The organism is Curvibacter sp. GW821-FHT09D12, from assembly GCF_059416245.1.
The window spans coordinates 417,119-470,957 of the sequence record NZ_JBWKOU010000002.1; the positions used below are offsets into that span (position 1 = coordinate 417,119).

Annotated in this window: 57 protein-coding genes and 1 pseudogene (2 of these 58 cut by a window edge); 32 read left to right on the forward strand and 26 right to left on the reverse strand. The window is 66.9% G+C overall.

The annotated features are described in order from the left end of the window. The 5 genes from AC07PT_RS04360 to AC07PT_RS04380 form a co-directional block, all read left to right on the forward strand. Window positions 1-263: the 3' portion of a ParA family protein gene (locus AC07PT_RS04360; RefSeq protein ID WP_492349499.1), read on the forward strand. The gene continues 508 nt to the left of window position 1, outside the view; 263 of the gene's 771 nt are visible here — the last part of the coding sequence; its start codon lies beyond the left edge, outside the window; the stop codon is at window positions 261-263. Window positions 264-279: 16 nt separating this feature from the next. After that, window positions 280-843: an RBBP9/YdeN family alpha/beta hydrolase gene (locus AC07PT_RS04365; RefSeq protein WP_494655892.1), complete on the forward strand. Its 564-nt coding sequence runs from the start codon at window positions 280-282 to the stop codon at window positions 841-843. Between the two features lie 40 nt (window positions 844-883). Then, window positions 884-1,825, forward strand: coding sequence for a ParB/RepB/Spo0J family partition protein (locus tag AC07PT_RS04370; RefSeq protein ID WP_492349501.1), 942 nt, complete (start codon window positions 884-886; stop codon window positions 1,823-1,825). A 16-nt stretch (window positions 1,826-1,841) separates the two neighbouring features. After that, window positions 1,842-2,594: a class I SAM-dependent methyltransferase gene (locus AC07PT_RS04375; protein WP_494655893.1), complete on the forward strand. Its 753-nt coding sequence runs from the start codon at window positions 1,842-1,844 to the stop codon at window positions 2,592-2,594. Window positions 2,595-2,685: 91 nt separating this feature from the next. Further along, the gene (locus tag AC07PT_RS04380; protein WP_494655894.1) at window positions 2,686-3,768 is read left to right on the forward strand and encodes an alginate lyase family protein; all 1,083 of its coding nucleotides are present in this window, start codon (window positions 2,686-2,688) and stop codon (window positions 3,766-3,768) included. On the opposite strand, the gene AC07PT_RS04385 is transcribed toward AC07PT_RS04380, so the two are convergent. After that, entirely contained in the window at window positions 3,749-4,006 is a 258-nt protein-coding gene (locus tag AC07PT_RS04385) for a hypothetical protein (RefSeq protein WP_494655896.1), read from the reverse strand. The genes AC07PT_RS04380 and AC07PT_RS04385 overlap by 20 nt on opposite strands. Between AC07PT_RS04385 and AC07PT_RS04390 the strand changes: the two genes are divergently transcribed. The 4 genes and pseudogenes from AC07PT_RS04390 to AC07PT_RS04405 form a co-directional block, all read left to right on the forward strand. Beyond that, entirely contained in the window at window positions 4,005-4,301 is a 297-nt protein-coding gene (locus tag AC07PT_RS04390; RefSeq protein ID WP_027474907.1) for a hypothetical protein, read from the forward strand. The two genes, AC07PT_RS04385 and AC07PT_RS04390, sit on opposite strands and share 2 nt — an antisense overlap. A 345-nt stretch (window positions 4,302-4,646) precedes the next feature. After that, a complete protein-coding gene (locus AC07PT_RS04395; protein WP_494655897.1) occupies window positions 4,647-5,171 on the forward strand; it encodes a ComF family protein in 525 nt (174 codons plus the stop codon). Continuing rightward, entirely contained in the window at window positions 5,168-5,725 is a 558-nt protein-coding gene (locus AC07PT_RS04400) for a hypothetical protein (protein ID WP_492349505.1), read from the forward strand. Before AC07PT_RS04395 ends, AC07PT_RS04400 begins: the two co-directional genes overlap by 4 nt. 79 nt (window positions 5,726-5,804) lie before the next feature. Next, window positions 5,805-5,906: pseudogene (locus AC07PT_RS04405) on the forward strand (addiction module antidote protein); the annotation flags it as partial. 45 nt (window positions 5,907-5,951) lie between these two features. Here the strand turns inward: AC07PT_RS04405 and AC07PT_RS04410 are convergent. Then, window positions 5,952-7,376: an FAD-binding oxidoreductase gene (locus AC07PT_RS04410; RefSeq protein ID WP_492349506.1), complete on the reverse strand. Its 1,425-nt coding sequence runs from the start codon at window positions 7,374-7,376 to the stop codon at window positions 5,952-5,954. A 213-nt stretch (window positions 7,377-7,589) separates the two neighbouring features. Between AC07PT_RS04410 and AC07PT_RS04415 the strand changes: the two genes are divergently transcribed. Together AC07PT_RS04415 and AC07PT_RS04420 are read left to right on the forward strand one after the other, a co-directional pair. Further along, a complete protein-coding gene (locus tag AC07PT_RS04415; protein ID WP_492349507.1) occupies window positions 7,590-8,150 on the forward strand; it encodes a cob(I)yrinic acid a,c-diamide adenosyltransferase in 561 nt (186 codons plus the stop codon). 12 nt (window positions 8,151-8,162) lie between these two features. Next, a complete protein-coding gene (locus AC07PT_RS04420) occupies window positions 8,163-9,062 on the forward strand; it encodes a LysR substrate-binding domain-containing protein (RefSeq protein ID WP_492349508.1) in 900 nt (299 codons plus the stop codon). A 33-nt stretch (window positions 9,063-9,095) separates the two neighbouring features. Here AC07PT_RS04420 and AC07PT_RS04425 read toward each other — a convergent pair whose 3' ends face one another. Beyond that, window positions 9,096-9,506: an META domain-containing protein gene (locus AC07PT_RS04425; protein WP_492349509.1), complete on the reverse strand. Its 411-nt coding sequence runs from the start codon at window positions 9,504-9,506 to the stop codon at window positions 9,096-9,098. Between the two features lie 89 nt (window positions 9,507-9,595). After that, window positions 9,596-10,813, reverse strand: a complete 1,218-nt coding sequence (locus AC07PT_RS04430) for a D-amino acid dehydrogenase (protein ID WP_494655898.1) — start codon at window positions 10,811-10,813, stop codon at window positions 9,596-9,598. Between the two features lie 306 nt (window positions 10,814-11,119). Between AC07PT_RS04430 and AC07PT_RS04435 the strand changes: the two genes are divergently transcribed. Then, window positions 11,120-12,004 carry a transporter substrate-binding domain-containing protein gene (locus tag AC07PT_RS04435; RefSeq protein ID WP_494655899.1) on the forward strand — a complete coding sequence of 295 codons (885 nt, stop codon included), beginning with the start codon at window positions 11,120-11,122 and terminating at the stop codon, window positions 12,002-12,004. A gap of 2 nt (window positions 12,005-12,006) precedes the next feature. Then, window positions 12,007-12,792, forward strand: coding sequence for an aspartate/glutamate racemase family protein (locus AC07PT_RS04440; RefSeq protein ID WP_492349512.1), 786 nt, complete (start codon window positions 12,007-12,009; stop codon window positions 12,790-12,792). On the opposite strand, the gene AC07PT_RS04445 is transcribed toward AC07PT_RS04440, so the two are convergent. Continuing rightward, entirely contained in the window at window positions 12,780-13,727 is a 948-nt protein-coding gene (locus tag AC07PT_RS04445; protein WP_492349513.1) for a CysB family HTH-type transcriptional regulator, read from the reverse strand. The two genes, AC07PT_RS04440 and AC07PT_RS04445, sit on opposite strands and share 13 nt — an antisense overlap. A 204-nt stretch (window positions 13,728-13,931) precedes the next feature. Here AC07PT_RS04445 and AC07PT_RS04450 point away from each other — a divergent pair, with 204 nt between their 5' ends. Continuing rightward, complete coding sequence (locus AC07PT_RS04450; protein WP_494655900.1) at window positions 13,932-15,086, forward strand: ABC transporter substrate-binding protein; 1,155 nt, start codon at window positions 13,932-13,934, stop codon at window positions 15,084-15,086. 39 nt (window positions 15,087-15,125) lie between these two features. Here AC07PT_RS04450 and AC07PT_RS04455 read toward each other — a convergent pair whose 3' ends face one another. Next, window positions 15,126-15,677 (reverse strand): superoxide dismutase family protein, encoded by a 552-nt coding sequence (locus AC07PT_RS04455; protein ID WP_494655901.1) that lies wholly within the window; start codon window positions 15,675-15,677, stop codon window positions 15,126-15,128. A gap of 101 nt (window positions 15,678-15,778) precedes the next feature. Further along, window positions 15,779-17,068: a solute carrier family 23 protein gene (locus AC07PT_RS04460; protein ID WP_492349516.1), complete on the reverse strand. Its 1,290-nt coding sequence runs from the start codon at window positions 17,066-17,068 to the stop codon at window positions 15,779-15,781. A 210-nt stretch (window positions 17,069-17,278) separates the two neighbouring features. Here AC07PT_RS04460 and AC07PT_RS04465 point away from each other — a divergent pair, with 210 nt between their 5' ends. Then, the gene (locus AC07PT_RS04465; protein ID WP_492349517.1) at window positions 17,279-18,145 is read left to right on the forward strand and encodes an HDOD domain-containing protein; all 867 of its coding nucleotides are present in this window, start codon (window positions 17,279-17,281) and stop codon (window positions 18,143-18,145) included. Between the two features lie 3 nt (window positions 18,146-18,148). On the opposite strand, the gene AC07PT_RS04470 is transcribed toward AC07PT_RS04465, so the two are convergent. Then, the gene (locus AC07PT_RS04470; RefSeq protein WP_492349518.1) at window positions 18,149-19,168 is read right to left on the reverse strand and encodes an Rpn family recombination-promoting nuclease/putative transposase; all 1,020 of its coding nucleotides are present in this window, start codon (window positions 19,166-19,168) and stop codon (window positions 18,149-18,151) included. Window positions 19,169-19,348: 180 nt separating this feature from the next. Between AC07PT_RS04470 and AC07PT_RS04475 the strand changes: the two genes are divergently transcribed. Further along, complete coding sequence (locus AC07PT_RS04475) at window positions 19,349-21,478, forward strand: acetoacetate--CoA ligase (protein WP_494655902.1); 2,130 nt, start codon at window positions 19,349-19,351, stop codon at window positions 21,476-21,478. A 28-nt stretch (window positions 21,479-21,506) separates the two neighbouring features. Here the strand turns inward: AC07PT_RS04475 and AC07PT_RS04480 are convergent, their stop codons facing one another. Beyond that, a complete protein-coding gene (locus tag AC07PT_RS04480) occupies window positions 21,507-22,397 on the reverse strand; it encodes a DMT family transporter (RefSeq protein ID WP_492349520.1) in 891 nt (296 codons plus the stop codon). 130 nt (window positions 22,398-22,527) lie between these two features. On the opposite strand from AC07PT_RS04480, the gene minC reads away from it, so the two are divergent. The 3 genes from minC to minE are packed head-to-tail and all read left to right on the forward strand — an operon-like array spanning window position 22,528 to window position 24,412. Next, a complete protein-coding gene (gene minC, locus AC07PT_RS04485; protein WP_492349521.1) occupies window positions 22,528-23,283 on the forward strand; it encodes a septum site-determining protein MinC in 756 nt (251 codons plus the stop codon). 49 nt (window positions 23,284-23,332) lie between these two features. Beyond that, entirely contained in the window at window positions 23,333-24,148 is an 816-nt protein-coding gene (gene minD / locus AC07PT_RS04490) for a septum site-determining protein MinD (RefSeq protein WP_492349522.1), read from the forward strand. 3 nt (window positions 24,149-24,151) lie between these two features. Continuing rightward, window positions 24,152-24,412, forward strand: a complete 261-nt coding sequence (gene minE, locus AC07PT_RS04495; protein ID WP_019573655.1) for a cell division topological specificity factor MinE — start codon at window positions 24,152-24,154, stop codon at window positions 24,410-24,412. 215 nt (window positions 24,413-24,627) lie between these two features. Here the strand turns inward: minE and AC07PT_RS04500 are convergent, their stop codons facing one another. Continuing rightward, complete coding sequence (locus AC07PT_RS04500; protein WP_492349523.1) at window positions 24,628-25,149, reverse strand: flavin reductase family protein; 522 nt, start codon at window positions 25,147-25,149, stop codon at window positions 24,628-24,630. 136 nt (window positions 25,150-25,285) lie between these two features. On the opposite strand from AC07PT_RS04500, the gene AC07PT_RS04505 reads away from it, so the two are divergent. Next, window positions 25,286-26,062, forward strand: coding sequence for an alpha/beta fold hydrolase (locus AC07PT_RS04505; RefSeq protein ID WP_492349524.1), 777 nt, complete (start codon window positions 25,286-25,288; stop codon window positions 26,060-26,062). A 14-nt stretch (window positions 26,063-26,076) separates the two neighbouring features. Next, a complete protein-coding gene (locus AC07PT_RS04510; RefSeq protein ID WP_494655904.1) occupies window positions 26,077-27,117 on the forward strand; it encodes a M14 family zinc carboxypeptidase in 1,041 nt (346 codons plus the stop codon). A gap of 9 nt (window positions 27,118-27,126) precedes the next feature. Here the strand turns inward: AC07PT_RS04510 and AC07PT_RS04515 are convergent, their stop codons facing one another. Further along, entirely contained in the window at window positions 27,127-27,930 is an 804-nt protein-coding gene (locus AC07PT_RS04515; protein WP_494655905.1) for a phosphatase PAP2 family protein, read from the reverse strand. 50 nt (window positions 27,931-27,980) lie between these two features. Here AC07PT_RS04515 and AC07PT_RS04520 point away from each other — a divergent pair, with 50 nt between their 5' ends. Next, complete coding sequence (locus AC07PT_RS04520; RefSeq protein WP_494655906.1) at window positions 27,981-28,763, forward strand: YdcF family protein; 783 nt, start codon at window positions 27,981-27,983, stop codon at window positions 28,761-28,763. An 8-nt stretch (window positions 28,764-28,771) separates the two neighbouring features. On the opposite strand, the gene AC07PT_RS04525 is transcribed toward AC07PT_RS04520, so the two are convergent. After that, window positions 28,772-29,329, reverse strand: a complete 558-nt coding sequence (locus AC07PT_RS04525; protein ID WP_494655907.1) for a flavodoxin family protein — start codon at window positions 29,327-29,329, stop codon at window positions 28,772-28,774. A 59-nt stretch (window positions 29,330-29,388) separates the two neighbouring features. Next, a complete protein-coding gene (locus tag AC07PT_RS04530; protein WP_494655908.1) occupies window positions 29,389-30,744 on the reverse strand; it encodes a D-amino acid dehydrogenase in 1,356 nt (451 codons plus the stop codon). Between the two features lie 114 nt (window positions 30,745-30,858). On the opposite strand from AC07PT_RS04530, the gene AC07PT_RS04535 reads away from it, so the two are divergent. Together AC07PT_RS04535 and AC07PT_RS04540 are read left to right on the forward strand one after the other, a co-directional pair. Beyond that, a complete protein-coding gene (locus AC07PT_RS04535; protein ID WP_494655909.1) occupies window positions 30,859-31,767 on the forward strand; it encodes a LysR family transcriptional regulator ArgP in 909 nt (302 codons plus the stop codon). 108 nt (window positions 31,768-31,875) lie between these two features. Then, window positions 31,876-32,511: a TetR/AcrR family transcriptional regulator gene (locus AC07PT_RS04540; protein WP_027474933.1), complete on the forward strand. Its 636-nt coding sequence runs from the start codon at window positions 31,876-31,878 to the stop codon at window positions 32,509-32,511. Between the two features lie 58 nt (window positions 32,512-32,569). On the opposite strand, the gene AC07PT_RS04545 is transcribed toward AC07PT_RS04540, so the two are convergent. Both AC07PT_RS04545 and AC07PT_RS04550 read right to left on the reverse strand, forming a co-directional pair. Then, the gene (locus AC07PT_RS04545; RefSeq protein ID WP_492349531.1) at window positions 32,570-32,992 is read right to left on the reverse strand and encodes a universal stress protein; all 423 of its coding nucleotides are present in this window, start codon (window positions 32,990-32,992) and stop codon (window positions 32,570-32,572) included. A gap of 63 nt (window positions 32,993-33,055) precedes the next feature. Next, window positions 33,056-33,898, reverse strand: coding sequence for a metallophosphoesterase (locus AC07PT_RS04550; RefSeq protein WP_494655910.1), 843 nt, complete (start codon window positions 33,896-33,898; stop codon window positions 33,056-33,058). A 144-nt stretch (window positions 33,899-34,042) separates the two neighbouring features. Between AC07PT_RS04550 and AC07PT_RS04555 the strand changes: the two genes are divergently transcribed. After that, window positions 34,043-34,249 (forward strand): hypothetical protein, encoded by a 207-nt coding sequence (locus AC07PT_RS04555; protein WP_492349533.1) that lies wholly within the window; start codon window positions 34,043-34,045, stop codon window positions 34,247-34,249. Between the two features lie 30 nt (window positions 34,250-34,279). Here AC07PT_RS04555 and AC07PT_RS04560 read toward each other — a convergent pair whose 3' ends face one another. After that, window positions 34,280-35,284, reverse strand: a complete 1,005-nt coding sequence (locus AC07PT_RS04560) for a Bug family tripartite tricarboxylate transporter substrate binding protein (RefSeq protein WP_492349534.1) — start codon at window positions 35,282-35,284, stop codon at window positions 34,280-34,282. Window positions 35,285-35,364: 80 nt separating this feature from the next. After that, the gene (locus AC07PT_RS04565) at window positions 35,365-36,324 is read right to left on the reverse strand and encodes a LysR family transcriptional regulator (protein WP_492349535.1); all 960 of its coding nucleotides are present in this window, start codon (window positions 36,322-36,324) and stop codon (window positions 35,365-35,367) included. A gap of 129 nt (window positions 36,325-36,453) precedes the next feature. On the opposite strand from AC07PT_RS04565, the gene AC07PT_RS04570 reads away from it, so the two are divergent. After that, window positions 36,454-36,894 (forward strand): hypothetical protein, encoded by a 441-nt coding sequence (locus tag AC07PT_RS04570; RefSeq protein ID WP_494655911.1) that lies wholly within the window; start codon window positions 36,454-36,456, stop codon window positions 36,892-36,894. A 180-nt stretch (window positions 36,895-37,074) separates the two neighbouring features. Here AC07PT_RS04570 and AC07PT_RS04575 read toward each other — a convergent pair whose 3' ends face one another. From AC07PT_RS04575 to AC07PT_RS04585, 3 genes are all read right to left on the reverse strand, one after another. After that, window positions 37,075-38,943, reverse strand: a complete 1,869-nt coding sequence (locus AC07PT_RS04575) for a phosphoenolpyruvate carboxykinase (GTP) (RefSeq protein ID WP_494655912.1) — start codon at window positions 38,941-38,943, stop codon at window positions 37,075-37,077. A 375-nt stretch (window positions 38,944-39,318) separates the two neighbouring features. Next, on the reverse strand, window positions 39,319-39,462 hold the full coding sequence (locus AC07PT_RS04580) for a hypothetical protein (RefSeq protein ID WP_492349538.1): 144 nt from the start codon (window positions 39,460-39,462) through the stop codon (window positions 39,319-39,321). 61 nt (window positions 39,463-39,523) lie between these two features. Further along, window positions 39,524-40,732 carry a threonine ammonia-lyase gene (locus AC07PT_RS04585; RefSeq protein ID WP_492349539.1) on the reverse strand — a complete coding sequence of 403 codons (1,209 nt, stop codon included), beginning with the start codon at window positions 40,730-40,732 and terminating at the stop codon, window positions 39,524-39,526. A gap of 178 nt (window positions 40,733-40,910) precedes the next feature. On the opposite strand from AC07PT_RS04585, the gene AC07PT_RS04590 reads away from it, so the two are divergent. Further along, window positions 40,911-42,449: a methyl-accepting chemotaxis protein gene (locus AC07PT_RS04590; protein WP_494655913.1), complete on the forward strand. Its 1,539-nt coding sequence runs from the start codon at window positions 40,911-40,913 to the stop codon at window positions 42,447-42,449. A 31-nt stretch (window positions 42,450-42,480) separates the two neighbouring features. Here the strand turns inward: AC07PT_RS04590 and recQ are convergent, their stop codons facing one another. Further along, window positions 42,481-44,358: a DNA helicase RecQ gene (recQ, locus tag AC07PT_RS04595; RefSeq protein WP_494655914.1), complete on the reverse strand. Its 1,878-nt coding sequence runs from the start codon at window positions 44,356-44,358 to the stop codon at window positions 42,481-42,483. Between the two features lie 161 nt (window positions 44,359-44,519). Then, a complete protein-coding gene (locus AC07PT_RS04600) occupies window positions 44,520-45,962 on the reverse strand; it encodes a GGDEF domain-containing protein (protein ID WP_492349542.1) in 1,443 nt (480 codons plus the stop codon). Window positions 45,963-46,178: 216 nt separating this feature from the next. Between AC07PT_RS04600 and AC07PT_RS04605 the strand changes: the two genes are divergently transcribed. Further along, complete coding sequence (locus AC07PT_RS04605; protein ID WP_494655915.1) at window positions 46,179-47,264, forward strand: homocysteine S-methyltransferase family protein; 1,086 nt, start codon at window positions 46,179-46,181, stop codon at window positions 47,262-47,264. 11 nt (window positions 47,265-47,275) lie between these two features. On the opposite strand, the gene AC07PT_RS04610 is transcribed toward AC07PT_RS04605, so the two are convergent. Beyond that, window positions 47,276-48,205, reverse strand: a complete 930-nt coding sequence (locus tag AC07PT_RS04610; protein ID WP_494655916.1) for a LysR substrate-binding domain-containing protein — start codon at window positions 48,203-48,205, stop codon at window positions 47,276-47,278. A gap of 152 nt (window positions 48,206-48,357) precedes the next feature. Here AC07PT_RS04610 and AC07PT_RS04615 point away from each other — a divergent pair, with 152 nt between their 5' ends. Then, the gene (locus tag AC07PT_RS04615; RefSeq protein WP_492349545.1) at window positions 48,358-49,374 is read left to right on the forward strand and encodes a Bug family tripartite tricarboxylate transporter substrate binding protein; all 1,017 of its coding nucleotides are present in this window, start codon (window positions 48,358-48,360) and stop codon (window positions 49,372-49,374) included. Then, window positions 49,371-50,246, forward strand: coding sequence for an N-formylglutamate amidohydrolase (locus AC07PT_RS04620; RefSeq protein WP_494655917.1), 876 nt, complete (start codon window positions 49,371-49,373; stop codon window positions 50,244-50,246). Before AC07PT_RS04615 ends, AC07PT_RS04620 begins: the two co-directional genes overlap by 4 nt. Window positions 50,247-50,388: 142 nt before the next feature. On the opposite strand, the gene AC07PT_RS04625 is transcribed toward AC07PT_RS04620, so the two are convergent. Continuing rightward, window positions 50,389-50,544 carry a hypothetical protein gene (locus tag AC07PT_RS04625; protein WP_492349547.1) on the reverse strand — a complete coding sequence of 52 codons (156 nt, stop codon included), beginning with the start codon at window positions 50,542-50,544 and terminating at the stop codon, window positions 50,389-50,391. A 395-nt stretch (window positions 50,545-50,939) separates the two neighbouring features. On the opposite strand from AC07PT_RS04625, the gene AC07PT_RS04630 reads away from it, so the two are divergent. Beyond that, window positions 50,940-51,251, forward strand: coding sequence for a DUF2834 domain-containing protein (locus tag AC07PT_RS04630; protein ID WP_492349548.1), 312 nt, complete (start codon window positions 50,940-50,942; stop codon window positions 51,249-51,251). A gap of 207 nt (window positions 51,252-51,458) precedes the next feature. After that, window positions 51,459-52,181, forward strand: a complete 723-nt coding sequence (locus tag AC07PT_RS04635) for an SDR family oxidoreductase (protein ID WP_494655918.1) — start codon at window positions 51,459-51,461, stop codon at window positions 52,179-52,181. An 11-nt stretch (window positions 52,182-52,192) separates the two neighbouring features. On the opposite strand, the gene AC07PT_RS04640 is transcribed toward AC07PT_RS04635, so the two are convergent. Both AC07PT_RS04640 and AC07PT_RS04645 read right to left on the reverse strand, forming a co-directional pair. Next, complete coding sequence (locus AC07PT_RS04640; RefSeq protein ID WP_494655919.1) at window positions 52,193-53,155, reverse strand: response regulator; 963 nt, start codon at window positions 53,153-53,155, stop codon at window positions 52,193-52,195. After that, a protein-coding gene (locus AC07PT_RS04645) for a hybrid sensor histidine kinase/response regulator (RefSeq protein WP_494655920.1) crosses the window boundary here: on the reverse strand, window positions 53,127-53,839 show its end. The gene runs 2,728 nt beyond the window's last position; 713 of the gene's 3,441 nt are visible here — the last part of the coding sequence; the start codon falls outside the window, past its right edge — the gene reads right to left on this strand; the stop codon is at window positions 53,127-53,129. The genes AC07PT_RS04640 and AC07PT_RS04645 overlap by 29 nt, the downstream gene beginning before the upstream one ends.

Genomic DNA, 53,839 nt, shown 5'->3' on the forward strand with positions numbered 1-53,839 from the left:
CCAACCTCAACAAAGACCTGCAGATCATCGGCCTGCTGCGCGTGATGTTCGACCCCCGCATCACGCTGCAACAGCAGGTGAGCGAGCAGCTCAAGGGCCACTTTGCCGACAAGGTGTTCAACACCGTGATCCCGCGCAACGTGCGCCTGGCCGAGGCGCCCAGCTACGGGCTGCCCGGCGTGGTGTTCGACCCGCAGGCCAAGGGCAGCCAGGCCTTCGTCGAATTCGCCGAAGAAATGGTGCAGCGCATCAAAACTATGTGAACCCCGGAGGCGTTCGATGATTCAGGCTTCAGAGGTTCTTCTGCTGCCGGGCTGGCAGAACAGTGGCGCCGGCCATTGGCAGACGCTGTGGGAGCAGCAGCATGGCTTTGTGCGGGTGCAGCAGCACGACTGGATGCGCCCGCTGCGCGGTGACTGGAATGCCCGCCTCGAAGAAGTGCTGCTGGCCCAGCCCGGGCCGGTGTGGCTGGTGGCCCACAGCCTGGGCTGTGCCCTGGTGGCGGCCTGGGCGGCGCACTCGCGCAACACCGCCCGTGTGCGCGGGGCCTTGCTGGTGGCGCCGCCCGAGCTGGCGCGCGACGACCTGCGCGTGATGCTGCCCGGCTGGGCTCCGATGGCGCGCCAGCGCCTGCCCTTCGCTAGCGTGCTGGTGGCCAGCAGCAACGACCCCTACGCCAGCCTGGCCCATGCCCAGGGCCTGTCCCAGGCCTGGGGCAGCCGCCTGGTGGAGGCGGGCCCACGCGGGCACCTGAATGCCGAATCAGGCCTGGGAGACTGGCCCGAGGGGCTGGCCTTGCTGCAGTCCTTGTCAGCGCCCCTGCAACCCCCTCAGGCGCTTTGATGGGCCCTGAAATCCAAGTTCCAAGAAAGATCTGACCAAGATGGCGACCAAGAAACCCAAGGGCCTGGGCCGTGGACTCGAAGCCCTGCTGGGCCCCAAGGTGGACGAAGCTGCGACCGACGGCAATGTGCCTGCCGCCAACAGCGGCCAGCCGGCCACTCTGCAGCTGGACCAGCTGGTGCCCGGCGTCTACCAGCCGCGCACCCGCATGGACGAGGGGGCGCTGTACGAGCTGGCCGAAAGCATCAAGGCGCAGGGCATCATGCAGCCCATCCTGGTGCGCCGCCTGCACGCGGGTCCGAACGACGGCAAGTACGAAATCATTGCCGGTGAGCGCCGCTTCCGCGCCTCGCGCCTGGCCGGTCTGGACAGCGTGCCGGTGCTGATCCGCGAGGTGCCCGACGAGGCGGCCGCGGCCATGGCGCTGATCGAGAACATCCAGCGCGAAGACCTCAACCCACTCGAAGAAGCCCAGGGCCTGCAGCGCCTGGTGAAAGAGTTCGGCCTGACCCACGAGCAGGCCGCCCAGGCGGTGGGCCGCTCGCGCAGCGCGGCCTCCAACCTGTTGCGCCTGCTGAACCTGGCCGAGCCAGTGCAGACCATGCTGATGGCCGGCGATCTGGACATGGGCCACGCGCGCTCGCTGCTGTCGCTCGACCGGGCCACCCAGATCACCGCCGCCAACCAGATCGTGGCCAAGAAGCTGTCGGTGCGTGAGGCTGAGGGCCTGGTCAAGAAGATCAGCGCCGAATTCAGCCTGACCTCGCCCAAACCGACCAAGAAAGACAAGTCGCGTGACCTCAAACGGGTGGAGGAGGAGCTCTCCGACCTGCTGACCGCGGCGGTGGAGGTGCGGGTGAAGAAGCGCGTCAAGCGTGCTGGCCGCACCGAAGAAATGGGCGAACTGGCCATCCAGTTCGGCTCGCTGGAAGAACTCAACGGCCTGATCGACCGCTTGCGCGGCAGCTCCGCGGGGGCTTGATGCGCAGCTCGAACCCATGAGCACCGTGCCCGGCCGCCGCCCACCTGCCCGGCTGCGCCTGCCCTGGCCCTTGCCGGCATTGTTGGTCTGGGCCGCGGCCTGGGGCTTGTTTGCCGTGCTGGCGCAGGCCGGGGTGGGTGTGCTGCTGGCCCTGGGCAGTGCCGCGGCGCTGGGCGCCCTGGGCAGCGTGCTGGGGCCCAACTGGTGGCGTCGCTTCATGATCGCGCTGGGCTTTCCCCTGTCGTTGCTGGTGTCGGGCGCTGTCACGCTGCCAGCTTGGGTGTGGCTGCTGCCGCTGGGCCTGGTGCTGCTGGTCTACCCCATCAATGCCTGGCGCGATGCGCCGATCTTCCCCACCCCCCGGGGCGCCTTGCTGGGGTTGCCCCAGGCGATCGCCTTGCCTGCGGGTGCGGCGGTGCTGGACGCGGGCTGTGGCCTGGGCGACGGTCTGCGGGCCCTGCGCCGGGCCTGGCCCGAGGCGGTGCTGCACGGCCTGGAGTGGAGTTGGCCGCTGCGCCTGCTGTGCGCCTTGCGCTGCCCCTGGGCCCAGGTGCGGCGCGGTGACATCTGGCGTGAATCCTGGGCGCCGTACCAACTGGTCTATGTGTTCCAGCGCCCCGAGAGCATGGCGCGCGCCCTGGCCAAGGCCCAGGCCGAGATGGCCCCGGGCAGCTGGCTGGTGAGCCTGGAGTTCGAGGTGCTGGAGCAGCCCCACCAGGCCCGACTGATGGCCCCCGACGGGCGTCCGGTCTGGATCTACCAGCTCTGAAGGGGGGCTGATCCGGCTTTCACCTGGCGCCGGGGCAACCTATCATCGAGCGCTGGCGACCCGCCAGCCCACCGCGCCAGGAGCGCCCACCATGAACACCGCCAGCCGCTTTCAAAGCATCCACCGCCGGGCCTGGCTGGCCTGTGTGGTCGGCGGGCTGCCCGCCAGTGCGCTGTGGGCCCAGGATCCCCCGGCCCAGGCCCAGCTGCCCGCCCTGTGGTGGCCCCCGGAGCGCCACTGGCAGCTGCTGCGCGAGCGCGCACCCCAATCCACCGAGGTGCAGGCCGTCATGAAGGCCCAGTACCAGTTGCTGGCCCGCGGCTGGAGCCAGCCCCCGCACGCCTTGGCCCAACTGCCTGCCGAGCCCCGTTGGCAAGGCGAGGCCCCGCCACGCCGGGTGGCCGACAGCCTGGGCGAGTTCGAGCAGCTGCAGGCCCTGGCCTTTCTGTTCACGCTCAATGGGCAGGCGGCCTACCGGGAGCGGGCGCTGGAGCTGCTGCGCCCCTGGGCGCGCAGCCTGGCCCCGGTGGCCCAGCCCCTGAGCCTGCGCTGGCTGGAGCCCGCGGTGTGGGCCTACCGCCTGTTGCGGCCCCACATGGCCACAGCCGATCGGACCCGCCTCGACGCCTGGTGGCAGGCCCATGCGCTGGCCCAGCAAGGCGACCGGCAACTGGACCGGCCCGATGCGCTGGACCGCCGCAACAGCCACCGCCTGTGCAGCATTGGCCTGATCGGCTGGGCCCTGAGCGACGCCACCCTGGTCGAATCGGCCCGGCGCGGCTTGCAGCAGCAGTTGATGGACGCGCTGTTGCCCACGGGCGAGAGCCTGGACTACCACCAGAGTGGCCAACTGGCCGACCAGGTGGACGCCTTGCGCCCCCTGCTCACGCTGGCCTTGGCGCTGCGTGAAAGTGGCGACGACCTGTACCACCGGGCCACCCCAGCCGGGGCCTCGATGGCGCGCAGCGTGGCCTGGCTGCAGGCCCGTACCCAAAACCCCAGCCGCTACCCCGAGCTGCGCGGTCAAACGGTGGAGGCCGGTCAGCTGCAGCCCTTGCAAGCCCTGATCGAAGCCTGGCAACCTGGCCTCACCCCCCTCGGTACCGCGGCCGGGCGCCAGCACAGCTTGCCTGTGGTGCGGCTGCGCCTGTTGCTCAACCAGCTGCCTTCATGAGGCCGCCCGCTGCCGGGCAGGCCCGGTGCGGCACCCAAAGTTCCGCTTTGATTGTTTCTAAAAACGGAATAGCCATTTGCGCATGACGATGTTTTATTGTTGGTGTTAACCCTATAAAGTTCATCCCATCGATGAGCCAGACACCTCTGCAAAGACTCACCGAGCTGGACAAGACGGCGCCCATCGAGGCCTCCGCCCTGCCCGGAAGTCCATCAACTTTGAAAGGAAACATCATCATGAACCGCCAACTGATCGCCTCCGCCCTGATTGCCGCCTCTGCCTTCGTGGCCGCCGCACCCAGCTTTGCCGAAGGCCTGGCCGAATACAACCAGCGCGCCGACGTGGTGTCGCAATACAGCCGTGCCGAAGTGAAGACCCAGGCCGTGGCCGCTGCCCGTCACGCCGCTGACGTGGACACCAACTCGCAGGTGCTGCCGGCCGTGAAGTCCGCCATCACTCGCCAGGAAGTGCGCCAGGCCGCCGCTGCAGCCAACCGCGCCGGCCTGCTGCCGCACGGTGAACTGACTTACTGATCCACGCCGCCAGGCTGAGTCCAGGCACACAAAAAAACCCCGCCCGGCGTGAGCCGCGGCGGGGTTTTTCATGGGCGTTCGAGATGGCTGGGAGGACCTGATGCTCCGATGTGAATACTGTGGCGGCCAAGCCGTACGAAACAGGTGTTTCGGAAAGAGGGGCGACGTCCATGGCTTTGGGAGCAGGTCGATCAAGAGACCGCTGGCACCTTGTTACGTTGTCGGAAAGCTTCGACTTCGCTTCCCTGGGAATAATCGCGATCAGACGCGACAGGGGGCCCTATGGATGTGGTTTTGCGGCAGTTGCACGGACCTTGGAACGCCGGTTGGGCATTGAACAAGCACATGCTTCGCAGCACCCACCTCGGTGACGATGAATACGGTCGTCCGAGATTCGAATCAGTCCGCACCGATGTCGGTGAAGCTACCTACCAGTTGAAGTACCGTCAGGATTGGGGGCAGGTGCAACCCTTGGCAAAGGCATTGCTGGACCATGTCGTCCCGAGGCTTGCCGGGATCGGGTTCATTGTTCCTATGCCAGCGTCCACGGTACGTGCTCGACAGCCGGTGACGGAAGTTGCGCAAGCGCTGAGTGCTTTGTCAGGTATCCCGGTTTTTACCGACCTGCTACACAGAAGCCGCGCTGCCAAGCTCCTCAAGGATCTGCAGACTAAAGAGGAGAAAATAGAGGCCATCGGCGACAGTTTCGCTGTCCACGACACGATTCAGGGAGCGGGTCCCTGGAATGTGCTTGTGGTTGACGACCTGTTCCATACCGGGGCCTCCCTGGAGGCCGCCTGCGCTGCTCTCCGAAAGTACCCTAAAGTGAGGCATGTTTACGTCGCCGCCCTGACCTGGAGATCGCCATGACCACCGTTTTCATTGCAGGTTCCATGAACATCAAGCACCTTGATGTGAAGGTGAAGGATCGTATTGGCAACATCGTCGCGTTGGGGTTCAAGGTGCTTGTGGGCGATGCTGAAGGGGCGGACACCTCCATCCAGCAGCAGTTACTGGCCCTCGGACACGAAAACACCACCGTCTACTGCAGCGGCGGGGTGCCCCGCAACAACGTGGGCAATTGGCCTGTGGATGTCGTCACCACCCAGCATGCGCCAGGAACCAGGGCGTTCTTTACAGCCAAGGATCTCGCGATGGCTGCGGCCGCTGATGTCGGCCTCATGGTTTGGGATGCGAAGAGCACCGGCACATTGAGCAACATCATTGAGTTGTTGGCGCAAAAGAAGAAGTCGGTTGTCTTTGTCAACAAGGAAAAGACGTTCCGAACCATCAGCGGCGTTGAACAACTTGATGAGTTGGCGAGTTGCATGTCTGAACACGCAAGGCGCAAAGCCGATGAAAAGATCGGCCTCATGTGCCGGATCGAGGCTTTGAAGCACGAGCAGTCCGAACTTTTTGCCTGACCCGCTTAAGTTGAAGATTCAGGGCGATGGTGGTTTTCATCTGGCTCGCTTGGGTGTGCCGGGCCATTCAATGGCATGACGCCGCCTGTCCCCCAGTGGCAACCCGGCACTCAGCAACTTGTTGCTCATCCTGAAAGCACTGGGCCAGCGGCTGGCGGTGCAGCCGCTGGCTTCAAGTGCTGAGGAGCCTGCGCACGTCAAGCCTGCGCGAGGCCGGCGGCCTCTTTCACAGCGCGAAGATCTTGCCCGGGTTCAGGATGTTCTTGGGGTCGAGGGCGCGTTTGATGGTGCGCATCATGTCGACCGCGCCGGCGCCGGTTTCGTCGAGCAGAAAGCCCATCTTGTGCAGGCCCACGCCATGCTCGCCGGTGCAGGTGCCGCCCAGCTGCAGCGCCCGGGTGACGAGCTTGTGGTTGAGCTCTTCGGCCTTGGCGCGTTCTTCGGCGCTGTCGGGGTCGATCAGGTAGCCGAAGTGGAAGTTGCCGTCGCCCACGTGGCCCACCAGGAAGTAGGGGATGCCACTGGCGTCGGTCTCGGTCACCGAGTCGAGCAGGCAGTCGGCCAGGCGGCTGATGGGCACGCAGGTGTCGGTGGAGATGGCCTTGCAGCCCGGGCGCGACTGCACGGCGGCAAAGTAGGCGTTGTGCCGCGCCGTCCACAGGCGGGTGCGTTCTTCAGGGGTGCTGGCCCATTCGAAGGCGTTGCCACCGAACTCGCTGGCGATCTCCTGCACGGTTTCGGCCTGCTCCTTGACGCTGGTGGGCGAGCCGTGGAACTCCATCAACAGCATGGGTTCTTCGCGCAGGCCCAGCTTGGAGTACTGGTTGACCATGCGCACGGTGTGGTGGTCGATCAGCTCGACACGGGCAATCGGCACGCCCAGCTGGATGGTCTGGATGGTGGTGCGCACCGCCGCCTCGATGCTCGGGAATGAGCAGATGGCGGCCGACACGGCCTCGGGCAGGGGGTACAGACGCACGGTGATCTCGGTGATCACGCCCAGGGTGCCTTCGCTGCCCACCATCAGGCGGGTCAGGTCGTAGCCGGCGCTGCTCTTCTTGGCGCGGGTGCCGGTGCGGATGACCTCGCCGCTGGCGGTGACCACTTCCAGGGCCAGCACGTTTTCGCGCATGGTGCCGTAGCGCACGGCGTTGGTGCCGCTGGCACGGGTGGCGGTCATGCCGCCGATGGTGGCGTCGGCCCCCGGGTCGATGGGAAAGAACAGGCCGGTGGCCTTGATCTCTTCATTGAGCTGTTTGCGCGTGATGCCGGGTTGCACGGTCACGGTCAGGTCTTCGGCGTTCACGCTGAGCACCCGGTTCATGCGGCTGACATCGAGGCTGATGCCCCCTTGCACGGCCAGCAGGTGGCCTTCGAGCGAGGAGCCCACGCCGAACGGGATCACCGGCACCTCGAACTGGCTGGCCAGGCGCACGGCATCGGCCACGTCGGTGGTGCTTTCGGCAAACACCACGGCCGCCGGCGGCGGCACCTGGAACGAGGACTCGTCGCGGCCGTGCTGTTCACGCACCACCAGGGCGGTGCTGCACTGCTCGCCAAAGCGGGCCTTGAGGGCATCGATCAGGGCGGCGGGCACGTCGCGCTGCTGTACTTCGGGCAGCAGGTGCAGGGGGGCGGTGGGGGCGTTCATGGTGTCTCCAGTACGGCTTGAATAGGGGGCCGGGTGCGGCCAGCCTGCCATTCTAGGAGCGTGGGCGGCTTCCTGCCGAGCCCGGGGGCTGATGGCCTGGCGCTGCGGCGAGGGACGGCGATCTCGCGCAAAATCGAGGACCCGACAGCCGGTCGGCCCGCCCCCACGCCGGGCGTGGCCCCGCGCTTTTTCAACGTTTGCAAGGACCCCCGCATGGCCAACCGCCTGACCCAGATCGCCACCCGCACCGGAGACAACGGCACCACCGGCCTGGGCGACAACACCCGGGTGTCCAAAAACAGCCTGCGTGTGCATGCCATGGGCGATGTGGACGAGCTCAACTCGCACATCGGCCTGCTGCTCAGCGAGAGCCTGCCCGAGGCGGTGCGCGAACTGCTGACCGATATCCAGCACCAGTTGTTCAACCTGGGCGGCGAGCTGTCGATCCCGGGCTTCGAGTTGCTCAAGGCCGAGGCCGTGCTGCAGCTCGATGAGGCGCTGGCGCGCTTCAATGGCGAGTTGCCGCGACTGCAGGAGTTCATCCTGCCGGCCGGCCGGCGCAGCGCCGCCCAGGCCCATGTGTGCCGCACCGTGGCGCGCCGCGCCGAGCGTGCGGTGGTGGCGCTGGGCAATGAAGAGGCCCTGAAGGACACGCCGCGCCAGTACCTGAACCGCTTGTCAGACCTGATGTTCGTGCTGGCCCGGGTGCTCAACCGGGTGGATGGCGGCGACGACGTCTACTGGAAGAGCGAACGCCTGCAGCGCGGCAGCTGAGCCGGGGCCCCCATGCGCCTGCGCCACATCGAGGTCTTCAATGCCATCATGCTGACCGGCAGCGTGAGCGCGGCGGCCCGGCTGATCAACATCACCCAGCCCGCCGTCAGCCGCACCCTGCAGCATGCCGAGATCCAGCTTGGCTTTGCGCTGTTCCAGCGCGCCAAGGGTCGGCTCACCCCGACCACCGAGGCGCTGACGCTGTTCCCGCACATCGAGCGCCTGTTTGCCCAGCTCGACGAGGTGCAGCGCCTGGCCACCAGCCTGCGCGGTGGCCAGGTGGCCGGCGAGCTGCGCATCGTCTCGGTGCTGGCGCTGAGCTACGACATCCTGCCCCGCGCCTTGGCCCGTTTCAAGAAGAAGCACCCCGACATCGTGGTCAGTGTCGAGGCTCTGCATTCGCCCCAGATCATCTCCAGCCTGATGTTGCAGGAGGCCGATGTGGGCTTTGTCTTCAGCACGCTCAGCCACCCGTCCCTGACCCACGAGCCGCTGGCCGAATGCGCCATGGTGTGCGTGGTGCCCAAGGGGCTGCTGCCGGTGCGCAAGCTGCGCCAGGCTCAGCTGAGCCTGGCCGACCTGGTGGACGTGCCGGTGATCAACCTCGATGCCCGCGATCCGGTGGGCACGCGCCTGAGCCAGGCCTGCCGCGAGGCCGGCGTGGGCCTGAACTCCTACGTCACGGTGCAGACCTACCATGCCGCGTTGGCCATGGCCCACCACGGCTTGGGCGTGGCCCTGGTGGACGCCTGCACGGCCGTGTCGGCCGACCGCAGCAAGGTCGATGTGCTGGCGCTGGAGCCCGCCATCGCTGTTCCGGTGCAGGCCCTGCGCCTGGCCGACAAGCCTGGTTCGGTGCTGGTGCGGGCCATCACCGAAGAGATGCAGCAGGCCATCCGTCAGGCCTTGTGAGGCGCTGCGGGGTGGGGGGAGGCCGGGCGAGCCTCAGGGCGCGGGTCGCAAGCTTTGCAACACCTGCCCCTGGGCATCCAGCAGCAGCAGGCGACCGCCTTCGAGGCGGGCCGAGCGGGTGGCCTCCAGGCTGGCCAGGAAGGGGCCCTCCTGCTCCCCGCCCGGGGTCAGGCACATCATGCGGGTGGCCGCCAGTGGGCCCACGCGCAGCTGACCCTGTTCGATGCGCCAGCGCCCGCTGAACCGGTTGCAGCCCCCAAAGCCGCTGGCCTGGCCACTGGCGTCCAGCCGCAACTGGGTGGGCGGATTGCCGTCGCCCAGCCAGCGGGTGTCGCCCAACTCGGGCAGGGCAGGGGCCTGGGCGCAGGCGCTCAGCAGCGTGGCGGTGGTGGCCAGCGCCAGCAGGGCGCCAAGACGGGATCGACGAGAAGATGGATGGGCCATGGGCACCTCACAAAGCACGTGACAGCACGTTCAAGCGCGCATTCTGGCACCGGCGGCAGGGCACGGATCAGGCCGGGATCAGGCCGGGATCAGGCGCGCAAGGCCTCGCAGAGCTGGCGTGCGGTGCCAAAGGCCAGCGTGAAGCCCAGCGCACCGTGGCCGGAGTTCATCCACAGGTTGTCGGGGCCCTTCGGCAGGCGGCCGACGATCGGCAGGCCGGTGGGTGTGGCCGGTCTCAGGCCGCACCAGGCCTGGACGTCACTGAAGTCCTGGCAGCCCGGAAACACCTGAGCGGTGGATTGGCACAGGCTGGTGATGCGCTCGGCCGGAATGTCGCGGCCATAGCCCACCAGTTCGACCATGCCGGCCACGCGCAGGCGCTCGCCCAGGCGGGCGAACACCACCTTGCGGGCACTGTCGGTCACACTGACCCGTGGGGCCTGGGCCGGATCCCGGCCCACCGGCAGGGTGATGCTGTAACCCTTGAGCGGGTAGACCGGCAGCGGCAGGCCCAGTGGGCGGCACAGCGCCACGCTGGCGGCCCCCAGGGCCAGCACAAAGTGGTCGGCCTGCACCGGCCCCTGGGCCGTGTGGGCGGCCACCACGCGGCCACCGGCCAGCTCCAGCCGGGTCACGGGGCGGCCGTAGCGGCGCTCGGCACCGCGCTGCGCCAGCGCCTGGTCCAGCGCCTGGCACACCTTGAGGCAATCCGCGGCGCTTTCGCTGGGGGTGTAGACCGCGCCGGCCATGGCGCTCTGGTAGCGGGCCAGTGCGGGCTCCAGGGCCACGCATTCCGCGGGCGAGACCAGGCGCTGGGCGGCGCCGCCCAGGCGGGCCTGCAGCTCGATCTGCTGCGCCGCCCCTTGCAGCCCGGCCTCGGTGGGGTAGAGCACCAGCTTGCCCGGTGTGCTGTGGTCGCAGTCGGGCCGCAGATCGGCCAGCATGTGCTCGAAGCCCTCGCGGCTGCGCGCGGCCAGGCCCAGCAAGGTGGCGGTGCTGCGTTCCGAGCGCGGGCGGTTGCAGGCGGCCATGAAGCTCAGCCCCCAGGCCCATTGGTGCAGGTCGGCCTGCAGGCGAAACTTCAGCGGCGAATCGGCGGCCAGCAGCAGCTTGGGCAACTGCCCCCAGATCGACGGGTCTGCCAGGGGCTGCACATAGGAGTAGCTGAGCTGGGCCCCATTGCCGCCGCTGGCCCCCTGGCCCACCGCATCGGCCGCGTCGAGCAGGGTCACACGATGGCCTTCCTGCTGCAGAGAATAGGCGGCGGCCAGCCCGGTGATGCCGGCGCCAAGCACACAGACGTGCATGAGCGATCCTTCTGTTCTGTTGGGTTCAAGACTGCTGCCAATGTAGGGCGCACCAGGCGCCCGCGCTCATGCCAATCGAGGCCGGGGCCATGCAGCGAGGTTATGGGGCACCAACGGTGCTCAGGGCCTGGCCAGCTTGGGGCTGGCTGGTCTGCTCAGGGCTTTCCCGCTGCGGCAGCAGGCCCATTACCTTTTGTAATGCCCATGCCGTGAAAAGGAATTACCGCCCAGGGCGCAGGCCTTCCTACACTGGGCCTTCACGGTTCGCCCTTCCATTCATCCCTCACCCCCTCTAGAGGTCTGCTCATGAAAATGGTCCCCCTGCTGCTCACTGCTGCCACCCTGGTCACGGGCTCTGCCCTGGTGCAGGCCGATACCCTGGAGAAGATCGCGGCTTCCGGCAAGATCACCCTGGCCTACCGGGAATCGTCGGTGCCCTTCAGCTACCTGGATGGCCCCTCCAAGCCCATCGGCTTTGCCGTGGACATGTCCAATGCGGTGGCCGACGCGGTGCGCAAGCAGCTCAAGAAGCCCGATCTGCAGATCGAGTGGCAGCCGGTGACCTCGCAGAACCGCATCCCGCTGATCATGAATGGCACGGTCGATCTGGAGTGCGGTTCGACCACCAACAACACAGCGCGTGGCAAGGACGTGGCCTTTGCCATCAACCACTTCTACACCGGCACCCGGCTGCTGGTCAAAAAGGGCTCGGGCATCAAGGACTACGCCGACCTGGCCGGCAAGAACGTGGCCACCACCACCGGCACCACCAACCTGCAGGTGTTGCGCAAGTACAGCACCGAGAAGAACCTGAACTTCAACATGCTCTTCGGCAAGGACCACGCCGACTCGTTTTTGCTGGTGGAGTCGGGCCGGGCGCTGGCCTTCGGCATGGATGACATCCTGCTGTTCGGGCTCAAGGCCAACGCCAAGAACCCGGACGAGTTCGAGGTGGTGGGCGAGTCGCTGCAGGTCGAGCCCTATGCCTGCATGCTGCGCAAGGACGATGCCGGCTTCAAGCACCTGGTCGATGGCGTGATCGGCGGGATGATGAAGAGCGGCGAGTTCGAGAAGCTCTACACCAAGTGGTTCATGCAGCCCATTCCGCCGCGCGGCGTGCCCCTGGGCCTGCCCATGAGCCCGCAGCTCAAGGACAACCTGAAAGCCCTGAGCGACAAGCCCGCCGTCTGATCATGGGACCTGCATTGCTCTCTGCGCCGCAGGTGGTCGGCATTCTGGGCGGCATGGGGCCGGCGGCAGGGGCCGATTTTGTGCGCCTGTTTGTCGAAGCCTGCTCGCGTCAGCTGCAGGCCCTGGGCCGAGGCGTGCAGGACCAGGCTTTCCCGGAGCATTGGCTGGCCCAGGTGCCGGTGCCGGACCGCACCGGGGCCTTGCTGAACCGCGACAGCGGGGCGCACCAGCCACTGGAGCCCATGCTGCAGGCGCTGGGGCGGCTGGCCGCCCTGGGCGCGCGCAGCGTGGCCATGGCCTGCAACACGGCGCATGCCTGGCACGGGCGGCTGCAGGAGCGTTTTCCGCAACTGGAGTTGCTGCACGTGGCGCAGGAGGTGGCACAGGCCCTGCAGGCCCGTGGTGCCCGGCAGGCCATTCTGCTGGCCACCGAGGGCACGTACCGCAGTGGGTTGTATGAGCAGGCGCTGGCGCAGGCGGGGATTGCACTGATCCTGCCCGAGCAGGCCCAGCGCGAGCGCCTGATGCAGGGCATCTACGAGGGGGTCAAGCGCGGCGACCGGTTGTTGGCGCAGGCCTGTTTTGCCGAGGTGGCCGGGGCCCTGCTGCAGCGCCACGGCGACCAGCCGCTGCTGATGGCCTGCACCGAGATCCCGCTGGCCTTGCCCGGGGCCCCCGAGGTGGCGGGCGCCACCTTGATCGATCCGGCCCAGGTGCTGGCGCAGGCGCTGGCCGGACGGGCTTACGGGGTGTCTGACGTGCCGGCGGCCTCGTTTCAGATTTCGTAGTCGGCGCTGGTGCCTGATTCGTCCTGCAGGGCCTTTTCCACGATGGTGCGGCTCAGCGTCGGCGCAAACGACTCGATGAAGGCGTACACATAGCCGCGCAGGTAACTGCCGCGGCGCACGGCCAGCCGGGTCAGGTTGATGCCGAACAGGTGGCCGGCGTCGATGGCGCGCAGGCCGGTGTCGCGTTCGGCCTCGTAGGCGATCGAGGCCACGATGCCGGCGCCCATGCCCAGCTCCACATAGGTCTTGATCACGTCGGCATCCATCGCGCTGAGCACGATGTGGGGCGCGAGCTTGCGCTGGGTGAAGGCCTCGTCGATGTGGGTGCGGCCGGTGAACCCGTTGTCGTAGGTGATCAGGGGCCAGGCGGCCAAGCGCTCCAGGGTCAGGGGGGCGTCCAGCAGCGGGTGGCCGGGCGGCACCAGCACCGAGTGGGTCCAGCGGTAGCAGGGCAGGGCGACCAGGGCCTCGTACTGGGCCAGGGCCTCGGTGGCGATGCCCACATCGGCCTCGCCCGACAGCAGCATCTCGGCCACCTGACGCGGTGAACCCTGGTGCAGGTTGAGCTTGACGTTCGGAAACTGCTGGCGGAACTCCTGCACCGCCGCCGGCAGGGCGTAGCGGGCCTGCGAGTGGGTGGCCGCGATCGAGAGCTGGCCGTTCTGTTGGGCCACGAACTCCTGCCCCGCCTTGCGCAGGTTGGCGCTGTCGAGCAGGATGCGCTCGATGATGGGCAGCACATGCTGGCCCGGGTCGGTCAGGCCGGTCAGGCGCTTGCCGGCGCGCACAAACAATTCAATCCCCAGTTCCTCTTCCAGCTCGCGGATCTGGCGGCTCACACCGGGCTGCGAGGTGTGCAAGGCGTTGGCCACCTCGGTCAGGTTGAAGCCGCAGCGCACGGTTTCGCGAACGGAGCGCAGTTGCTGAAAGTTCATTTTTTGAAGGGCTGAGGGCTTTTAAATAAGGAAAAGTAATTATTCGGTCGTTTGATACAACGTCCAAATACATAAAAGTGACATGCATATGGTGTGCGCGGGCTTGGCTTCAGGGCGGGGCGGGCATTGCGGGCCATCCCCAATGACGACATACGGGCTCAAATGGCAGACTGGGGGTTTAGATCTGATTCTTCAAAGCCTGGTATGTCTCAACGCCGTCAATTTCTGTCCCTTGCTCCCCGGCTGTTGGCCGCTACCGCGGCGCCGGCCTTGATCGGCTTGGCGCGGGCGCAGGAGGGGGTGTCCGGCCGCAGTGTGGTGATCGGCTCTTCGGCGGCCCTGTCGGGCCCGCTGGCCGCCTTGGGGCAGGATCTCAAGCTGGGCATCGATGCCGCCATGGCGCAGATCAATGCCCGCGGCGGGGTGCAGGGGCGCAGCCTGCAGTTGCAGATGGTGGACGACGCCTATCAGCCTAACCGCACCCTGGACAATGTGCGCAAGATGGCCGGCGACGGGGGCGTGCTGGCCTTGTTGTCCTGCGTGGGCACCCCCAACAACACGGCCATCCTGCCCGTCATCGAGGACAACGGCTTGCCGTATGTGGCGCCGCTGAGCGGTGCCAGCTCGCTGCGCAAGGCCGGCAGCCGCAACCTGTTCCATGTGCGTGCCAGCTACACCGACGAGACGCAGCGCCTGATCCAGCGCCTGGGCTCGATGGGCCTCAACGGGCTGGCCATCGTCTACCTGGACAACGGTTTCGGTCGCGAGGTGCTGGGCGATGCCCTCAAGGCCATGGAGGGCCAGGGCATGAAGGCGGTGGCCCAGGTGGCGCTGGACACGGCGGGCAAGAACCTGACCGAAGTGGTGAACCAGGTGCTGGCGGCCAAGCCCAGTGCGGTGTTCATGGCCACGGCAGGGGCCGTGTCCCAGGCCTTGGTGACGGGCTTGCGCAAGCCCTCGCCGTCCATGCCCGTGGTCGGCCTCAGCGTGGCACTGAGCAACGAAGGCGTGAAGGCGCTCGGGCCCCTGGGCAGCGGCGTGGCGCTGACCATGGTGTTTCCTGACCCGAACCGGGCCAAGATCGCGGTGGTGCGTGACTACCAGGCGGCCATGCGGGCCGCGGGACAGAGCGAATTCTCACCGGGCAGTTTTGAGGGCTACATCAACACCCGGGTGTTGGCCGAAGGCCTGGACCGGGCTGGCAAGGACGTCAACCGGGCCCGCCTGCGCTCGGCGCTGGCCGGGGTGCGCGGGCTCGACCTGGGGGGCTTTGTGGTCGACTTCGGCAGTGCGCCTTATGTCGGCTCGCACTACGTCGAGCTGGGGGTGCTGGGGGCTTCGGGCCGCTTCGTGGGCTGACGCCCCCAAGAGGGGGCTCGGGCGGCCTTCGCCCGGGGCTCAGCCGGCCTGGATCACGGCACAGGCCACGCGCGGGCCGGAGTTGCCGGTGGGCTGGGTGGTGTAGTCGTCCGGGTCGCGGTGCACGATCAGGCCTTTGCCGACGATGCTCTGCGGGCCGGCCACCAGGGTGATGCCGCGGCTTTCGAAGTCCACCCGGGCCACGCCCTGGGCGTCGGCCTTGAGCACGGGCAGGTCGCCCACGTGGTGGGCGCCGGCATCGTGCCGGCCATGGGCACTGCCGCCCGGGTTGAAGTGGCCGCCGGTGCTCATGCCGTCGCCACTGCTGCAGTCCCCTTTTTCGTGCACATGAAAGCCATGCTCTGCATTCGGCTTGAGGCCGGTGATCTGGCCGCTCACGCGCACCCCATCGCCGCTCTGGCTGAAGCTCAGGCGGCCGCTGACGTTGTTGCCCCGGGTGGGTTGCAGATCGGCCACGGCCCGAGGACCGGTCGGGGCGCTGGCACAGCCGGCCAGGGCCAGCGCCAGCAAGGTGGCGCCGCCGAACAGGCGGGCAAGACGGGAACGTGCTGTCGAGACTGTCGGGGTCATGGGAATCCTCCTGAGGTGTGGAGGCCCGAGGGTAGCGCAATCGGCGTTTGCAGGGGGCAGGGCGCCCCCATGCCCCGGCCAGGCAGGCCGGGGACGCTTGCTCAGGCCGAACGCCGGTTCAGCAGGGCGTACAGGCCGATGGCGCCAAAGGTGGCGGTGCCGATGCCGCCCAGGCCGAAGTCACCGAACTTCAGGGTGAAATCGCCGGTGCCCAGGATCAGGGTCACGGCGGCCACGATCAGGTTCTTGTTGTCGGAGAAGTCAACCTTGTTGTCCACCCAGATCTTGGCCCCGGCCACGGCGATCAGGCCGAACACCACGATGGACACCCCGCCCATCACGGGCAACGGGATGGCCTGGATCACGGCCCCGAACTTGGGGCTGAAGCCCAGCACCACGGCCAGCACGGCGGCGCAGGCGAACACGGCGGTGGAGTAGATCTTCGTGGCGGCCATCACGCCGATGTTCTCGGCATAGGTGGTCACGCCGGTACCGCCCGCGCTGCCCGAAAGCATGGTGGCCACACCGTCACCGATGAAGGCCCGGCCCATGTAGGCATCCAGGTTCTTGCCGGTCATGGCGGTCACGGCCTTGATGTGTCCCAGGTTTTCGGCCACCAGGATGATGGCCACCGGGGCGATCAGCAGCAGGGCGTTGGCGCTGAACACCGGGCTGGTGAAACCGGGCAGGCCCAGCCAGGCTGCGTTGGCCACGCCCGACAGGTCAAGCGGCTTGCCCAGGCCCAGGCCATTGGTCAACACCGCGTAGATCACGCTGGCCACGATCAAGCCCACCAGGATCAGCAGGCGCTGCAGCATGCCGCGTGTCAGCACGGCGACCAGGCCCACGCTGACAAAGGTCACGGCCTGCATCCAGCTGTCGAAGTTGCTGGCCGCCATGTTCTTGATGGGCACGCTGGCCAGGTTCAGGCCGATCACGGCCACCACAGCACCGGTGACGACCGGCGGCATCAGGCGTTCGATCCAGCGCGTGCCCACGGCCTGCACCAGGGCGCCAATGGCGGTGTAGACCGCGCCACAGGCCACGATGCCGCCCAGCGCCACCGCCATGCCGGCGTTCGGGCCCTTGCCGGCATAGCCGGAGGCCGCGATCACCACGCCGATGAAAGCAAAGCTTGATCCGAGGTAGCTGGGCACCTTGCCGCCGGTGATCAGAAAGAACACCAGCGTCCCGATGCCGCTCATCAGAATCGCAATGTTGGGGTCGAAGCCCATCAGGATCGGGGCCAGCACGGTGGCGCCGAACATGGCGATCACGTGCTGTACCCCCATCAGCGCGGTCTGCCCCCAGGGCAGCCGTTCATCCGGGCCGATCACCCCTCCCTGCTGCAACACCTCGGGGCTGCGCAGCCGCCAGTCGAATAGTCCCATGCTGAAATCCTGTCTGCTTGGTTAGAAATGCGGCGAATGCTAGCAGGGAGATGGGCGGTAAATGGCAGGGGCAGTACGGAGTGTTCGCGCTTTGACAAACGTGATAGGCGTTTGACCCAGCAGTGGTTTTTGTGCTGGTTCTGTTAACAAATTGATACGACAATCGGGGCTCTTGCGCCAACCAGCGACGGGCCTCCAGCCCGCCACCTTGTGACTTCCAAGCTGCCCATTCCCGACATCGAAGCTGCCCGCCGCAACCCGGCTGTGCGCGACATCCTGATCCCTCCTTGCCCGGAGCTGCTGGTGCGTCTGCAACAGGCGGTCTCCCAACGCGAGCCCGATGTGGAGGAGATTTCCCAGGTGGCCGCCGCCGATGTGGCCATGGCCGCCGCCTTGATCCGCCAGGCCAACAGTCCGCTGCATGGATTGGCCCAGCCAGTCAACACCGTGGGCATGGCGTTGACGGTGCTGGGGGTTCGGCCTTCGGTGGAGTTGCTGACCGGTTTTCTGGTCACACACGCCTTGCCGGTGCGTTCGGCGCTGCTGGAGCATTTTTGGGAAAGTTCACAGCGCCGCGCCATTGCCTGTGAGCACATCGGGCGCCAGCTCTACAGCCTGGACCCGGGCCTGGGTTACAGCTTCGGGCTGTTCTGCCATGTGGGCATTCCGGTGATGATGCGTGCGGTGCGGGGTTACTCGGGCACGCTGACCGAGGCCCTGGCCCGCAAGGACCGCACCTTCACCCAGACCGAAAACGCCAACCACCGCACCGACCATGCCGTGGTCGGCGCCATCGTGGCGCGCACCTGGCGCCTGTCGGACGAGGTGGCCCAGGCCATCTGGCTGCACCATGACTTTGCCTGCCTGGACGATGAACGCTTCCCGGACACCGTGCGCCACCTGGTGGCCATGGGCCTGATGGCCGAGTACCTGGTGGGTCAGCACGAACTGCTGGCGCCCTCACGCGAGTGGGGTCAGCACGGCGAGACCTGCCTGGCCCACCTTCACGTCAATCAGGATGAGCTCAACCACTGGATTGACGAGTTGCACCCGGCCTTTGAGGCGGTGCATCTGTGAACCTCAGCCGGCCGGGTGCGGGCTTGCGAGCAGGGTTTCCAGGGTCGAAGCGGTGAACAGCTGATCGGCCCAATGCTCCAACTGAGGTGACGTCGCCGACTGAAGGCGCTGGCTGGCCCACGTTGGCAGCGGGCCAAAACGCTGCTCCAGGAGTCGGCTCAGAAGTTGGCTGGCGCCCTGGGACAGGCCTTGGGACAAACCTTGAGACAGGCCTTGGGACATCCCGATCGACTGTCCTTTGGCCAGGCCTTTTTCAATCGCTTCGGTGTAGAGACGCTCCAGGGTTTCTTCGAGCATGGTGGGGCCTTTCAAAAGGTCGTCGATCTGATCGAGTTCGGCGGCGGCGATGTCCGGCATTTTGCGCCGGATCAGGCGTCGCAGCCAGAGGTTGACGGTTCGGCGCAGGGCTTGATGTTCAGGGGCCAGCAGGACGTCGCCCACGGCGGCGGCCAAGCGCGCGATGTCGGTTGGCGTATTGCTGCGCTCCAGCTGAAACAGAGCGGCCGCCACATTGCGCGCGCCTGGGGTGGGCGACAGTTGCAGCCGGGTGGCGTCGATCAGGTGGTAGCGCAATTGGGGGCGGAACGGCGCCAGACCCGGCAAGCTGGGGCTGAAGCATTCGGCCACGTTGGTCGGGCTTTTCCAACTGCGGCCACCGTTGTAAAGCACCAGGGGGATCAGGGCAGGTAGCTTGCCCTGCGCCATTTGACCCTCTTTGATCAGGTGCTGAGCCAGCAAGGCCACATAGGCCATCATCCGAACGGCCATCCATTCGTCGGGCTGGCTTTGGAACTCAAGCAACAGGTACACCCAGACCCAATGCGGCCCCACCTTCAGTCGCCACACCATGTCATCGTGGCGCTGCCGGTCGTTGTCGCTCACGTAGCTGGCGTTGACGCGCTCCAGGGTGTCGAATTGAGCGGCTTGCGACCACTCGCCCGGGACGAAGCCGAGCAGCAGATCGCGCACCATCTCGCGGTGTGAGAACAAAAGCTTGTAATGGCTGTCGTGGGCGCTGGCCATGGTGCCTATGGTGGAGACCCGCCAAGGCCTTGTGGGGCGCCAGGGGCCGGAATGCCCGGTCCATCAGATGAGGGGCGCCTTGTCAAACCCGTGACACGCAGGCCGCCAGACCGCGGGACATCCCGGCTGACGGGCGGCCTGGGCCGCTGCTACCCTTGGGTCTCAAGGAGACAGCAAGACATGACCATGAGCCCCCCGGGCCCGGCCCCGTTCCGCCCGCAGATGACCCTTTACCGCGAGTGGCTGCAGCGCGAGCGCGGCCTGGCCTTCGACCGCTATGACGCCTTGTGGCGCTGGTCGGTGACCGAACTGGACGCTTTCTGGCAGAGCATCTGGGACTATTTCGAGCTGCAGTCGCCGACCCCGCACGCGGCAGTGCTGGCGCGCAACACCATGCCGGGGGCCGTGTGGTTTCCGGGGGCTCAGGTCAATTACGTGCAGCAGGTGTTCCGCCACGTGCAGCCTGCTCACCAGGCCGGCTTTGCGGCCTGGATCAGCCGCAACGAGAAGGGTGAGCAACGCGAGCTCAGTTGGCCCGAACTGCGCCGTCAGGTGGCGGCCCTGGCCCTGCACCTGCGTGCCCAGGGCGTGCAGCGGGGAGACCGCGTGGCCGCCTATCTGCCCAACATCCCGGAGGCCACGATCGCCTTTCTGGCCACCGCCAGCCTGGGGGCGGTGTGGAGCCTGTGTGCGCCCGACATGGGGACCCATGCGGTGCTCGACCGCTTCAAGCAGATCGAACCCAAGGTGCTGATCGCCTGCGATGGGGTCAGTTACGGCGGGCGCGACCATGACCGCTTGTCGGTGGTGGCTGAATTGCGCCAGGCCCTGCCCAGCGTGCAGCACCTGGTGCTGCACGGCAACCTCGACCCTGCGGCCCAGCTGCCCGGGGCCACGCCCTGGGCGCAAACCCTGGTGGCCGATGCGGCGGCCACCGCAGCCTTCGAGCCCGAGTGGCTGCCCTTCGATCACCCCTTGTGGATCGTCTACTCCAGCGGTACCACCGGCTTGCCCAAGCCCATCGTGCATGGCCATGGCGGCACGGTGCTGGTGGCCCTGGCCCTGAAGACCTTGCACAACGACATCGGCTGCAGCTATGAGGCCAACTCCTGGGGTGAGCGCTACCACTGGTACAGCTCCACCGGCTGGGTGATGTGGAACGCCCAGGTCAGTGGCCTGCTCAGTGGCACCACCTGCGTCACGTTTGACGGCAACCCCGGCGGCAGCCGCGACAAGCCGGACTGGCACACGTTGTGGCGCTTTGCCGCTGAGACCGGGGTCACCTTTTTTGGTGCGGGCGCGGCCTTTTTCGCCAACTGCATGAAGGCCGGGGTGGACCTGCCCTCGGTGGGCGACCTCGGCGCGGTGCGGGCCCTGGGCACCACGGGCTCACCCTTGTCCGAGGAGGTGCAGCGCTGGGGCACGGCACAGTTCCATCAGTTGCGCCAGGCCCGGGCGGCTGCTTCGGGCGAGCACGAGCGACGCGAGGCCTATGCGCCCGAGGCCGACATCTGGTGGTGCAACATCTCCGGTGGCACCGACTTTGCAGGGGCTTTCATCGGTGGCAACCGCGAACTGCCCCAGGTGCCGGGCCAGATGCAGTGCCGCATGCTGGGCAGTGCGGTCGAGGCCTGGAACGAGCAGGGCCAACCCGTGCAGGGCGAGGTGGGCGAGCTGATCTGCAGCCAGCCCATCCCGTCGATGCCGCTGTTCTTCTGGGGCGATGAGGGCGGGCGGCGTTATCTGTCGAGCTACTTCGACATGTACCCCGCCGGCCATGGCCGGCGGCCCGGGGGGGGCGATGCCGGGCCCGAGGCCGGTGGCGTGTGGCGTCACGGCGACTGGCTGCGCATCGGTGCTGACGGCGGCTGCGTGATCTATGGCCGCTCGGATGCCACCATCAACCGCCATGGCCTGCGCATGGGCACCAGCGAGCTTTACAGCGCGGTCGAGGCCTTGCCCGAGGTGCTCGACTCCATGGTGGTCGACCTCGAGTACCTGGGCCGTGACAGCTACATGCCTTTGTTCGTGGTGTTGCGCGAGGGCCTGACCCTCGATGCCGCGCTGCGCCAGCGTCTCAACGACGCCGTCAAGGTGGCTTTGTCGCCGCGCTTCGTGCCCGACGAGGTCTTTCAGGTGGCCGAGATCCCGCGCACCCTCACCGGCAAGAAGCAAGAGTTGCCCATCAAGAAGTTGCTGCTGGGTCAGCCGATCGACAAAGTCATCAACAAGGACGCCATGGCCAATGCCGCCTGCCTCGACTGGTATGTCGACTTTGCGGCTCGTCGGGCCGCGGCCCATCCGGCCTGAGGGGCGGGTGTCGGGCTGGGCATCGGTTTCATCGCCGGTTCACCAGCACGATGCCCGTGCCCACCAGGGCCAGGGCCCCGACCAGGCCAGGGGTCACCGCTTCGCCGAGCCAGCCGGCCCCCACGGCCAGCGCGAACACCGGGGTCAGGAACACAAAGGCCGACACCTTGGTGGCCGGGTAATGGCCCAGCACCCACATCCACGTCAGGTAGCTGGCAAAGGCCCCGACGACCGCCTGGATGGCCACCGACCCCAGTGCAAACGCGCTGGGCGGCCAGGCCCAGCTTTCGCCCAGGGCCAGCGACACCAGGGGCAGCAAGGCCACCGACACCGCGGTCTGGTAGAACAGTTGTTTTTCAGGCCCCACCCGGCCCAGCGGCGTGCTGCGCAGCACGACGGTGGTCAGCCCCCACATCAGGCCGGCCATCAGTCCGAGCAGATCGCCCAGCCACTGGCCGCCAGGGCCGGCCCCCAATCGTTCGCCCAAGGCGGCCAGGACGCCGCCAAAGGCCAGCACCAGGCCCCCCCATTGCACCCGGCGCAGCCGCTCGGTAGGCAGGAAGCGCGGCAGGATCAGCGCCACCCAGAACGGCGAGGTGTACAAAAACACCGTCAAGCGCGAGGCCGTGGTGTGCTGCAGCCCCACATAGATGCACACGAACTCGCCGGCAAACAGGGCGCCGGCCAACAGACCCCAGCCCAACGCCCCATCGGGCTGGAACAGCGCCACCCCACGCCAGCGACACCAGGCCCAGAGCAGGGCGGCTGCCAGCGCAAAGCGCAGCCAGGCCTGGAACACCGGCGCCATCTCGGGCACCGTGGCCTTCACCAGCACTTGCTGGAAGCCCCAGAACAGACAGCAGGCCAGCAACAGGCTCAGGGCCAGGCCGTCGAGGTGGTTTTTGCGCGTGACACTCATTTTTGGATGATAGGACGTCGTCAATGCATGAGTGGTCACCGAGGTGGCGCTGCCATTCCCGATCAATTGCCAGTGGCCGGCCTTGTGTCGCGCTGTAAACTTGACCCATTTTGCGTACCACAAGCCATCCATGACCGGTGTGACCACGGGCTCTGCCCGCGCCCATTTTGATTTCAAGAGCGCCACCTTGCCCTTGGTGGCCTTGTTGATCAAGACCACCGACGCTGCGGCGCTGGTGGCCGACCTGACACGCCGCCTGAGCGACACGCCCGACTTTTTTTCCAACGACCCGTTGGTCATCGATCTGAGCGCGGTCCGCGACAGCGAGGCTTCGCTCGATTTTCCGGCCCTCATCGCCCTGTTGCGGCGTCACCGGGTACTCCCGGTCGCCGTGCGCGGCGGCAACCCGGCCCAGACGGCCGCTGCCGTTGCGGCCGGTCTGATCGACGTGCCCGAGGTGGTGCTGTCCCAGCGCCATGAGTCGCCCCAGATCGAGGTCCAGGAAGTCGTGCGAGAGGTGATCCGGGAGGTCAAGGTCGAAGTGCCGGTGGCCGGCCCGGGCACCGTGGTGATCGACAAGCCCCTGCGTTCGGGCCAGCAGGTGTATGCGCGTGGCGCCGACATCGTGGTGCTGGCGCTGGTCAGCAATGGCGCCGAGGTGATTGCCGACGGCAACGTGCACGTTTACGCCCCGCTGCGTGGCAAGGCCATCGCCGGCGCCCGCGGCAACACCGAGGCTCGCATCTTCAGCACCTGCCTGGAGCCCGAGCTGGTGTCCATCGCCGGCATCTACCGCACCACCGAAGTGGCCCTGCCGCCCGAAGTGGCCGGCAAGGTTGCCCAGATCCGCCTGGTGGGTGAAAAGCTGCTCATCGAAGCGCTTTGAGCCCGCCCTCATTCAAGCTATTTCTACAAGAACCAAGGACTCGCAACACATGGCCAAGATCGTCGTCGTGACCTCCGGCAAAGGTGGCGTGGGCAAGACCACCACCAGCGCCAGCTTTGCATCCGGCCTCGCCTTGCGCGGCCACAAGACCGCCGTGATCGACTTTGACGTCGGCCTGCGCAACCTCGACCTGATCATGGGTTGCGAGCGTCGCGTGGTGTACGACCTGATCAATGTGATCCACAACGAGGCCAACCTCAACCAGGCCCTGATCAAGGACAAGCAGTGCGACAACCTGTTCGTGCTGGCCGCCTCGCAGACCCGCGACAAGGACGCGCTGACCCAGGACGGCGTCGAGCGCGTGCTCAACGACCTGATCGGCATGGGTTTCGAGTTCATCGTGTGCGATTCGCCGGCCGGCATCGAGACCGGTGCGCTCATGGCCATGCACTTTGCCGACGAGGCCCTGCTGGTGACCAACCCCGAGGTGTCTTCGGTGCGCGACTCGGACCGCATCCTGGGCATGTTGGGCTCCAAGACCAAACGCGCCATCGAAGGCAAGGAGCCCATCAAGGAGCACCTGCTCATCACGCGCTACAACCCCAGCCGTGTCGAAGACGGCCAGATGCTGTCGCTCGAAGACATCCAGGACATCCTGCGCATCAAGCTGATCGGCGTCATCCCCGAGTCCGAGGCTGTGCTGCAGGCCTCCAACCAGGGCACCCCCGCCATCCACGCCCAGGGCACCGATGTGTCCGAGGCCTACAAGGACGTGGTGGCCCGCTTCCTGGGCGAAGACAAGCCGATGCGTTTCGTCGAGGCGGTCAAGCCCGGCTTCTTCAAGCGCATGTTCGGAGGACGTTGACCCATGTCCTTCCTGTCATTCCTGCTCGGTGAAAAGAAGAAGACCGCCAGTGTGGCCAAGGAACGGCTGCAGATCATCCTGGCCCACGAGCGCAGCGGCCGCAGCGCTGCCAGCCCCGACTACCTGCCCGATCTGCAACGCGAACTCGTGGCCGTGATCTCGAAGTACGTCTCCATCAACGCCGACGACATCAAGGTCCACCTCGAACGCCAGGACAACCTCGAAGTCCTCGAAGTCAAGATCGAACTCCCCGACGCGCGCTGAGCCGCCGTTCTCCCTTCAGCAGGCCTACAACGAAGCTGTCAACCCGCCGCCCGGCCGCCCGAAGGCCGGCTGCGGCCCCCTCGGGGGGCAGGGAGCGACACGAAGTACGCGACCGTGGGGGCCACACCAGCCGGCCGCCGGGCCGCCCCAAGGCCGGCTGCGGCCCCCTCGGGGGGCAGGGAGCGACACGAAGTGCGCGACCGTGGGGGCCACATTCACAGAGGATGTTCTGTGTAGAACTTCCCACCGTGGTAGAGCAACGGTGACGCGCCATCGCGGTGGGCGCACTGCTCGACCTCGCCCACAAAGATCACGTGGTCGCCCTCTTCGTAGCGGCTGCGGTTGAAGCATTCAAAGGTGGCAGCGGCCCCGGCCAGCAGCGGCGCACCCCCCACGCCCTCTGAATAGGCCACGCCGGCCCACCGATCGACCGTCTTCGAGGCGAAGCGCTCGGCCAGATCCTTCTGGTCGGCGGCCAGCACATTGATCGCATAGTGTGACCCGGTGGCAAACACGCCCATCGAGGCCGCCGCGCGCGCCAGACTCCACAGCACCAGCGGCGGATCCAGGGAAACCGAGTTGAACGAATTGGCTGTCAGGCCCACCAGCACCCCGTCGGCGGCGCGTGCGGTCACGATGGTCACGCCGGTGGCGAACATGCCCAGCGAGTTGCGGAACTCGCGGGTTGAGAAACTGGGCGCACGGGCTTGCGCTGGGGCAGATGTGAGGGCGGTCACAGGCGATCAATGGGGTATGGATGGGCTATTATGGGCCGTCAGCCTTTTGCCTGCCGCCGCCTGGTCCGATGACCGTGCTGGCAGTCAGCCCGGGCTTCTGTGTTCCGCGTCCCACCTCCGTCCTGCCCGATCCAACATGAACGCTCTCCCCGCCTTCACCACCTTGGGCGCCGGCCCGACCGTTCTCATGCTGCACGATGTGCTGGGCGGGCACCTCACCTTTGCGCCGCAGGTGGAAAGCCTGGCCGCTGCCGGCTACCGCGCCGTGGCCTGGGACATGCCGGGCTATGGCCGCAGCACCCCCATCGATCCTTGTTCCTTCAAGGGGCTGGCCCAAAGCTGCATCGACCTGATCGAGGCCCTCAAGGCGGGCAGCGTGGTGCTGATCGGTCAAGGGGTGGGCGCCATGGTGGCCCAGGAAGTGGTGGCGCGCCGCCCCGAACTGGTCAACCGTCTGATTCTGTGCGCCTCGCTGGCCCGGGGGTTTGATGCCTCCGGCGGCACCGAGGGCGAGCCGCTGCCCGAGTTGGAGGTCAGTCACAACCTGGCTCAATGGGCCGAGTTCAACCTTCCCCGGCTGGTCGGGCCCGGTGCCCTCCCGGAAGGCGTGCTGCTGGCCAGCCATGCCATGGCCCAGATCAACCCCTCGGCCTACCGCCGCATCAGCGCAGAAGCCACGTATTTCAATCGCCAGGAGGATCTGGAGCGCATCCATGTGCCCACCTTGCTGGTGGCGGGCGAGTTCGATCGCGTGGCGCCGCCTGAGCTCATGAAGCCGATGGCCGACCGCATCGGCCGCAGTTGCACCCTGGCCGTGCTGCGCGGGGCCGGCCACATGCCGCAGCTGGAGGCCCCTGAAGACTTCGACACCACCTTGCTGGGCTTTTTGGCCTTGCCGCGTCTGTTGCATTGAGTTGAGCGGATCGGATGTTCGAGGTGAGTGAGCTCGAGTTGCCAGGCTCAGGTGCCGCAGGGCCGGGGGGGCGCCGTGTTCGTCCTCGGGCTGGCCAGGCGGCTGTGGCGCGGCTGTGCCGGGGGCTGTTGGGGGCCAGCTTGCTGATGGGGGCCTGGCCCGGCCTGCTCACGCAGGCTCTGGCGGCACCTCAGGCGGGGGGGCATGTTTCGGCCCATGCCAAGCCTCAGCCCCCCCATGCCCCAGCGGGCAAGGCCGCGCCGGCTGCCAACCTGGTCGAGCCCTGCAAGCAATGGGTGCCCCGTCTGCCCGGGCTCACGGCGGCCCAGTGTTCGGCGCTCAAGCTGCAGCCTTCGGGCACCCGTTCGGTGCAGGGGCGTGAGCTGTGGATGGGCGACGTCGGGGCGCACAACTCGCGCGTCAAGGTGCTGGTGCTCGGGGCCATCCACGGCGACGAGCTTTCTGCCAGCACGGTGGCCCTGCAGTGGATGGGCCTGGCCCAGGACAACGGGGCTGAAGCCCTATGGCGCTTTGTGCCCATGCTCAACCCCGATGGGGTGATGGTGCAACCGGCCCGGCGTGTCAACGCCCACGGCGTCGACCTGAACCGCAACTTTCCGACCCCCGGCTGGGCGCAGGAGGCTCCCCGCTATTGGGCCCAGCGCACCCGCAAAGACCCACGCCGCTGGCCCGGCAACAAGCCGCTGTCCGAACCGGAGAGCCGTTTCGTGCACGAGCAGATGAGCGCCTTCACGCCCGATCTGATCGTCAGCATCCACGCGCCTTACGGCGTGCTCGACTTTGATGGCCCCACCGATCCGCCACGCCGACTGGGCCGCCTGATGCTCGACCCGGTGGGCGTGTTCCCGGGCTCGCTGGGCTATTACGGCGGCATGCACAAGGGGGTGCCGGTGGTCACCATCGAGTTGCCCAATGCGCAACGGGCCCCCTTGCAGGCCGAAACCCGCCAGATGTGGCTGGACCTGCAACGCTGGATGGGCGAACACCTGCCGGCCAGGACGGCCAGCGCGGCGCAGCCCTTGCGCGCTCCTTGAGCCGTGGCCTCAGCGGTCCAAGGACTGCCGTCGGCGCAGCCAGTCCGCCAGGCTCAGGCACAGCAACAGCCCCACAGAACCACTGGCCAGCCCGGCCATCACATCGCTGGCGTAATGCACTTGCAACAGCACGCGGCTGACCGGCGCCGTCAGCACCAGCGCCCCACAGCCCAACAGAACGGGCAGGTGCCAGCGCCTGGGGCTGTGCTGCAGCAGCAGCCAGGCCAGCAGGCCGTAGGTGACGAGCACGCCGGAGGCATGGCCGCTGGGAAAGCTGTACCCGGTCTCCACCACGACGCTGTGCAGATGGGGTGGGCGAACCCTGGCAAAGCCCTGCTTAAGGCTCCAGTTCAGCAAGGTGTTGCCCAGCACCCCCAGCAGCCAGATGCCGGCCTGAAGCCGCTCGCGCCGCCGCCACAGGAACAACGTCACCGCGATCGTCAGCACGGTCACGGGTGCCGGGTTGCCCAGCCAGGTGGGCAGGGCAAAGGCCTGCAAGGTGAACCGGTCCATCTGCTGACCCAGGGCCTGGGCCAGCGCACTGTCAAAGCGGGTCAGGGGCTGACCCGGGCCGATCTGGCTGGCCAAGCCGGCGAAGACCGCCAGGGCGGGCAGCGCCCAGATCAGGCGCCGCCAGGGCGACGGGCGCGCATGGGCCGGGGTGGCCGGGGTGGCCGCCTGGGTCAGCGAGTGCATCCGCAGGCACACGGCAGCGCTCAAGGTCAGCAGCAGCAAGGCCCACAGCGTGAGCAGGTGAGGGGCCAGCCACAAGGCGAAGGCTTCAGGGCTGGAGAACGTCGGTGAAGCAAGCATGGATCCTGGGCTGCAGCGAGCCCGCATGAAAACCCGGAACAATACCCTTTTTGGCTGTCACCCTGATCGTGGACTCTTTGTTGCTTCTGTTCCTCAAGAAATGCCTGACGGCCCTGCTGATGCCGCCCATCTGCCTGGTGTTGTTGGCCGCACTGGGCCTGGTCTTGGGGCGGCGCCGGCCGTGCCTGGGGCGCTGGGTCACCGGACTGGCTCTGCTGGTCCTCAGTGCCCTGTCGTGGCCGCCGGTGGCCGATGCCTTGGTGGGCAGTCTTGAAAGCCACCCACCCCTGTCGGCGCAGGCGCTGAAGCAGGCCCAGGCCATTGTGGTTCTGGGCGGCGGCATCTACCCTCAGGCGCCGGAATACGGTGGCGAGGACAGCGTGGCCCGCCCTACCTTGCAGCGCCTTCAGTACGCCGCCGCCTTGCAGCGGCGAAGCCAATTGCCCGTTCTGGTGACGGGGGGCGCGCCTGAAGGGGGGCGGCCCGAAGGAGAGGTGATGCAGCAGGTGCTGGCGCAGCAGTTTGGGGTGCCGGTGCGTTGGGTTGAATCAGCCTCGCTGGACACGGCGGGCAACGCCGCCCTGTCCGCCCCCTTGCTGCGTGCCGCCGGGGTGCAGCGCGTGGCCTTGGTCAGCCAGGCCTGGCATCTGTCGCGCGCCGTGGCCTTGTTCGAGGCGCAGGGCTTCACCGTGCTGCCGGCGCCCACCGGCTTTCGCACCCGGCCGGGCAGCGCTTGGAAATGGTATTTGCCCAGCGCCGAGGCCTTGCTGGCCAGCCAGATCGCCCTGCACGAGTGGCTGGGGCGGCTGGTGTTGGCGCCTGCCCGCGCCTGAGGCCCGCCTCAGAGGAGAAAGTTGGCCGCCTGGGCCACGGCGGCTGTATCGGCCTGCACAGCGCCAGGTGCGCCCCCTTTGCCCCACAGTTCGCCGCCCCAGTTCATGGCCAGGAACTGCGCGCACAGGCGCAGCGAGTCGAACATGGGCTGGGCCTTGGCCCGGTCGCCGCTGGTGCTGATCACGCGCAGGGTTTTGCCCGCCATCTGCTCCTTGAAGCCCAGGCCCGGCACGCGCAGCCAGCCGCTCCAATGGTCCAGGTAGGTTTTCAGCGGGGCCGGAATGCTGAACCAGTACACCGGGCTGACAAACACGATGTCGGTGGCGGCCAGCGTGGCGTCCAACAGGGTTTTCAGGTCCCCGACAGGGGCCGGGTACTGGCCCACGGTGTGGCGCAGGTCCACAAATGGGGGCAGATCCAGGTGAGCCAGGGCCAGCCAGGTCTGGGCGGTGTCGGGCGGCAGGGCGGCGGCGGCCTGCCGGGCCAGCCATTCGCTGTTGCCCGGGTGGCCGGGCTCGCGGCTGGAGGTGGTGAGGAACAGGGTGTGGCGTTGCGAGGTGCTCATGGGCCCGGATGATAGAGCGTCACCGGGCCCATGCCTGATCCCTGTGGCCTGCGCCTAGCTCAGGCCAGGGCGGGCTTGGGTGCACGCGGCGCGGCCGAACCCAGAAAGCCGAAGCGGTCGGCAATGCGGGGCACCTCGCCGTTGATCAGCTCGGCCAGGGCCTTGCCCGAGCCGGCGCCATGGGTCCAGCCCAGGGTGCCGTGGCCGGCATTCACCCACAGGCCCGGGATCCGGGTCTGGCCAATGAAGGGGATGTTGGTCGGCGTGGCGGGGCGCAGGCCGCACCAGAAATTGGGCTGACCGCCTTCGTGCTCCAGGCGGGTGTCGCACACGCCGGGCATCACCATTTCGATGCGGCGCGCCAACATCTCGCAGCGGGCGCGGGCGATCGAACCGTTCAAGTCCAGGTCGTAGCCGCCCACCTCAATGGTGCCGGCCACGCGCAGTTCGTCGCCCAGGCGGCTCATGGCCACCTTGAGTTCGTCATCGATGGCCGAGACCCAAGGGGCTGCCTCGGGCTTGAGGATCTTGAAGGTGGCGCTGTAGCCCTTGCCCGGGTAGATGGGCAGGCGCACGCCGACCTGGCGCAGCATCGGTGCCGTGTACGAGCCGGTCGCCACCACGATGGCGTCGGCCTTCAGCTCGCGGGCCGGGCCACTGGCACGAGCCTGTTCGTCCACCGGGGTCACGCGCACGGCGCGGGCCCGGTTGTTCGCCACGTCCAGCTGTTGCACGGCGTGGCCGTACATGAATTCCACGCCACGCTGTTCGCACAGGCGGGCCAGGCCCTGGGTGAACAGGCGCGCGTCCCCGCTCTCGTCGGTGTCGGTGAAGGTGCCGCCCACGATGCGGTGGGCAAAGGGCTTGAAGGCGGGCTCGATCTTGAGCAGTTCGTCGCGGCTGACCACACGGCGCGACACGCCATGGCGGCGCATCAGTTCGGCGGCCGCCCCAGCGGTGTCGAACGAGGCTGTGTCGGTGTAGTAATGCGCGATGCCGCGCTCCAGCCGGTGGTATTCGATGCCGGTGGCGTTCACGATGTCCTTCAGCGCGGCGTGGCTGTAGGCACCCAGGGCCACCAACTGGCTGACGTTGCGCTCGAAGGCGGCGTCGTTGCACTGGCCCAGGAAGCGCAGACCCCACAGCCACTGCTGCAGGCCTTCGCCCACCGGCCACTGCGGGCGGAACAGCAGCGGTGCATCGGGCTTGGTCATCCACTTCAGCACCTTCAGCGGTGCCTCGGCGTTGGCCCAGGGCTCGCAGTAGCTGACCGAGATCTGGCCCGCGTTGGCGAATGTGGTCTCCAGCGACGCCGCCGGCTGGCGCTCGATGACCGTGACTTCGTGACCCCGCTCTCGCAAATGCCAGGCGGTGCTGATGCCGATGATGCCGGCGCCGAGGACGATGATTTTCATGCGTTGCAGTGTGCGACAGGCGGTAGCTGCTTGAAAAGCAAAATTAAACTCTTGGCAGTTTCATCAGTCTTGCTAATATTCAGTCCTGCCCTGACATCACCTTGCCCCGGACCCATGAACACCTTTGATCCCCACGCCCTTGAATGCCTGGCGGCCATCGTCGAAGAGGGCGGTTTCGAGCGCGCCGCCCAGCGCCTGAGCATCACCCAATCGGCGGTATCGCAGCGCCTGCGCGCCCTGGAGGCCCAGGCCGGCACGGTGCTGATCGTGCGCAGCCGTCCGCTCAAGGCCACGCCCGCCGGGCAACTGCTGCTCAAGCACACCAAGCAGATGCGCCTGCTGCGCGTCGACCTGGACCGCGACCTGCGCGAGCTGACCCCGGGCGGCAGCAAGCGCGCCCGGGAAGACGAACGCATTTCGATCGCCATCAATGCCGACAGCATCGCCAGCTGGGCTTTGCCGGCACTCGATGGCCTGGTGTGCCAAGGCCTGCCGCTTGAAATCATCACCGACGACCAGGATTTCACCGATGAGTGGCTGCGTTCGGGCCAGGTGCTGGGCTGTGTCACCACCCTCAAGCAGGCCTTGCGCGGTTGCAAGGTGGTGCCCCTTGGCGCCATGCGCTATGTGGCCGTGGCGGCGCCCGAACTGGCGCAACAGCGGCTGCCCGAGGGCTTGTCGCCGCACAATTTCCGTGACATTCCCTTTGTGGCCTTCAACCGCAAGGACGACATGCAGACCGAGTTCGTCAGCCAGTGTTTCGGGCTCAAGCGCGTCACCTTGAGCCAACTCTTCGTGCCCAGCTCTGAGGGCCAGTTGCGGGCCGTGCTGGCGGGCTGGGGGGCCAGCGTGGTGCCCGAGTTGCTGGCGCGTGAGCCCCTGGCGCAGGGGCGGCTGGTCAATCTGGTGCCGGCGCACAGCCTGAGCATCCAGCTGTACTGGCATTGCTGGAACCTCGAATCCGAGGTGCTGGACGCGCTCAGCTCGGCCCTCACCTCGGCCGCTGCACAGGCCTTGGTGTGAGTTGGGTGGCCGCTCGTTGAGGCGTGCGACCCTGTTTGTACCTGCCGTCGACACAGGCTTTTTAGGCCGTCCAGTCGTGATTCAGCCGGCTTTGTTTAAAATCGAACCGTGAACACCACCACCCCCGCCCGCGTTTCCTTCAAAGCCCAGATGCACCAGGTGCGCGAAGAGGCCATTGTGCAGACCGTCATTCGCCTGTTGGGCGAAAAGGGTTATGACGCCATGACGGTCGACGAAGTCGCCGCCGCGGTGGGCATTGCCAAGGCCAGCCTGTACAAGCATTTTCCTGGCAAAGAGCAACTGGCGGCTGCCGCCATGGTGCATGTGATCAAGCGGGCGCAGGATTTTTTGCAGATCGTGCCGCCGGAGATTTCCCCGGTCGACAAGCTCAAGTCGGTGGTGGGTTGGGCCATGTCCTTGCAACTGGCCGATGAAATGCCCTCGCTGCCCAGCCGCAACTCCACGTTGCGTCAGGTCTTGATGGGCAATGCTGAATACATGAACGGGCTGATCACCCTCAGCGACCAGCTGGGTGCCTGGATCACCGAAGCCCAGGCCCAGAGCCTGATCAACCCCACCTTGCCGCCCCTGGTGGTGCTTTACACCCTGTACGCCCGCGCCTGCGACCCGGTGGTCAGCTTCTTGCGCCAGGGTTCGCAGTACAGCAATGCCCAGATCGTCGATCTGGTGTTGCGCACCTGTTTCGAAGGGCTGGCCACGCCACCCGAGATCCGCACGGCGTGAGGCTCGGGCCACCTCCGCGTCAAGGTGGCGGGCCTGCATCGGCCTGCCACAAACTGCATCAACGCACCAGCAGCACCGGCACCTTGCAATGCGCCAGCACCTGGGTCGAGACCGAGCCCATCACCAGGTTGCCCAGCGAACTGTGACCATGTGAGCCCATCACCACCAGATCGAACTTGCCCGTTTCGGCCACCTTGGCAATCACCTCGCCGGCCACGCCCACCTTGCTGATCTGCTGAGGCACGATCCCGTGGCGACCCAGAAACTTGCTCACCGGGTTCAGCACCTTGGCCGCTTCATCGGCGTAGTACTCGTCGACAATCGGCTTGCCCAGCGCGGCGCGAGCGCGCGGCGGCAGGGCCGCTTGCACGGTCAGGGCGGTGTATTCCACCGAACCCGAGATCAAGGCCTCATGGGTGCTCAGGTAGGCCAGCATCTTCTTGGTATAGGCGCTGCCGTCAACGGCGAGAAGAATCTTCATGCAATGTGCTCCTTGTTGATGGTTCCAGCATAGCGCCCGGCGATGGCCTGAAATTGATCGACATCAAGCCGGCCGTGAATGCGCCGGCCGCGGTACTTCCACACAATGCTGATGCTGAAAGTGGAGTTGCTCGTTCTTGCGAGCATAGCCCAGCGGGTTGGCCACCACCCGGCAACCCTGGCTGACATAGTCGCTGGGGGCATGCAGGTGACCGTGCAACCACAGGTTGGCGTGCGGCAGCAGCTCGTCCAGCGCGTTGCAGAAGCCCGCCGTGCCTGGGGTGAGCCCATAGCGCGGATCTGCGCTCAACAGACTGGGGGCGAAATGGGTGACCACCACCGTGGGGCCCTCATGCGGGGTGTGCAGGGCGTCGCGCAGCCACTGCTGGCAAAGCAGCGCCTGTTCGCGCACGCCTTCAGCCAGCCAGGGGGCCCCCAAGCGGGTGCCGCCGGTTTTGCGCAGGTAGAAATTGGCTGCCCGGAACGCCTTGTCGCGCATCTGCAGCGCCCGGGTCGTGGGGGCCTGTGCCTGAATCGCCAGCGCGTCAAAGTCGCTCCACAAGGTGGTGCCAACAAAACGCACGCCTTGCAGCACCAGGCTTTCGCGCTCCAGCCAGTGCAGACCCAGGCGCACGCAGCATTCGCGCAGACGGGCGTGGGCCTGGTCGAAGTCCTGCTGGTCGTATTCGTGGTTGCCGGGCACAAAGATCACCGGCACCGGCCAATGGCCGCCCGCGCTGCGTGGCGCAAACCGTGCCAGACCGAAGTCGTCGTCGCTGAGCAGGCTGCCGCTCTGGTAGGAGCCGATGTCGCCCGCCAGCACCAGCACATCGGCCTCGGGATGGGGCAGGGGAGTGAATTGGGGGTGCACTTCCAGGTGCAGATCGGACAACAGCTGTACTTTCATGGTGCCTGCATTGTCGCGGCAGCGCAGCCATGCCGGGTGCGCTCAGGCCTCATGCCAAAGCTGCATGGACTGGGGCTGTTAAAAATACGGGTTAACCCTTACTCTAGAGACCTGTTCATCACGCGCTCACAAGGCGCCTCTTTCATGTCTCCGTTTCTTGCCCTGATCGCCCGCAGCCTGACCCTGGCCACCCGGGTGGATCCCCTGGTGCCCGCCCGCCGTGCCGACCGTGGCAGTGCCGCCATTGCCAACACGCTGCTCGAATCCGCAGACGCCCGTGCCGGCCACGACCCGCGCCAGGCCCATGAACTGCGCGAGGCCGCCCACGCCTACCTGCGCGTGCTGCGCTGATCGACGCCGCCCAGGCGTTCTTTCCGGGCTTCAAAGGCGCGCACCGGCGGCCTTCACCACCGGGGCCAGTACCCCGACTTGGTCTTTCACGTAGGCGGCAAACGTGGCGGGTGTCCCGGGGTTCACCGTCACGCCCAATTCCAGCATCTTGCGTTTCACCTCGGGCAGCATCAGCACCTCGTTGCATGCGCTGTTGAGCCGTGTCACCACCTCGGCTGGCAGGTTGGCCGGCCCGCTCAGGCCGAAGAAATTGTCCAGCACCAGCTTGCGATAGCCGAACTCGACCACGCTGGGGACTTCCGGGACCAGGGGCGAGCGGTTGGCTGAAGTCACCGCCAGGGGCACCAGTTGCCCACTCTTGAAATAGGGCACATAAGCGGTCAGCACGTCGATGCCGATCGGGATCACGCCCGAGATCAGGTCGGTGGTCATGGGGGCCCCGCCGCGGTAGGGCACGTGCACCAGGTTCACGCCCATGGCCTTGCGCATCAACTCGCCGTAGATGTGGCCGATCGACGCCGGCCCACCCGAGCCAAAATCCAGTCGCCCGCTCTTGCGGGCCACCGATTCCAGATCGGCGATGGTGCGGATCGGGGCCGCCGTGTTGGCCATCAGCACGCACGGTGCCGTACCGATCATGGCGATGTGGGTGAAGCCCTGCACGGGGTCATAGGGCTGCTTGTCCAGGGCGAAAGGCCCGATCGAGATGGGGGTCGAGTTCGACAGCATCAGCGTGTAGCCATCGGGGGCGGCCTGTTGCACCACCTGCCCGCCCACGCTGCCGCCAGCGCCTGGGCGGTTGTCCACCACCACCGCCTGGCCCAGCTTGCGGGCCAACTGCTCGGCCACCACACGGGCCACGATGTCGCTGGCCCCGCCCGCCGGAAACGTCACCACGATGCGGATCGGCTTGTCAGGCCAGGAGGCCCAGGCGGGCAGGCTCAAGGCGCTGGCCCCGAGTGCGGTGGCAAAGCGGCGGCGAGTCACCGCGTACTGGTGCGTGCGGGGGGTGGGCTGGGTGCGGGTATCCGTCATGGCGTCTCCTGTCAGGGCCTGGCCAAGCCCCAAGCAAGTTCGATGCCTCACCCTGCCCATCGGCGGGCCTGTGCCGTGCCTCAGGCGGCCCCGGGGTTGCGCTGGGCCGCACGCGCAATGGCTTGCCGCAGCCAGTCGTGTCCGGGGCCGTTGTGAAGCCGTTTGTGCCATAGCGCATCCACGTGCACCGTGGGCACTTTCAAGGGCAGTTCGCGCCAGACCAGGCGGTCGGCAATGCCGGTGACGTTGATGAAGTGCCTCGGCAGCACCGTCAGCAAGTTGGAGTTGGCCACCACCCGCCCTGCCGTGAAGAACTGGTTGACCGTGAGCACGATGCGACGTTCGCGCCCCACAGCGGTGAGGGCTTCGTCGATGAAGCCATAAGGTCGACCCGAAAAACTGACCAGCAGGTGACGTGCGGCGCAGTAGCGGTTGAGGGTGAGCGGGCCGCTGGCCAGGGGATGATCGCGCCGCATCACGCACACGTATTCGCCGTCGTACAGGCGCTGGTTGGCATAGGCCACCGCTTCGCCCGCCTGGCTGCGCGCCGTGAGGTCGGCGAGCACGGCCGGGAAGTAGCCAATGGCCATGTCCACCGACTCCTCGTCCAGCAGCCGGCGCGGGTCACGGGTGGACAAGGGGACGACCCGGATCGACACCCCTGGCGCCTCTTCTTCGATGATGTCCACCAGGCCCGGGATCAGCGAGGCTGCCGTGGCGTCGGCCATGGTCAGCACAAAGGTGGTGTTGGCCTCGGCCGGGTCAAAGTTTTCGGGCACCAGGGCCGATTGCAGGCGCTGCAGCGCCTCGCGCACGGTGGGCCACAAGGCCAGCGCCATCGGGGTGGGCTCGACACCGGCCCCGTGGCGCCGCACCAGTTCGTCGCCCAGGCTGTCCCGCAGGCGCCGCAGCGCGTTGCTGACGGCCGGCTGGGTCAGGGCCAGCTTGTGGGCGGCGCGGGTCAGGCTGCGCTCGGCCATCACCTCGTCAAAGACGCGCAGCAGATTGAGGTCAAGGTTTCTGAATCGGCCCTGGTGCATGGGGTTTCCTTGAAACATCATCAATGTGAATGATCATCATCAGTAATATAAATTTGAACAAGTTTAGGGTTAACCCTAGTATTGAGCCCATGACTCGGGCAACTGTCCCGACAGCGAAAGGAATACACCATGACCAGCTTTGTTCACGCCCCCCATTCTTTCCACCACGCCGGTGTGGCCCGTGCCGAGAAGGCCGCCGAAACCCTGCGTGATGCATCGCGCCAGTTCGACGGCCCACGTGGCACGGCGACGCTGCTGCTGGCCGCCGTGGTGGCCGCTCTGGTGGTCGCTGCCAATCAGGTGATCGACACCTGGTCGGACGGCCACCTGCTGGCCGCCTGGATCGGTCTGTGGACCGTGGCTTTTGCCGCCCTGGCCTTGCTGGCCACCCCGATCCGCCGCGCGTCGGTGGGTCTGCGCGCCGGTCTGGCCTCGTGGAGCCGTGCCCGTCGCGAAGCTGCGGAAGACCGCAAGCTGTGGAGCCTGGCCCTGACGGATGCTCGCGTGATGGCCGACATCAGCCGTGCCATGAGCCGTGACGCAGCCCGCGACGTGCGCGGCTACTTCTGAGGCTGGGCCGGGCCTGCGCCCGGTGAACCGCTGAGATAGAACAGGCTTCAAGCCGTGTCCCGCAAGGGCCACGGCTTTTTTCTTGTCTGACCCACCGGCTGAACAAAAAAAAAGCCGCCAGCCCTGGCGGGGCGGCGGCGGTGTCCAACCCACTCAGGGTCGGTGCGCGGTGGGCCTGAATCAGGCGGCCAGGCGCTTTTCGAGTTCGGCCTTGGTGTCCACCAGGGCTTGGGGCAGGTGGTAGGCCAATTGCTCGAAGTGGGTGGCGTGCAGCTTGAGCTCGTCAGTCCAGGCGGCGCGGTCGATGCTGGTCACGGTGTTGAACTGGGCTTCGGAGAAGTCCAGGCCGTTCCAGTTGATTTCAGCATAGGTCGGGGCCACGCCGAACATGGTGTCGGTGCCCTGGGCCTGGCCTTCGATGCGGTCGATCATCCACTTCAGCACGCGCATGTTCTCGCCATAGCCGGGCCAGACGAATTTGCCGTCTTCGCCCTTGCGGAACCAGTTGGTGGTGAAGATCTTGGGCTGCTTGCCACCGGCGGCGGTGATCTTGTTACCGGTGTTGAGCCAGTGCTGGAAGTAGTCGCTCATGTTGTAGCCGCAGAAGGGCAGCATGGCGAAGGGGTCGCGGCGCACCACGCCTTGCTGGCCGAAGGCCGCAGCCGTGGTTTCGGAGCCCATGGTCGAGGCCATGTACACGCCCTCGGTCCAGTTGCGGGCTTCGGTCACCAGCGGCACGGTGGTCGAGCGGCGGCCACCAAAGATGAAGGCATCGATGGTCACGCCGGCCGGATCATCCCAGGCGCTGTCCAGCGCCGGGTTGTTGGTGGCAGCCACGGTGAAACGGGCGTTCGGGTGAGCGGCCTTGGCGCCGGTTTCCTTGGCGATGGCGGGCGTCCAGTCCTTGCCTTGCCAGTCGATCAGGTGGGCCGGGGTGCTGCCGCTGTCCTTTTCCATGCCTTCCCACCACACATCGCCGTCATCGGTCAGGGCCACGTTGGTGAAGATCACGTCCTTGTCCAGGCTGGCCATGCAATTGGGGTTGGTCAGCGTGTTGGTGCCGGGGGCCACGCCGAAGTAACCGGCTTCGGGGTTGATGGCGCGCAGCGAGCCATCGGCCTGCGGCTTGATCCAGGCGATGTCGTCACCGATGGTGGTGACTTTCCAGCCGACGAACGCTGCCGGGGGCACCAGCATCGAGAAGTTGGTCTTGCCGCAGGCGCTGGGGAAAGCGGCTGCCACGTGGTACTTTTTGCCTTGCGGGTTGGTCACGCCCAGGATCAGCATGTGCTCGGCCAGCCAGCCTTGCTCGCGGCCCATGTTGGAGGCGATGCGCAGGGCCAGGCACTTCTTGCCCAGCAGCGCGTTGCCGCCGTAGCCCGAACCGTAGGACCAGATTTCGCGGGTTTCCGGGTAGTGGACGATGTACTTGACGGTGGGGTTGCAAGGCCAGCTGGTCTTGTCGGTCTCGCCGGCGGCCAGGGGGGCGCCCACGGTGTGCAGGCAGGGCACGAACTCGCCATCCACACCCAGCACGTCGTACACGGCCTTGCCCATGCGGGTCATCAGCTTCTGGTTCACGGCCACGTAGGCGCTGTCGGTCAGTTCAACACCGATGTGGGCGATGTTGGAGCCCAGCGGGCCCATGCTGAAGGGCACCACATACATGGTGCGGCCAGCCATGCACCCGTCAAACAGCGGCTGCAGCAGGGCGCGCATTTCGGCCGGGGCCTTCCAGTTGTTGGTCGGGCCGGCGTCTTCCTTCTTGTCGGAGCAGATGAACGTGCGGTCTTCCACGCGGGCCACGTCGCTCGGATCGGAGCAGGCCAGGAAGCTGTTGGGGCGCTTGGCGGCGTTGAGCTTCTTGAAGGTGCCGGCATCCACCAGTTGCTGGCACAGGCGTTGGTACTCTTCGTCACTTCCGTCGCACCACACCACGCTGGCAGGCTTGCACAGGGCCACCATGTCAGCCACCCAGGCGATCAGCTTGGCGTTTTTGACGTACGAAGGGGTGTTGAGGGTCAGGCCCTGCATCACGGGTGAGTTCATCGGAGGCTCCTAAGTTGAAAAGTCGTCTTTTCAAAAGAGCTCGATGGGCCTGATGGGCTTTCCGCGTAGGGCGATGAGCATTCGCGGGAGCCTGATCTGCCGATGGACCCCCTGGGCGCCACGGAACCTTTTGAGAAAACGGCTTGACTGCTCAGTCGGCGGGCGGGTCTCGGGGTGAACGGACAGGACTTCCGGGCACCGCGGGTCGGCTGGGATGACGATTTTATGAAGCCAGCCGCGGAAAGTCTCGCAGTTACTTTGAAAGTTCATGCAAAAATTGCATGAGGTTATGTGTGGTTTTTTGAGGCCGGGTGGTGGTTCAGGCCTCAAAAAACCGCCTCGATGGGCGGTTTTTTATGCAGCGCGGGAGGGGCTTCAAGCCATGGTCACCGCAATGAAAGCCAGCAGGAAAATCAGCAGACCGCCCACAATGGGCAGCACGAAGGGGATCAGGGGAACAATCGCTTCGACCGGATCCTGGGGCGCGTCGGTGGAGGCTGCGGCGTGGTGGTTGGACATGTGTCTCCTCGTGGGTGGGTTTGTGCCTTGCATTCTACCCAGGCCGGGATGGGGCGTCTTGTCAGTGATGACCCTGCAGGACGGCTTCCAGTCCGGCGTCGTGCAAATGGTCCAGCAGGGCATCGATGTGGTCCGGGCCGCGGGTCTGCACCACCAGTTCGATCTCGACGTTCTGTGCCGCCAGGCTGGTGAAGGCGCGCTGGTGGTGAACCTCTTCGATGTTGGCCCCCAATTCGGCCACGATGGCCGTGATGCGTGCCAGCATGCCGGGCACATCGCGCGCGCTCACGCGGATGCGAGCCAGGCGACCCGAGCGCACCAGTCCGCGTTCAATGATGGCGGCCAGCAGCAGCGGGTCGATGTTGCCGCCGCACAGCACCAGGCCCACCTTGCGGCCGCGGTAGCGTTCAGGTTGTTTCAGGATGGCCGCCAGGCTGGCGGCACCGGCACCTTCGACCAGCGTCTTCTCGATTTCCAGCAGCATGACCAGCGCCTGCTCGATGTCGCCCTCGTCCACCAGCACCAGGTCGTCGATGCGCTCGGCCAGCACGGCGCGGGTGAGCAGGCCGGGGGTGCCCACGGCGATGCCCTCGGCAATCGTGCTGCTGCCCTGCGGATGGTGGGTGCCGCGCAGGGCATTCACCATGGCCGGAAAGCGTGAGGTCTGCACCCCGACCAGCTCGATCTGGGGGCGCAGCGCGCGCGCCACCGTGGCCACGCCGGCCATCAGCCCACCCCCGCCCACGGCGATCACCAGGGCGTCCAGGTCGGGCACCACGCGCAGCATTTCGAGTGCCACGGTGCCCTGGCCGGCCATGATGGCTTCATCGTCATAGGGATGCACAAAAGTGAGCTGCTGCGCCTCGGCCAGGGCCTGGGCATGCTGGCGGGCCTCGTCCAGAGTGTCCCCGTGCAGCACCACCTCGGCGCCGAAGCCCCGTGTGCGTTCCACCTTCACCCCTGGGGTGAAGCGCGGCATCACGATCACGGCGCGCAGCCCCAGGCGCTGCGCATGGTAGGCCACGCCCTGGGCGTGGTTGCCGGCGCTCATGGCGATCACACCCCGCTGGCGCTGCTCGTCGCTGAGCTGGGCCAGTTTGTTGCAGGCGCCGCGTTCCTTGAAAGAGGCCGTGAACTGCAGGTTCTCGAACTTCAGGAAGATCTGGGCTCCGGTCAGTTGTGACAGCGTGCGCGACTCGACGAAAGGGGTGTCCAGAACGTGGGGGCTCACCCGGGCGGCGGCTTGTTGGATGTCCTGCAGTGTCAACATGGGGGTGTCCTGAAATGATAAATCTGAATCACTTGTGAGATCTGATGAAGCGATCATGACTTTTGTCAAGCTTTTTGGGCGAGGTTCACGATCCAATCAGACGCTAGCATGTTTCGTTCGTCGGGCTTCCGACTATTTCATGAAGATCAACTTACCGATCACCCCAAACGAAGTTGTCATGTCTGACGGCGCGGTACTGGTGTCCACCACGGATACCCAGGGGCGCATCACCCATTGCAACCGGGCCTTTGTGCAGATCAGCGGCTTTTCCTACGACGAGCTGCTGGGGCAGCCGCACAACCTGGTGCGGCACCCGGACATGCCGCCCGAGGCGTATGCCGACATGTGGTCCACGATCGGTCGGGGGCGTCCCTGGTCGGGCATCGTCAAGAACCGCTGCAAAAACGGTGATTTCTATTGGGTGCAGGCCAATGTCTCGCCGGTGATGGAGGGCGGAAAGCCGGCCGGCTACATGTCGGTGCGGCTCAAGCCCACGCGTGAACAGGTGCGCGAGGCCGAGCAACTGTACCGGGCCATGGCCGAGGAAAAGGCCAGCGGGCGGCGCTCGTTCCGCCTGCATGCCGGCGGTATCCGTGGCGTGGGGTGGCGCGACTGGCCCAAGCGCCGTTACCGACTGACCCTGTCGCAGCGCACCGGCCTGGCTGCCGCAGCGGCCCTGGCCCTGGCTGTGTGGGGTGGCTCGGCCGTGGCCGATGGCCTCGCGGGCCTTGGGTTGCCGCTGCTGTTCTGGCAAGGCCTTGGCGCGGCACTGGGTTGGGGGGGCTTTCAGACCTGGTTCCTGCACAGCACGGCCAAGCCGCTGGCCGAGGCTGCGGATGTGGCCGGCAATCTGGCGGCCTGCAACCTGGACGGCATGCTTGATTACGACCCGACCAATCCGATTGGCCAGATCAAGCGCCAGTTGTGGCTGGTGAACCTGAACATGCGCGCCATCGTGACCGATGTGCGCGCCGAGGTGGACGAGATGGTGTCCGAGGCGCGCACCATCCGCGACGGCACGCTGGATCTGTCGGCCCGCAGCGAGCAGCAAGCCCAGGCCGTGGCCGAAACGGTGGCCTCGGTCACCGAGATGACCGCCTCGCTGAGCGAGACCTCCTCCACCGTGAGCGAGCTGGCCCAACTCAGTGCCGATGCCCATCGGCACGCCGATGCCGGCAGCCATGCGACGGGTGAGGTGTCGAGTTCGATGGAACGCATCCGTGGCTCGTCCAAGCGCATCACCGACATCATCGAGTTGATGGAGCAATTGGCCTTTCAGACCAATTTGCTGGCCCTCAATGCGGCGGTCGAGGCGGCCCATGCCGGTGACCAGGGGCGGGGCTTTGCGGTGGTGGCGGCCGAGGTGCGGGCGCTGGCCCGCCGCAGCACCGACGCAGCGACCCAGATCCGCAGTCTGATCGATGCCTCGGTGTCGGATGTGGATACCGGCGGGCTCCGGGTCGAGGAGGCTGCCCGCACCATCCAAGGCGTGGTGGGTTCGGTTCAGCGTGTCAGCGGCATGCTGCAGTCCATTGAGACGGCGGCGCGCGAGCAGTTGCACGGCGTGACGCAGATCGACCAGGCCATGCAGCTGATCGACGACGTGACCCATCGCAATGCCGAGCTGGCCAGTGCCTCGGCGGTGTCGAGCGAGACCCTGGAGCGCCGTGCCGACACGCTTCAGCGGGCTGTCCGCATCTTCCGGGTCAATACCTGATTTGGCCTGACCCTCTCACGTGCCCCCAGCCTCACAGCTGGCACACGCGCAGCACTTCGGCGCCGTAGGCTTCGAGCTTGCGCGCTCCGATGCCGCTGATGCCCTGCAGGTCTTCGGGCGTGGACGGAAAACGCTCGGCAATGGCCGCCAGGGTGGCGTCGTGAAAGATCACGTAGGCCGGTAGATTGTGTTCGCGGGCCACCTCGGTGCGCCAGGCCTTCAGGGCCTCGAAGCGGCGCAGCGCGCCGCCTTCCAGGGCGATCGCTGTCTTGGCCGCGCTGCCACTGCCGGTGCCGTTGCGCGTGCGCCGGCTGCGCGGCGCAGCCGCCGTGCTTTCGCGCAGCCGGATCGGCACCTCGCCACGCAGCACGGCCCGCGCTGAGTCGGTGAGCTGCAAGGTGTTGAAGGCCTGCGCATCCACGGCCAGGGCACCAATGGCGATCAACTGGCGCAGCACGCCACGCAGTTGCTGCTCTGAGAATTCAGCCCCGATGCCGAAGGTGCTGATCTGCTCGTGGCCGTACTGCGTCACTTTCTCGGTCTTCTTGCCGCGCAGGATGTCCATGATGTGGCCGGCACCAAAGCTGATGCCGCTGGCCTGTTGCACCCGGTAGATGGTGGACAGCAACTTGCGAGCCGCGTCGGTGCCATCCCACACGGCGGGCGGGGTCAGGCAGTTGTCGCAGTTGCCGCAGGCCTCGCTGTGCTGGCCAAAGTAGCTCAGCAGGCGCACGCGCCGGCAGTCGATGGCCTCGGCCAGGCCGAGCAGGGCATCGAGCTTGCCCACCATCACCTGTTTGAATTCTTCGCTGGCCGGGCTTTCGTCGATCATGCGGCGCTGGTTCACCACGTCCTGCAGACCGTAGGCCATCCAGGCGTTGGCCGCCCCACCATCGCGGCCGGCGCGGCCGGTTTCCTGGTAGTAGCCCTCGATGTTCTTGGGCATGTCGACGTGGGCCACAAATCGCACGTCGGGCTTGTCGATGCCCATGCCGAAGGCGATGGTGGCGCACATGATGATGCCGTCCTCGCGCAGGAAACGGTCCTGGTGGTGCTGGCGCACGCCGGCGTCCAGGCCGGCGTGGTAGGGCAGGGCGTTGAGCCCGTTCTCGCACAGGGTCTGGGCCAGCTCCTCGACGCGTTTGCGCGACTGGCAGTACACCACGCCCGCATCATGGCCCTGGGGGGTGGTGTGCTCGCTTTCGATGAAGCGCAGCAGCTGCTGCGTCACGTCCTTTTTCTCGACGATGGTGTAGCGGATGTTGGGCCGGTCGAAGCTGCTGACGAACTGGCCTGCCTCCTGCAGTTGCAGGCGTTCCACGATGTCGGCGCGGGTGGTGGCGTCGGCCGTGGCGGTCAGGGCCATGCGCGGCACGCCGGCATAGCGTTCGTGCAGCACCGTCAGGGCCCGGTACTCGGGCCTGAAGTCATGGCCCCATTGGCTCACGCAGTGCGCTTCGTCGATGGCAAACAGGCTCAGCATGCCGCGTTCGTGCAGCGAGTCGAGCTGGGAGAGGAAGCGCGGCGTGGTGATGCGTTCGGGCGCCGCATACAGCAGCGTGATCTCGCCGCGCAGCAGCCGGCGCTCCACCTCGCTGGCCTCGTCGTACGACAGGGTCGAATTGAGGAAGGCCGCATCGACCCCCGATTCATGCAAGGCCCCGACCTGATCGTGCATCAAGGCAATCAGCGGCGACACCACCACCGTGATGCCCAGGCCCGCGCGTTGGCGCACGATGGCCGGCACCTGGTAGCACAGCGACTTGCCGCCGCCCGTGGGCATCAGCACCAGGGCATCGCCCCCGGCCACCACATGGTCAATGATGGCCTTCTGGGGGCCGCGAAACTGCTCGTAGCCGAACACCTCACGCAACACGGACTGGGCAGAGGACTCGGGAATGTGTGGCAAGGCGGACTCGGGTGGGGTGGGAGGCAAAGCGGTATTCAACAGCGATTCAGCGTCGGGCAGCGCGTGCCTGCGTCCGCCAAAGGCTGACTGGACGAGCCGGCACGACAGCGCGCAGCCGCGTCGCCGATCAGGGCGGACAAGGGCCGTGGCCGGGGATTATCTCAGCCCGCGGGGGAGAGCTGGCTCTCCAGCACCTGGATGCCCTGCGGGTAGGCCAGGCCCACCCGGTTGCGCCCCTGGTGCTTGGCACGGTACAGCGCACTGTCGGCCCGCTCCAGAAAAGCATGGGCCGTGGCATCGCGGCGCGGGTCGAACTCGGCCACGCCAAAGCTCAGTGTGAGCAACTTGCCTTCGGGCGAGGTGGCGTCGGGCAGCCCGCGCTCGTGCAGCGCATGCTGGATGCGCTGCACCAGATCCAGCCCGCCGTTGAGCACGGTGTTGGGCAGCACCAGGGTGAATTCCTCGCCGCCGTAGCGGGCCACCATGTCGGTGGCGCGCTGGATCACCCCACTGAGGACCTGGCCCACCTCGCGCAGGCAATCGTCGCCGATCAGGTGCCCATAGAAGTCGTTGAACGCCTTGAAGTGGTCGATGTCGCACATCACCAGGGCCAGGGGTTCGCTCAGGCGCAGGCTGCGCGCCACCTCGCGCTCCAGGATCACATCCAGTGCGCGCCGGTTCAGCAGGCCGGTCAGGCCATCGCGCCAGGCCAATTGGCGCAGCTGTTCGTTGTCGGCCTGCAGGCGACGGGCGTTGTCGTGCAGTACCTGTTCTTTGTCCTTGATGGCGGTGACGTCGGTCAGGCGGACCACACAGCCGTCCAGCAGTGGGCCGATGAACACCTTGAACCAGCGACTGGCGCCATCCTGGGTGAGTTCCAGCTCGCGTTCGCGCGGGGTGCGCGCCTGCACCACGGCCAGGCAATCGGCGTCCAGGTCCAGCCGGTGCCAGTTTGGAAACACCTCATGGGCCAGCCGCCCCTGAGGCGGCTCTTCGGCATTGCCCGCCAGCGTTGCAAACGGCAGGTTGGCCACCGTCACCAGCCAAGGTGTGCCTTCGTGCCCAGCGCCGCGCACGCGGCGCAAGGCCACCACGCCTTCGCTGGCACAGTTCAGCACGGTCTCCAGCAGCTTGGCGCGGGCCTCCATGGGCTGGTTGAAGACCAGGATCCAGGGCCGGCCGTCGTCGCCTTGCGCCGGCATCACCAGGCGCTCCCAGGTCAGCACCCAGGGGTTGCTGTGAGCGAAATGAACCACGTACAGCGGCAGGCCACGCGCCGCCACCTCGTCGAAATGGCAGCGCTGGAAGTCGGCCAGCTCGGGCGCCTGCTGACTCAGCCGCAGGCCGGTGGGGTCGCTCAGCGAGTCGTGGCGGAACTCATCTCCGCAGAAATGGCCCAGGTAGTCGCCGTCGGGCAGGGGGCGGTACACGGTCATGCGTGCCGCAAAGGCGGACAGGGGGCCGTCCAGGGCCAGATCGGCCAAGGTCGGAAGTTGCCCGGGGGCGGCGCTCAGGCCCAGCCACAGACGATGCAAGGCAACCACGTCGGCATTGTCAACCGCGCTTTCGATGGGGCTCCAGACTTGCTTGTGCCAGATGGCCATGCGATTCCTTGGGTCGAAGGCAGCTGCGGGCCCGAGATGGGCGCAGGCTGGTCTGCAGGGGCGTGGGCAGACTTGAGTTTCAACGCATCAATCCTGCACCGAGTAACCGATCAGTCTAGCAAAATGTGCTGTCTTGTAACAGAGAAATAGATAGCCCATTTGGGGGTAGTTCTCAGGCTCGAAACCGTGCAGCGAGCGAGTTTCTACAATGGCGGCATGAAACCCGTTGTCTACACGCGCGCGCAGGCGCTGCCCGAAATCCTGTCCCGACGCATCGTCATCCTCGATGGCGCCATGGGCACCATGATCCAGCGCTTCAAGCTCACCGAAGAGCAATACCGCGGCGCTGGTTACACCGGTGCAGGGCACCAGGGGGACCGCTTCAGTGCCTTCCACAAGGACGTCAAGGGCAACAACGAGCTGCTCAGCCTGACCCGGCCAGACGTCATCAGCAGCATCCACGAAAGCTACCTGGCCGCCGGGGCCGACCTGATCGAGACCAACACCTTCGGCGCCACCACCATCGCCCAGGCCGATTACGACATGGCGCCACTGGCCCGTGAGATGAATCTGGTGTCGGCCCGCCTGGCCCGCGCTGCCTGCGACAAGTACAGCACGCCCGACAAGCCACGCTTCGTGGCCGGCGCCCTGGGCCCGACGCCCAAAACCGCCAGCATCAGCCCCGATGTGAACGACCCCGGCGCCCGCAACGTCAATTTCGAGGAGTTGCGCGCGGCCTACTACGAACAGACCCAGGCCCTGGTCGAAGGTGGTGCCGACGTGTTGCTGGTCGAGACCATCTTTGACACCCTGAACGCCAAAGCCGCCCTGTTCGCCGTCGACGAGTACTTCGAGGCCAGTGGCCAGCGCCTGCCCATCCTGATCAGTGGCACGGTCACCGACGCCTCGGGCCGCATCCTGTCGGGCCAGACCGTGACCGCTTTCTGGCACAGCGTGCGTCATGCACAGCCGCTGGCCATCGGCCTCAACTGCGCGCTGGGCGCCACGCTGATGCGCCCCTACATCCAGGAGCTCAACCGCGTCGCCCCCGACACCTTCATCAGCTGCTATCCCAACGCCGGCCTGCCCAACCCCATGAGCGACACCGGCTTTGACGAGACCCCTGACGTCACCAGCCGCCTGATCCACGAGTTTGCGGCCGAAGGCCTGGTCAACATCGTGGGCGGCTGCTGCGGCACCACCCCGGACCACATCGGTGCCATTGCCCAGGCGGTGCAGCCCCTGGCCACCCGTGAACTGCCGATCGCCGGCCGTTTTGCGGCTTACCGCGAGGCGGCCTGAGGCCGCACGCTTCAGGCCTCCGGTCGCCGCGCGCCGTGGGCCGCGTTCAGGGCGGCCACGTCGGCCTGGGCCGTCTGCAGCAGCCAGCGCCGAAAGGCGGCCAACGCCGGCTTGCGGTGCTGCCCTGAGGGGGCACACAGAAAGTAGCCCCGCGCCAGGGTGATCGGCAGGTCAAATGGCACGGCCACGGCCCCCGCGGCCAATTCCTTCTGGACCAGACAGCGCTGCACCAGCGCCACCCCCATGTCCGCGATCACGGCCTGGATCAGCATGGCCACCTGGTCGAAGGCCGTGCTCAGCCGTGGCGGGCGGTCCGCCGCCCCGGCGGCCTGTAGCCATTGCGCCCAATTGCCGGGTGCGGTCGTGTGGTAGAGCAGGGGTTCGTCGGCCAGATCGCCCGGCGTGAGCCAGGCGCCCGCAGCCTGCCGTTGTCCCAGGCGGGCTGGGTGGCAGATCGGCACCACCTCGCGCCCGATCAGGTAATCGCAATCCCAGTGCGGCCATTGCCCGGGGCCCAGCCCGGTCAGCACGGCGGCATCCGGTGTGGCACCTGAAAAGTCCTCGTCCTTGCGGTACGGCACAAAGTTGATGTGCACCTCGGGGTGTCGCTGTTGAAACGTTTTCAGGCGCGGGATCAACCACACGCTGGCCAGGGTCGGCACCACCGACAGATGCAGGGCCTGGTCGGCGGGGCTTTCACGCAAGCGAGCGCTGGCGGCCTCGATCGCGGCCAACGGTTCGCGGATCGCGTCCAGCAACTGCTGCCCGGCCGCGGTCAGCGAAATCGCATTGGCACGCCGCAACAGCAGGGGCTTGCCGTAGTGAAACTCCAGCCGCGCCACCGCCCGGCTGATGGCGCTTTGTGTCACACACAGTTCGACCGCAGCCTTGGAGAAGCTGCCCAGCCGCACGGCGGCCGCGAAGGCGTGGAGTTCGGACATCGAAGGTGAATGCAGTCGCATGGTGAGCACGGGGCGAAAGGGATGGGTATGACTGTTGCGCATGACCGCTGACCGGATTGTCGTTGGTGCCGGCGGGCGTCTGTCCGGACACTGGTCACCTCCCATCCAATGCCGAGTTGAGCCCGAATGCCATGAAATCCGTCGCACCTTTCCCCGTCGTACCGAACGTCGCATCCATCACCCGCCGCCTCATCGTGCTCGGCCTCGCCGGCTCGGCCACGCTGGCCCCCGCCCTGGCCCGGGCCGACTACCCCGACAAGCCGATCCGCCTGATCGTGCCCTTTGCCCCCAGCGGCTCCACCGATCTGGCGGCCCGCCTGATCGCCGAGTTCGCGGGCCGGGCCCTGGGGCAGGCGATTGTGGTGGACAACCGCGCCGGTGCCGGTGGCTCGCTCGGCATGGAGCAGGTGGCCAAGGCCCGCCCCGACGGCTACACCCTGGGCATGGCCACCATGAGCACCCATGGCTCCAACGTGGCCGCCTATGGCAGCCGCCTCAAATACGACCCGCTGAAAGACTTTGCGCCGATCAGCAATGTGGCCACGGTGCCCAGCGTGCTGGCCGTGAATGTCCGCACCCCCTACAAGAGCCTGGCGGATCTCATCGCCGCAGCCCGCACGGCGCCCGGCAAGATCACCTTCGCCTCGCCCGGCACCGGCTCGCTGGGGCACGCCAATGTCGAGTACTTCTCCAGCCTGGCCAAGATCGAGTTGCTGCACGTGCCCTACAAAGGCTCGGGCATGGCGCTGAACGATGCGGTGGCGGGCCAGGTCGAGGCCATCACCGACAACCTGCCCTCCGCCTTGCCGCACATCCAGTCGGGGCGCTTGCGGGCGCTGGTCGTGTTGTCCGACAAACGCTCACCGGCCCTGCCCGGCGTGCCCACCTATGGCGAGCTGGGTTTTCCCCAGATGGGCAACGGTGGTTGGTTCGGGGTGGTGGCGCCTGCCGGCACCCCGGCCCCGGTGGTGCAAAAGCTCAACCAGGCCATCCACCAGGCCATGCAGCAGCCCGACTTCATCAAGAAGATGAACGAGGCCGGCGCCACCCTGATCCCCACCACCCCGGCGCAGTTCCAGAGCCAGATCCAGCAGGCCGTGGCGCGCTACCTCGAAGTGGCCAAGGTGGCCAAAGTGGAGGCCGAATGAGCCCGCACACGCCCCCCTTGTTCACCGTGCACGAGCCTACCGCGCCGCGCATCCCCCTGGTGTGCGACTCGCCCCACAGCGGCACCAACTACCCGCTTGATTTCAAGACGGTGCTGCCGCGGCTCGAATTGCGCGCCGCCGAGGACACCCATGTCGAAGCCCTTTGGAGCGCGGCGCCCGCCTTGGGCGCCACCTTGCTTGAAGCCCACTTTCCGCGCAGCTATCTGGACCTGAACCGCAGCCTGGACGACATCGACCCGGCCCTGCTCGACGGCCCCTGGCCCACCCCCCTGTCGCCGGGCGAGAAAACCCGCCTGGGCTCGGGTCTGATCTGGCGCAGCGTGAAAGGCCAGCCCCTCTATGACGGCCCGCTGTCGGTGGCCGAGGTGCAGCAACGCATCGACCGCTGCTACCGGCCTTACCACGCCGCCCTGTCGGACGCGGTGGCCCAGAACCAGGCCCGCTTTGGTGCCCTCTGGCACCTGAACCTGCACTCCATGCCCAACAACGCCTACGAGCGCCTGCAGATCAAAAGCCCCCGCCCGCTGGCCGACTTTGTGCTGGGTGACCGCGACGGCAGCACCTGCGAGCCCGGCTTTGTGGCGCTGGTTGAAGCGCATCTGCGCGCCAAGGGCTACACCGTGGCCCGCAACGACCCCTACAAGGGCGTGGCCCTGATCGCCCGCATCGGTCAGCCCGCCCTGAACCGCCACAGCCTGCAGATCGAGATCCGCCGCCCGATCTACATGGACGAGCAGACCCGCGAGCGCAGCGCCGACTTCGGCACCGTGCAGCGCGACATCACCGAGCTGCTGCAGGTCATGGGCGCGTACCTGAAGGCGCATCCGTCGCTGCGGCTTGCTGGCGACTGAGCGCCCTCATGCCTGAAGAGGGGTTTCATTCCTGGGATGGCCAGAACCAGGGCGGGCCGAGGTTTCGGGCGCGGATGAAGGTTGTCGGGAAAATGGCACCAGACCCGCTCGCCTGCCGCGGGCTCCGGCCACCAGACCGGGGTCATGTCGACTCGGTCTCCATCAGGCTCGAACGCACCGAGCGCTTGCGGCCTCGCGGTACGGCCTTCTTGATCTGATCCAGTTGGGCGGCCGTGAGCGCTCCGTCGTCCGCTTCGTATGGCGGCAGAAGCTTGATGGCCAGCTCGTGCAGCGCCATGTGGATGGCCGTGGCTTCGTCGACCCCCAGATGGTCCGCCAGGCGCTGTCCGTGGCACGGTAGCGAAAGGCAATTTGCTGGGCGGGGGAACGTGTGGGCAAGGCAGTCTCCTGCATGTAGGCATCCAAAAGGTGTCTTGTGCGGGTTGCTCAAGTCATGGCAGCTTGTCCTGCGCGATGGGCCCATCGAGGCGGCCTTCTGACCATTCGGCGACTTTTCACCCGAGGCGATTGAGGGCTGCCGCCCGGAATGCTGCTCAGGCCGAGAATGGGGCGTCCAGGGCCGTCCGTGACGGCCAGGCCTTCCGCCATTCACGTGGCGCGGGGTTGGGCCGGCGCAGGCTGAATGCACCCGTAGCCCTTCCCTCTTTTGAAACGTCGATTGGAGCCCGCGACATGAAGACGCTTTATCTCATCCTGTGCTTGTTGGGGGCTTCCGTGCCTCTGGGGCTCTTCTTGCCTTGGCTGGGGCAGCATGGGCTGAATCTTCCTTTGTTGATTCAACAGGTGTGGGCCTCCCCGGTGGCGGCATTTGCCTGGGCCGATGTAGGGGTGTCGGCTTTGGCCTTACTTGCTTTCATGGCGCATGAAAACAAGCGTCGCCCTGTCAGGCACCGAGGGTGGGTTATCGCAGCCTTGTTCTTCATCGGCCCATCCTTGGCTTTGCCGCTGTATCTGTTGCTTCGCGAGCCCGTGGAATCCCATTGACTGGACGGAGGCAAGGGGCCATGAACTACCTTTCATCTGATCTTGATAACCGATGGGCGCCCTTCGGTCCCGATGGGACGGGGTGAGCCAAGGTCCCTGGCTTCTGGTTGGCAGACTGAGCGGGGCATTTTCCGCCCCCTGTCCCCAGCGGGGTCAAGCAGGGGCGCAATGCCATCGTCCTGCATTCCCGATTGGAGATCATCAGTCATGTTCGATTCATTTTTGCAAGGTCAGCAGGTGCTGGTCTTGGGCGGCACCTCAGGCCTGGGCCTGGCCACGGCGGCAGGGGCCTTGCGGGCTGGCGCGCAGGTGCATGTCGGCGGGCGTGATCCGCAGCGCCTGGCCGAGGCGTTGGCCCAGTTGGGGCCGAAGGCCGGCGGGGCGTGTGTGGATCTGGCGGATGAGGGCTCGGTGCAGGCTTTCTTCACCCCATTTGCCCGGGTCGATCACCTGGTGGTCTGCGCGGCCAACAACCAGCCTGCGCGCTTGATCGATGGCGATCTGGCGGCCTTGCGCACCAGCCTTGACTCGCGCTTCTGGGGCGCGGTGCACGCTCTGCGCGCCGTGGCCCCGTGCCTGGCGCCTCAGGGGTCGGTGCTGCTCACCTCGGGCATGGTCAGCCAGCGTCCGCGCCCGGGCATGGCCATGGTGGCCGCGGCGGCCAGCGCGGTGGAGTCGCTGGCGCGCTCCCTGGTGGGTGAGCTGGCGCCGCGGCGCATCAATGTGATCAACCCGGGCCCCATGCAGACGCCGTTGCTGGAGCGGGCGCTGGGTGGCCAGGCCCAGGCCCTGCAAGGCCTGGCCGATCTGCAGCCGCTCAAGCGCCTGGGCCAGGCGGAAGACTTTGCCCAGACGGCGCTGTTTGCCATGGGCAATCGCCAACTCAACGGGGTGGTGCTGCACCTCGATGGCGGTGCCCGCTGGGCCTGAACCGCAGCGCTTCAGCCCGGCAGCAGCCGGGCCGCCACCGCCGCTGCCGCGGTGCGGGTCTCGACCCCCAGCTTTTCAAAGATGTGCTCCAGGTGTTTGTTCACCGTGCGCGGGCTCATGCCCAGGATGTCGGCGATGTCGCGGTTGGTCTTGCCCTTGGCCAGCCACGACAACACCTCGGTCTCGCGTGGGGTCAGGGCCACGTCGGGTTGTGCGCGCGGGGGCGGGGTGTCGGCCGGGCCCAGGGTGAGCAGCAGCATGGATTCGGCCAGGCCGCTTTCGCCCAGGTGGCGTGCCCTCAGGACCTGGGTTCCGGGCGGGTGTTGGGGCAGGGGCAGGCTGGTCGGTGTGCCCAGGGCGGCGCTGCGCAGCCATTGGCAGGCCGCCTCGCCGGCCAGGCCCTCAGGGGCGAAAGCCTGTTCCAGCCATTGCGTGGCCTGGGGTGAGCGCCAGGCGGCCCGGCCTTGGGCGTCGAGCATCAACACCCCCATGCCGGCCACATCGACGGCCTCGCGGGCCAGACGTGCGGCTTGGGCGTTGCGCACATGGGTGGCCAGGCGGGCCAGCACCTCGGGAATGCGCAGCGGCTTGACCACGTAGTCCACGCCGCCACTGGCAAAGCCCTGCAGGATCTGTTCGGTGTCCGACAGGCCAGTCATGAAGATCACCGGCACGTGGGACCAGGGCGGGGTGGCCTTGAGCTGGCGGCACAAGGCAAAGCCGTCCTGCCCGGGCATCACCGCATCCAGCAGCACGCCGTCGGGCACGGTGAGTTCAAAGCGCTGCAGCGCCTCTTCGGCGTCGCGCGCCACCAGCACGGTATAGCCCTCGCCGGCCAGGGCTTCGCACAACATGCGCAAGGTGTCCAGGGCATCGTCCACCACCAGGATCACTCGGGCGGGGGTCGCGGCAGGCAAGCGCTGGGCTGGGCCTTCAGCCTGGCGTTCAGCGGTGGGGTTCAGGGTCATGTTCATCTTCGGGCTCGGGGTCGCGCAGTTCCTGGGTGATGGCGGCAAAGTCAAAACGGTCGGCCCGGGCCTGCAGGCGTGCCAGGCAGGGTTGGTGCGCCGCCGGCAGTTGCTCGCGCGCCTGCTGCAGGGCCTGTTTGAGCGCGCTGGCCTGCCCTTGACGGGCCAGGCGGGCCAGTTGCTCGCGCCAGGGCGCCGGCAGCGGTGTCTGAAGTGCGGGCTCCGGCATCGGGGCCGGACGCTTCAGGGGGGTGTTGTCGCGGATCCATTCCAGCTGCAGGGCCTGTGCCAGCGCCTCCAGCAGTTCGGACTCGATCACCGGCTTGCCGACAAAGCCCTGGCATTGCAGGGCTTGCAGGCGCTCGGGCTGGTGGTCGAACAGGTTGGCCGAGACGAACACGATGGGCAGCTCGGCCGCGCTCCAGCGCTCGCGCAGCCGGGTGGCGGTCTGCCAGCCATCCAGATCGTCCATGGTGATGTCGAGCAGCACCAGGTCTGGCTTCTGGGCCTGAACAATGTCCAGACATTCGCGTCCGCTGGCGGCTTCGCGCAACTCGAAGCCCAGCGGCACCAGCAGGGCGGCCAGCAACTGGCGCTGCAGGGGCTGATCGTCCACCACCAGCAGGGTGCGTCGGGGAGCCAGGTAGCCGATCACGGGGTGCAGCGATTCGCCGTGCTGGCGCCGCCAGT

Excerpts from the sequence above, each read along its gene's own strand:
- AC07PT_RS04365 (WP_494655892.1), top strand. The coding sequence starts at position 280 with ATGATTCAGGCTTCAGAGGTTCTTCTGCTGCCGGGCTGGCAGAACAGT.
- AC07PT_RS04370 (WP_492349501.1), top strand. The coding sequence starts at position 884 with ATGGCGACCAAGAAACCCAAGGGCCTGGGCCGTGGACTCGAAGCCCTG.
- AC07PT_RS04375 (WP_494655893.1), top strand. The coding sequence starts at position 1,842 with ATGAGCACCGTGCCCGGCCGCCGCCCACCTGCCCGGCTGCGCCTGCCC.
- AC07PT_RS04380 (WP_494655894.1), top strand. The coding sequence starts at position 2,686 with ATGAACACCGCCAGCCGCTTTCAAAGCATCCACCGCCGGGCCTGGCTG.
- AC07PT_RS04390 (WP_027474907.1), top strand. The coding sequence starts at position 4,005 with ATGAACCGCCAACTGATCGCCTCCGCCCTGATTGCCGCCTCTGCCTTC.
- AC07PT_RS04385 (WP_494655896.1), bottom strand. The coding sequence starts at position 4,006 with ATGATGATGTTTCCTTTCAAAGTTGATGGACTTCCGGGCAGGGCGGAG.
- AC07PT_RS04395 (WP_494655897.1), top strand. The coding sequence starts at position 4,647 with ATGCTTCGCAGCACCCACCTCGGTGACGATGAATACGGTCGTCCGAGA.
- AC07PT_RS04400 (WP_492349505.1), top strand. The coding sequence starts at position 5,168 with ATGACCACCGTTTTCATTGCAGGTTCCATGAACATCAAGCACCTTGAT.
- AC07PT_RS04410 (WP_492349506.1), bottom strand. The coding sequence starts at position 7,376 with ATGAACGCCCCCACCGCCCCCCTGCACCTGCTGCCCGAAGTACAGCAG.
- AC07PT_RS04415 (WP_492349507.1), top strand. The coding sequence starts at position 7,590 with ATGGCCAACCGCCTGACCCAGATCGCCACCCGCACCGGAGACAACGGC.
- AC07PT_RS04420 (WP_492349508.1), top strand. The coding sequence starts at position 8,163 with ATGCGCCTGCGCCACATCGAGGTCTTCAATGCCATCATGCTGACCGGC.
- AC07PT_RS04425 (WP_492349509.1), bottom strand. The coding sequence starts at position 9,506 with ATGGCCCATCCATCTTCTCGTCGATCCCGTCTTGGCGCCCTGCTGGCG.
- AC07PT_RS04430 (WP_494655898.1), bottom strand. The coding sequence starts at position 10,813 with ATGCACGTCTGTGTGCTTGGCGCCGGCATCACCGGGCTGGCCGCCGCC.
- AC07PT_RS04435 (WP_494655899.1), top strand. The coding sequence starts at position 11,120 with ATGAAAATGGTCCCCCTGCTGCTCACTGCTGCCACCCTGGTCACGGGC.
- AC07PT_RS04440 (WP_492349512.1), top strand. The coding sequence starts at position 12,007 with ATGGGACCTGCATTGCTCTCTGCGCCGCAGGTGGTCGGCATTCTGGGC.
- AC07PT_RS04445 (WP_492349513.1), bottom strand. The coding sequence starts at position 13,727 with ATGAACTTTCAGCAACTGCGCTCCGTTCGCGAAACCGTGCGCTGCGGC.
- AC07PT_RS04450 (WP_494655900.1), top strand. The coding sequence starts at position 13,932 with ATGTCTCAACGCCGTCAATTTCTGTCCCTTGCTCCCCGGCTGTTGGCC.
- AC07PT_RS04455 (WP_494655901.1), bottom strand. The coding sequence starts at position 15,677 with ATGACCCCGACAGTCTCGACAGCACGTTCCCGTCTTGCCCGCCTGTTC.
- AC07PT_RS04460 (WP_492349516.1), bottom strand. The coding sequence starts at position 17,068 with ATGGGACTATTCGACTGGCGGCTGCGCAGCCCCGAGGTGTTGCAGCAG.
- AC07PT_RS04470 (WP_492349518.1), bottom strand. The coding sequence starts at position 19,168 with ATGGCCAGCGCCCACGACAGCCATTACAAGCTTTTGTTCTCACACCGC.
- AC07PT_RS04475 (WP_494655902.1), top strand. The coding sequence starts at position 19,349 with ATGACCATGAGCCCCCCGGGCCCGGCCCCGTTCCGCCCGCAGATGACC.
- AC07PT_RS04480 (WP_492349520.1), bottom strand. The coding sequence starts at position 22,397 with ATGAGTGTCACGCGCAAAAACCACCTCGACGGCCTGGCCCTGAGCCTG.
- minC (WP_492349521.1), top strand. The coding sequence starts at position 22,528 with ATGACCGGTGTGACCACGGGCTCTGCCCGCGCCCATTTTGATTTCAAG.
- minD (WP_492349522.1), top strand. The coding sequence starts at position 23,333 with ATGGCCAAGATCGTCGTCGTGACCTCCGGCAAAGGTGGCGTGGGCAAG.
- minE (WP_019573655.1), top strand. The coding sequence starts at position 24,152 with ATGTCCTTCCTGTCATTCCTGCTCGGTGAAAAGAAGAAGACCGCCAGT.
- AC07PT_RS04505 (WP_492349524.1), top strand. The coding sequence starts at position 25,286 with ATGAACGCTCTCCCCGCCTTCACCACCTTGGGCGCCGGCCCGACCGTT.
- AC07PT_RS04510 (WP_494655904.1), top strand. The coding sequence starts at position 26,077 with ATGTTCGAGGTGAGTGAGCTCGAGTTGCCAGGCTCAGGTGCCGCAGGG.
- AC07PT_RS04515 (WP_494655905.1), bottom strand. The coding sequence starts at position 27,930 with ATGCTTGCTTCACCGACGTTCTCCAGCCCTGAAGCCTTCGCCTTGTGG.
- AC07PT_RS04525 (WP_494655907.1), bottom strand. The coding sequence starts at position 29,329 with ATGAGCACCTCGCAACGCCACACCCTGTTCCTCACCACCTCCAGCCGC.
- AC07PT_RS04530 (WP_494655908.1), bottom strand. The coding sequence starts at position 30,744 with ATGAAAATCATCGTCCTCGGCGCCGGCATCATCGGCATCAGCACCGCC.
- AC07PT_RS04535 (WP_494655909.1), top strand. The coding sequence starts at position 30,859 with ATGAACACCTTTGATCCCCACGCCCTTGAATGCCTGGCGGCCATCGTC.
- AC07PT_RS04545 (WP_492349531.1), bottom strand. The coding sequence starts at position 32,992 with ATGAAGATTCTTCTCGCCGTTGACGGCAGCGCCTATACCAAGAAGATG.
- AC07PT_RS04550 (WP_494655910.1), bottom strand. The coding sequence starts at position 33,898 with ATGAAAGTACAGCTGTTGTCCGATCTGCACCTGGAAGTGCACCCCCAA.
- AC07PT_RS04555 (WP_492349533.1), top strand. The coding sequence starts at position 34,043 with ATGTCTCCGTTTCTTGCCCTGATCGCCCGCAGCCTGACCCTGGCCACC.
- AC07PT_RS04560 (WP_492349534.1), bottom strand. The coding sequence starts at position 35,284 with ATGACGGATACCCGCACCCAGCCCACCCCCCGCACGCACCAGTACGCG.
- AC07PT_RS04565 (WP_492349535.1), bottom strand. The coding sequence starts at position 36,324 with ATGCACCAGGGCCGATTCAGAAACCTTGACCTCAATCTGCTGCGCGTC.
- AC07PT_RS04570 (WP_494655911.1), top strand. The coding sequence starts at position 36,454 with ATGACCAGCTTTGTTCACGCCCCCCATTCTTTCCACCACGCCGGTGTG.
- AC07PT_RS04575 (WP_494655912.1), bottom strand. The coding sequence starts at position 38,943 with ATGAACTCACCCGTGATGCAGGGCCTGACCCTCAACACCCCTTCGTAC.
- AC07PT_RS04580 (WP_492349538.1), bottom strand. The coding sequence starts at position 39,462 with ATGTCCAACCACCACGCCGCAGCCTCCACCGACGCGCCCCAGGATCCG.
- AC07PT_RS04585 (WP_492349539.1), bottom strand. The coding sequence starts at position 40,732 with ATGTTGACACTGCAGGACATCCAACAAGCCGCCGCCCGGGTGAGCCCC.
- AC07PT_RS04590 (WP_494655913.1), top strand. The coding sequence starts at position 40,911 with ATGTCTGACGGCGCGGTACTGGTGTCCACCACGGATACCCAGGGGCGC.
- AC07PT_RS04600 (WP_492349542.1), bottom strand. The coding sequence starts at position 45,962 with ATGGCCATCTGGCACAAGCAAGTCTGGAGCCCCATCGAAAGCGCGGTT.
- AC07PT_RS04605 (WP_494655915.1), top strand. The coding sequence starts at position 46,179 with ATGAAACCCGTTGTCTACACGCGCGCGCAGGCGCTGCCCGAAATCCTG.
- AC07PT_RS04610 (WP_494655916.1), bottom strand. The coding sequence starts at position 48,205 with ATGTCCGAACTCCACGCCTTCGCGGCCGCCGTGCGGCTGGGCAGCTTC.
- AC07PT_RS04615 (WP_492349545.1), top strand. The coding sequence starts at position 48,358 with ATGAAATCCGTCGCACCTTTCCCCGTCGTACCGAACGTCGCATCCATC.
- AC07PT_RS04620 (WP_494655917.1), top strand. The coding sequence starts at position 49,371 with ATGAGCCCGCACACGCCCCCCTTGTTCACCGTGCACGAGCCTACCGCG.
- AC07PT_RS04625 (WP_492349547.1), bottom strand. The coding sequence starts at position 50,544 with ATGGCGCTGCACGAGCTGGCCATCAAGCTTCTGCCGCCATACGAAGCG.
- AC07PT_RS04630 (WP_492349548.1), top strand. The coding sequence starts at position 50,940 with ATGAAGACGCTTTATCTCATCCTGTGCTTGTTGGGGGCTTCCGTGCCT.
- AC07PT_RS04635 (WP_494655918.1), top strand. The coding sequence starts at position 51,459 with ATGTTCGATTCATTTTTGCAAGGTCAGCAGGTGCTGGTCTTGGGCGGC.
- AC07PT_RS04640 (WP_494655919.1), bottom strand. The coding sequence starts at position 53,155 with ATGAACATGACCCTGAACCCCACCGCTGAACGCCAGGCTGAAGGCCCA.